At 52.0% G+C, this 54,712-nt stretch carries 38 protein-coding genes and 1 pseudogene (1 of these 39 running past the window's edge); 14 read left to right on the plus strand and 25 right to left on the minus strand.

Going from position 1 to position 54,712, the window contains the following annotated elements:
- From iolD to BLT02_RS09070, 4 genes are all read right to left on the minus strand, one after another.
- Positions 1–1,089, minus strand: partial view of a 3D-(3,5/4)-trihydroxycyclohexane-1,2-dione acylhydrolase (decyclizing) gene (gene iolD, locus BLT02_RS09055; RefSeq protein ID WP_092994069.1) — the 5' portion only. The gene continues 843 nt to the left of window position 1, outside the view; the window shows 1,089 of its 1,932 coding nt (coding positions 1–1,089); its start codon is at positions 1,087–1,089; its stop codon lies off the left edge, out of view.
- A gap of 206 nt (positions 1,090–1,295) precedes the next feature.
- The gene (locus tag BLT02_RS09060; protein WP_092994072.1) at positions 1,296–2,354 is read right to left on the minus strand and encodes a transaldolase family protein; all 1,059 of its coding nucleotides are present in this window, start codon (positions 2,352–2,354) and stop codon (positions 1,296–1,298) included.
- Positions 2,355–2,956: 602 nt separating this feature from the next.
- Complete coding sequence (gene iolG, locus BLT02_RS09065; RefSeq protein WP_092994075.1) at positions 2,957–3,979, minus strand: inositol 2-dehydrogenase; 1,023 nt, start codon at positions 3,977–3,979, stop codon at positions 2,957–2,959.
- Between the two features lie 328 nt (positions 3,980–4,307).
- On the minus strand, positions 4,308–5,330 hold the full coding sequence (locus BLT02_RS09070; protein WP_092994079.1) for a LacI family DNA-binding transcriptional regulator: 1,023 nt from the start codon (positions 5,328–5,330) through the stop codon (positions 4,308–4,310).
- A gap of 495 nt (positions 5,331–5,825) precedes the next feature.
- On the opposite strand from BLT02_RS09070, the gene BLT02_RS09075 reads away from it, so the two are divergent.
- Positions 5,826–6,359 (plus strand): acyl-CoA thioesterase, encoded by a 534-nt coding sequence (locus tag BLT02_RS09075; RefSeq protein WP_092994084.1) that lies wholly within the window; start codon positions 5,826–5,828, stop codon positions 6,357–6,359.
- A gap of 417 nt (positions 6,360–6,776) precedes the next feature.
- Here the strand turns inward: BLT02_RS09075 and BLT02_RS09080 are convergent, their stop codons facing one another.
- A complete protein-coding gene (locus tag BLT02_RS09080; protein ID WP_175453760.1) occupies positions 6,777–7,724 on the minus strand; it encodes a carbohydrate kinase family protein in 948 nt (315 codons plus the stop codon).
- A 117-nt stretch (positions 7,725–7,841) separates the two neighbouring features.
- Entirely contained in the window at positions 7,842–8,570 is a 729-nt protein-coding gene (locus BLT02_RS09085) for a hypothetical protein (protein ID WP_092994090.1), read from the minus strand.
- 523 nt (positions 8,571–9,093) lie between these two features.
- Between BLT02_RS09085 and BLT02_RS09090 the strand changes: the two genes are divergently transcribed.
- Together BLT02_RS09090 and BLT02_RS17825 are read left to right on the plus strand one after the other, a co-directional pair.
- Positions 9,094–9,675, plus strand: coding sequence for a transcription repressor NadR (locus BLT02_RS09090; protein ID WP_092994093.1), 582 nt, complete (start codon positions 9,094–9,096; stop codon positions 9,673–9,675).
- 184 nt (positions 9,676–9,859) lie between these two features.
- Complete coding sequence (locus BLT02_RS17825; protein WP_242869752.1) at positions 9,860–11,770, plus strand: alpha-glucosidase; 1,911 nt, start codon at positions 9,860–9,862, stop codon at positions 11,768–11,770.
- Positions 11,771–11,876: 106 nt separating this feature from the next.
- Here the strand turns inward: BLT02_RS17825 and BLT02_RS09100 are convergent, their stop codons facing one another.
- Positions 11,877–14,345: a TIGR03960 family B12-binding radical SAM protein gene (locus tag BLT02_RS09100; protein ID WP_242869754.1), complete on the minus strand. Its 2,469-nt coding sequence runs from the start codon at positions 14,343–14,345 to the stop codon at positions 11,877–11,879.
- Positions 14,319–14,957 (minus strand): annotated as a pseudogene (locus tag BLT02_RS17830) (B12-binding domain-containing radical SAM protein); the annotation flags it as partial. The pseudogene BLT02_RS17830 and the gene BLT02_RS09100, both read right to left, overlap by 27 nt.
- A 206-nt stretch (positions 14,958–15,163) precedes the next feature.
- Between BLT02_RS17830 and BLT02_RS16815 the strand changes: the two are divergent.
- Together BLT02_RS16815 and BLT02_RS09110 are read left to right on the plus strand one after the other, a co-directional pair.
- A complete protein-coding gene (locus BLT02_RS16815; protein WP_139187511.1) occupies positions 15,164–15,526 on the plus strand; it encodes an AbrB/MazE/SpoVT family DNA-binding domain-containing protein in 363 nt (120 codons plus the stop codon).
- On the plus strand, positions 15,513–15,827 hold the full coding sequence (locus tag BLT02_RS09110; protein ID WP_092994102.1) for a type II toxin-antitoxin system PemK/MazF family toxin: 315 nt from the start codon (positions 15,513–15,515) through the stop codon (positions 15,825–15,827). The genes BLT02_RS16815 and BLT02_RS09110 overlap by 14 nt, the downstream gene beginning before the upstream one ends.
- 226 nt (positions 15,828–16,053) lie before the next feature.
- On the opposite strand, the gene iolC is transcribed toward BLT02_RS09110, so the two are convergent.
- A complete protein-coding gene (iolC, locus tag BLT02_RS09115) occupies positions 16,054–17,088 on the minus strand; it encodes a 5-dehydro-2-deoxygluconokinase (RefSeq protein WP_092994105.1) in 1,035 nt (344 codons plus the stop codon).
- Between the two features lie 283 nt (positions 17,089–17,371).
- Positions 17,372–17,701 (minus strand): hypothetical protein, encoded by a 330-nt coding sequence (locus tag BLT02_RS09120; protein WP_092994108.1) that lies wholly within the window; start codon positions 17,699–17,701, stop codon positions 17,372–17,374.
- Positions 17,702–18,666: 965 nt separating this feature from the next.
- Between BLT02_RS09120 and BLT02_RS09125 the strand changes: the two genes are divergently transcribed.
- The 7 genes from BLT02_RS09125 to BLT02_RS17835 all read left to right on the plus strand — a co-directional run bounded on the left by BLT02_RS09125 (position 18,667) and on the right by BLT02_RS17835 (position 30,489).
- Positions 18,667–19,695: a LacI family DNA-binding transcriptional regulator gene (locus tag BLT02_RS09125; RefSeq protein WP_092994111.1), complete on the plus strand. Its 1,029-nt coding sequence runs from the start codon at positions 18,667–18,669 to the stop codon at positions 19,693–19,695.
- A gap of 237 nt (positions 19,696–19,932) precedes the next feature.
- The gene (gene argC, locus BLT02_RS09130) at positions 19,933–20,871 is read left to right on the plus strand and encodes an N-acetyl-gamma-glutamyl-phosphate reductase (RefSeq protein ID WP_092994177.1); all 939 of its coding nucleotides are present in this window, start codon (positions 19,933–19,935) and stop codon (positions 20,869–20,871) included.
- A gap of 601 nt (positions 20,872–21,472) precedes the next feature.
- The gene (locus BLT02_RS09135; protein WP_092994114.1) at positions 21,473–22,780 is read left to right on the plus strand and encodes a phenylacetate--CoA ligase family protein; all 1,308 of its coding nucleotides are present in this window, start codon (positions 21,473–21,475) and stop codon (positions 22,778–22,780) included.
- Positions 22,781–23,048: 268 nt separating this feature from the next.
- Positions 23,049–23,483, plus strand: coding sequence for an ACT domain-containing protein (locus BLT02_RS09140; RefSeq protein ID WP_092994180.1), 435 nt, complete (start codon positions 23,049–23,051; stop codon positions 23,481–23,483).
- Between the two features lie 421 nt (positions 23,484–23,904).
- Positions 23,905–26,340, plus strand: coding sequence for a TerB N-terminal domain-containing protein (locus tag BLT02_RS09145; RefSeq protein ID WP_092994117.1), 2,436 nt, complete (start codon positions 23,905–23,907; stop codon positions 26,338–26,340).
- A gap of 181 nt (positions 26,341–26,521) precedes the next feature.
- On the plus strand, positions 26,522–27,853 hold the full coding sequence (locus BLT02_RS09150) for an ATP-binding protein (RefSeq protein ID WP_092994120.1): 1,332 nt from the start codon (positions 26,522–26,524) through the stop codon (positions 27,851–27,853).
- An 80-nt stretch (positions 27,854–27,933) separates the two neighbouring features.
- Positions 27,934–30,489 carry a DEAD/DEAH box helicase gene (locus BLT02_RS17835; protein ID WP_242869753.1) on the plus strand — a complete coding sequence of 852 codons (2,556 nt, stop codon included), beginning with the start codon at positions 27,934–27,936 and terminating at the stop codon, positions 30,487–30,489.
- Positions 30,490–30,493: 4 nt separating this feature from the next.
- Here BLT02_RS17835 and BLT02_RS09165 read toward each other — a convergent pair whose 3' ends face one another.
- Both BLT02_RS09165 and BLT02_RS09170 read right to left on the minus strand, forming a co-directional pair.
- Positions 30,494–31,438, minus strand: a complete 945-nt coding sequence (locus tag BLT02_RS09165; protein ID WP_207649397.1) for a DMT family transporter — start codon at positions 31,436–31,438, stop codon at positions 30,494–30,496.
- A 159-nt stretch (positions 31,439–31,597) separates the two neighbouring features.
- Positions 31,598–32,779, minus strand: coding sequence for an ATP-grasp domain-containing protein (locus BLT02_RS09170; protein WP_092994123.1), 1,182 nt, complete (start codon positions 32,777–32,779; stop codon positions 31,598–31,600).
- A 224-nt stretch (positions 32,780–33,003) separates the two neighbouring features.
- On the opposite strand from BLT02_RS09170, the gene BLT02_RS09175 reads away from it, so the two are divergent.
- Positions 33,004–33,873 (plus strand): DegV family protein, encoded by an 870-nt coding sequence (locus tag BLT02_RS09175; RefSeq protein ID WP_092994125.1) that lies wholly within the window; start codon positions 33,004–33,006, stop codon positions 33,871–33,873.
- Positions 33,874–33,970: 97 nt separating this feature from the next.
- Here BLT02_RS09175 and BLT02_RS17840 read toward each other — a convergent pair whose 3' ends face one another.
- The 10 genes from BLT02_RS17840 to BLT02_RS09225 form a co-directional block, all read right to left on the minus strand.
- Positions 33,971–35,773: a carboxylesterase/lipase family protein gene (locus BLT02_RS17840; protein ID WP_139187513.1), complete on the minus strand. Its 1,803-nt coding sequence runs from the start codon at positions 35,771–35,773 to the stop codon at positions 33,971–33,973.
- Positions 35,774–35,840: 67 nt separating this feature from the next.
- On the minus strand, positions 35,841–39,098 hold the full coding sequence (locus BLT02_RS09185) for an AMP-binding protein (protein WP_092994128.1): 3,258 nt from the start codon (positions 39,096–39,098) through the stop codon (positions 35,841–35,843).
- Positions 39,099–39,406: 308 nt separating this feature from the next.
- Positions 39,407–40,897, minus strand: a complete 1,491-nt coding sequence (locus BLT02_RS09190; protein WP_092994131.1) for a glycoside hydrolase family 32 protein — start codon at positions 40,895–40,897, stop codon at positions 39,407–39,409.
- A gap of 237 nt (positions 40,898–41,134) precedes the next feature.
- On the minus strand, positions 41,135–41,998 hold the full coding sequence (locus tag BLT02_RS09195; RefSeq protein WP_092994134.1) for a carbohydrate ABC transporter permease: 864 nt from the start codon (positions 41,996–41,998) through the stop codon (positions 41,135–41,137).
- On the minus strand, positions 41,995–42,873 hold the full coding sequence (locus tag BLT02_RS09200) for a carbohydrate ABC transporter permease (protein WP_092994137.1): 879 nt from the start codon (positions 42,871–42,873) through the stop codon (positions 41,995–41,997). Before BLT02_RS09200 ends, BLT02_RS09195 begins: the two co-directional genes overlap by 4 nt.
- A gap of 107 nt (positions 42,874–42,980) precedes the next feature.
- Positions 42,981–44,279 (minus strand): ABC transporter substrate-binding protein, encoded by a 1,299-nt coding sequence (locus BLT02_RS09205; RefSeq protein ID WP_092994139.1) that lies wholly within the window; start codon positions 44,277–44,279, stop codon positions 42,981–42,983.
- Positions 44,280–44,883: 604 nt separating this feature from the next.
- Positions 44,884–45,975: a LacI family DNA-binding transcriptional regulator gene (locus BLT02_RS09210; protein WP_092994142.1), complete on the minus strand. Its 1,092-nt coding sequence runs from the start codon at positions 45,973–45,975 to the stop codon at positions 44,884–44,886.
- Between the two features lie 329 nt (positions 45,976–46,304).
- The gene (locus tag BLT02_RS09215; protein WP_092994145.1) at positions 46,305–47,618 is read right to left on the minus strand and encodes a hypothetical protein; all 1,314 of its coding nucleotides are present in this window, start codon (positions 47,616–47,618) and stop codon (positions 46,305–46,307) included.
- A 187-nt stretch (positions 47,619–47,805) separates the two neighbouring features.
- On the minus strand, positions 47,806–48,627 hold the full coding sequence (locus BLT02_RS09220; protein ID WP_092994148.1) for an SDR family NAD(P)-dependent oxidoreductase: 822 nt from the start codon (positions 48,625–48,627) through the stop codon (positions 47,806–47,808).
- 78 nt (positions 48,628–48,705) lie between these two features.
- Positions 48,706–49,743, minus strand: a complete 1,038-nt coding sequence (locus tag BLT02_RS09225; RefSeq protein WP_092994151.1) for an NAD-dependent epimerase/dehydratase family protein — start codon at positions 49,741–49,743, stop codon at positions 48,706–48,708.
- Between the two features lie 413 nt (positions 49,744–50,156).
- Here BLT02_RS09225 and BLT02_RS09230 point away from each other — a divergent pair, with 413 nt between their 5' ends.
- Positions 50,157–51,149, plus strand: coding sequence for an amidohydrolase family protein (locus BLT02_RS09230; RefSeq protein ID WP_092994154.1), 993 nt, complete (start codon positions 50,157–50,159; stop codon positions 51,147–51,149).
- 80 nt (positions 51,150–51,229) lie between these two features.
- Here the strand turns inward: BLT02_RS09230 and BLT02_RS09235 are convergent, their stop codons facing one another.
- From BLT02_RS09235 to BLT02_RS09245, 3 genes are all read right to left on the minus strand, one after another.
- Positions 51,230–52,492 (minus strand): hypothetical protein, encoded by a 1,263-nt coding sequence (locus BLT02_RS09235; protein ID WP_092994157.1) that lies wholly within the window; start codon positions 52,490–52,492, stop codon positions 51,230–51,232.
- Between the two features lie 67 nt (positions 52,493–52,559).
- Positions 52,560–52,793: a hypothetical protein gene (locus tag BLT02_RS09240; RefSeq protein ID WP_092991158.1), complete on the minus strand. Its 234-nt coding sequence runs from the start codon at positions 52,791–52,793 to the stop codon at positions 52,560–52,562.
- 43 nt (positions 52,794–52,836) lie between these two features.
- Positions 52,837–54,552: an IS1634 family transposase gene (locus tag BLT02_RS09245; protein ID WP_092991159.1), complete on the minus strand. Its 1,716-nt coding sequence runs from the start codon at positions 54,550–54,552 to the stop codon at positions 52,837–52,839.
- Between the last annotated feature and the right edge of the window lie 160 nt (positions 54,553–54,712).

The following is a 54,712-nucleotide window of genomic DNA, read 5'->3' on the forward strand; positions in this document are numbered from 1 at the left end:
GTAGCCCTTGGCGCGGAGGATCTCGGCCAGAGCTGTCACAGTGGCCTTAGCGTCGCCGACAGCCTTGACGGCGTCATATTTGTAAGCATGATAGCGGTTGTTGTTGATGGTGACGAAACGAACGTTTTCACCCTGGAACAGCCACTTGGAGCTGGTGGTGAAGTCGCTCATCCTGGTGCCGATAGCGATGACGCAGTCAGCATCCTTAGCGATCTTGTTGGAAGCGGAAGTGCCGGTCACGCCGATACCGCCGAGGCAGTAAGGGTGGCTGGACTTGCAGGCGCTCTTTCCTCCCTGGGTCTCGCCGAAGGGGATGCCGAACTCTTCGCAGAAATTCTCGACCACTTCACCGGCCAGTGAATAGCGGACGCCGCCGCCGACGATGATCATGGGCTTTTTGGAAGCGATGATCTCAGCCGCGATATCTTCCAGCTCCTCCTGTACAGCTACAGGACGGGTGATGCGGTGGACGCGCTTTTTGAAGAAGGTCTCGGGATAGTCATAGTACTCACCCTCGACGTCCTGAGGAAGGCCGATAGCCACAGCGCCGGTGTCGGCGGGATCTGTCAGAACGCGCATTGCGCTGATCATGGCGGTCATGATCTGCTCAGGCCTCTGGATGCGGTCCCAGTACTTGGTCACGGGCTTGAAAGCATCGTTAGTTGTGGTCGCGAGACTGTTGGACTGCTCAAGCTGCTGTAGAACGGGATCAGGCTGCCTGGAAGCGAAGGTATCCGCAGGGAATACCAGCAGCGGAATATTGTTGACGGTTGCAGTCGCGCAGCCGACAACCATGTTGGCGGAGCCGGGGCCTACGGATGCTGCGCAGGGGATGATCTTCTTGCGGTCACACTGCTTTGCGTAAGCGATCGCTGTGTGGCACATACCCTGCTCGTTGCGGCCCTGCATCACGCGGAGGCTGCCGGGATTGCTGTCAAGAGCCTCGCCGAGGCCGACTGCGATGCCGTGTCCGAAAATTGTAAAGAATGCTTCGACGAACTTGGTCTCTTCGCCGTCCATGCACACATACTGATTATCAAGGAATTTTACAATGGCCTGAGCCGTTGTCAGTCTGATTGTTTTTTCCATATTTACCTTCCCTTGTAAAAATATGAAATATTGACAAATGCCTGCCGCCGCGTATGCGTGCGGCAGGCATTTTTAGGAACTCCTGTCAGTAAAAGCTATTCTGTCTTATTTGCTTTATTCTGTTTATCTATTATCTGTCTGTTTTTATCTATCTGTTTTTATCTGTCTGTCCTGCTTATTTATCCTGCTTTATCCTGCGATCCTGATCAGACGATCATGTAGCCGCGGATGAGCTGGACCAGACTGTCATAGCCGCCCAGGAACTGGTTCATGGTAGCCTTGAAGGCGCCGTAGTGCTGGAACTCCTCGGGCTTGAGGCCGTAAGGCTCATAAGCCTGGATGAATTCGGGCATCTGCTTCAGAGCTTCGAGATACTGAGGATCGACGGGCTTGTCAATGTTGCTCTCCATCTTTACCCAGTCAGCATTCGCGAACTTCCTCTGCCAGTCGGAGGTGATGGTCATGACGATGTCGCCGCCGAGGAAGTCGAGCCAGTGGTGATAGTTTCTGTATGCAGCGGTCAGGAGTTTGGTGCGGAAGCCTTTCTCCTTGTAGAACTTGTATGCGTTCTTCATGACGGCAACACCTGCGAGATCCAGGGCCTCAGCGGGGATGCAGACATCGCTGGCCTTGTTGACGTTCTTGAGATAGTCATCAGTACGGCCGATCATGATGGTGCAGACGGGGTGCATCCAGGAAGTATCAAGGCCTTCTGCCTCCCTTCTCTTGAGACCGCGCTCAACTGCCTCACCGACTGCAACTGCCTGTGCGCAGGTAAAGGAAACAGTAGCGTTGATGGAAACTCCGCGATAGGTCAGCTCTTCAAATGCCTCGACGCCGGCCTTGCTGGTAGGAGCCTTGATCTGGCTGTTGGGAACCAGAGCTGCGAGCTTGCAGGCCTGCTCAACCATCAGATCCTTGTTCTGATAATACTTGGCATTGGTCTGGAAGGAGATACGGCCCTTCTGGCCATGGGACTCCTCAAACATAGGCAGAAGAAGCTTAGAGGCTTTCGTGCCGAGCTTGCCGATGATATCCCATGCGACATCATCTTCTGTCCATGTAGGATTGTCAGCGATGACCTGCTTGATAGTGTCTTCCCAGTCAGGAAGCTCTTTCTTCAGAACGTTGCCCACGATAACAGGGTTCGTAGTTGCGCCTGTGCCGCCGTTCTCGATCGCATAGGCCAGCTCCTTGCAGCTGCAGGAATCATTCCAGAACTCAGTCTGCGGGAACTTCTCTCTCATTTCATTCAGCTTCGACATGTTAATTACCCCTCTCTTTCTTGTTGGTAAAAAATGTGTGTACTGCTCTATGTAGGTACCTCTTTGCCAAACCATCGTTTGTTCAGGCACTTACATTTTTTCAATTTTAAAAGGTGAACAGTTTAAAAACGATCTCGATAAATGCGTGCTATGTGTGCTTTTGTGTGCGTTTCTTTTTATCTTCCTTGCATTGTCAGAATAGCACGCATTCATTTAGCGTGCAAGTTATTTTTTGCATTTTACGGACTTTCTCCATGTTGCACAAAATAGCTACAAACATTTTGTCTATTATTAATAGCCTGCATAAAAATCATCCCGAGATACCGGTAAATCGCTTTTGCGTTCAAATTTCTTTGCACGCACCGAAATGCGTGCATCACGAGAAATCCAGCAAATAACACGCAGCTTCTGCCGTTAAAAAAAGCCGGGGAGCGATCTCCCCGGCCACTGGTACATATAAGCAGTACGCGGGACTGTACCAGGCCCGCAGTGATGCCTCCTTCCGGCATCCTGTAATCATCTTCTGAACTGTAAACAAATCAGGGGAGCAGTTTTCACAAACGTTAATATTTGTTTACAGATCCTGAAAACAACAACTTATATCAGGCTTCGATCTCGGAAAGCTTGACAGGCCTGCCCTCCTTGAGAGACTTCCTGGCCGCGATCGCAATGCGGACAGGCTCGAGACCATCCTTGCCTCCCACAGGGACCTCGGCGTCGTTCAGGACAGCGTTCACAAAGTCCTTGGTCTCAGCCACGAACGCGTCGTTGTAGCGCTCGAGGAAGAAGTAGGTGGGCTTCGCGGAGCAGACGGTTTCCGCCGTGCTGATAAAGGCCTCGTTCTCGAGGTGGTTGTTGTCCTGCACAGCGCCCTTCTCACAGAGAACTTCCACGCGCTGGTCATAGCCGTAAGGCGCCTGACGGCAGTTGTCGATGACTCCGATCGCGCCGTTCTCGAACTTCAGGGTGACGATAGCGGTGTCGACATCGTCGTATTCCGCATAGCCGGGATCTGTCAGGACAGTGCCCGTGGCGGAGACTTCCGTCACCTCGCTGCCCGCCAGATAGCGGACCATATCAAAATCATGGATCATCATGTCAAGGAAGATGCCGCCGGAAACCTTGACATAGGACATGGGCGGACCAGCGGGATCGCGGGAGCAGACCTTGACCACATAGGGCTTGCCCAGCTTGCCGGAAGCGACGACATCACGCACAGCCTTGTGGCTTCTGTCAAAGCGGCGGACAAAGCCTACCTGGAGTTTGACGCCGGCCTTCTCGACAGCGGCGAGGGCTTCTTTGATCTTGGCGATCTCGGTGTGGATAGGTTTCTCACAGAAAATATGCTTGCCGGCGGCAGCCGCCTTCATCATGAATTCCGCATGTGTGTCCGTAGAGGAGCAGATAAATACAGCGTCCACATCCTCTGCCGCAAAAACATCAGCGGGATCCTTTGTGCATCTCGCAATGCCGATGCTCTTCGCCCAGGCCTCCATATCATCATTCAGGAAGGGATCCGCGAGGATGACCACCTCTGCGTCCGGAATGAAATTCTGCACATTCGTGCCGTGAAGCTTGCCGATACGGCCGCCGCCCAAAAGGCCGATTCTAAGTTTCTTTCCCATTTTTCCTCCTTACCGGTAAAAAATTTACAACTGTTGTTGTCGTGCAGCCCCATACCCGATCAGGCATATATGCCCTCTCGGGAAGCTGTATCCTTATATACCATGTACCCGGGGGATAATGCGGAGGGCATAATAGCCCTTCCTTTATGTTAATTTTAACCACGATGTTGGTACATGTCAATAAATTTGTCTGTATTTCCTCTATATTACGCCCAGTTAAATCCCGTTTATTTGGTCAAACTGCCCAATTTCCCACAAAGCGGGTCAAAGATCTGATTTCTTCCCGGCAGAGCGCGTCTGAGTTGTATTTTTGTTTCAATAGAGCGCGTCACAGGTTATATTTTGTTTTGATCGTGATATCGGTAAAAATCATCTCCGACTCCGGCTGAAGGCCTTTCTGCAGCAGGTCGGCAAGAATATGCAGGGGGCGGTACCCCTGAATGTAACCGCTCTGGTCGATGAGGAAATCCGCCGTGTCCTCCCTGAGGATTTTCTCGTTTTTCGGGGTCTGATCGTAAATGATGACACGGGGCCGGTGTTCAAGCTTCAATGAGTCAAAGGCATTGCGGATCCCGGCCTGGCCGCTGGAGACCAGAAGGATCCCTCCCAGTTCCGGAATCGTGCGCATCGTATTCTCAACGACCTTCTCTACTTCCTGCGCGTCGTCAAAACTGCCCTGTACCCCGACCACTTCCATTTCCGGGCAGGAAGCCTTCATTTCTTCGATAAAACCGGCCACACGGGAATTGTTGACATGGCTCGTAAAGTAGCCCGTGATCACCAGCACTTTGCCGGCGCCCCCCATCAGAATCTGCATGAGCCCCGCCGCGGCGCGGCCGCTCTGGACATTGTCCATTCCGACGAAACACCTGCGCTTTGTGCCGACTATATCCGAGTTGAAAGTCACGACCGGGATCCCGTCCTCTTCGATCAGTTCATTGACCACGTCGCGGACGCATTCGCAGTCAATCGCCATCAAAGCAAGTCCGTCGATCCCCTCTTTTTTCAGACTGCGGATCATCTCCATCTGCTCATGTTCATCCACAGCCTTACTTTCCCGCAGGATCACCTCGACGCCCCGGTCTGCCAGTTCTGCCGCGGCCTCCCGGATCCCCCGGTTTATCGCGATCATAAAGGAAGCGCCGGACAAATGTGTCACAACACCGAGCCTGTAGATTTTTCTCTTCTTCGCTGTCTTTCTCGGTTTCTTGACATAGCCCAGCTCCGCTGCCGCCCTGCGGATCTTTTCCGCCACTTCGGGATCGACCCTGCCGCGGTTATTGAGTGCCCGGTCAACTGTCCCCCTGGATACGCCTGTCGCATCCGCTATTTGCTGTACTGTCACTCCCACTGCTTTTATCTCCTTTGTCTAAGCGGTTTATTCTTCGGCGCGCAAGACTCGCAAGCGAGTCTTGAAGTTTTTTACGTCACTTCCATTTTCAAACTGCAGATTGCCAGGCCAGATCTTTCCTGTTTACAGGTTTTCTGCGTCCAGATTTCCGGGTAACAGATTTTTCACGCACGAAATTCCCTCCTGAAAAAGCCGATCCCCCCGGCTTACAGAGGTTTTTCCGCAAAGTTTTGCGTGTCAAATCATCTTTTTAAAATTATACATTGAATGCACGCCGTGTGCAACACAAAAAGCACGCTTTTTAACGATTTCTGCTGCAATGCTGCCGGTCTGTTTTCAGCCGGATATTACCAGCCGCCCGTCGGTCAATCCCGTGCTTCCAGCATCAAGACCGGGTAAACGCTTTCTCCATCCCGAAAAAGTTCTTTTCATTTCAGCCGGTTTTAGGTAGACTATAGACAGTTTAAACTTAAGGCAATACTTGGAGGTGAAACAATGAACGATCTGAATACCGGTCTTGGAAAACAGGGTTCTGATTACGGAAGAAATGATCCGCGGCCGAAACGCACCGTGGAATTCTCTCAGACAGAATGCACACATGTCGTCCTCTACGACAGCATCAATGATTCCGGGAGACTGTTCGGCGGCCGGCTTGTCTCCTGGATCGACGTGACAGCAGGAGCCTGTGCCATGCGCCACACAGGGCAGCGCATGACAACCGCTTCCATAGACAACCTGACCTTCAAGCGCGGCGCTTATCTGGGAGATATCGTTGTCCTGATCGCCCGCATGACTTATGTGGGAAGCACCTCCTGCGAGGTCCGTGTGGACTCCTATGTCGAGGATCAGGAGGGTTTCCGGCGCGCCATGAACCGGGCCTTTATCACCTATGTCTCCATCTCACCTGAAGGGAAACCTGTCGAGATCCCTTACGGACTGGAAGTCCAGAATTTTGTCGAGGAGGCCCGCTGGGACGGAGCTCTCCTCAGGCGCGAAAACCGCAAATCCCGCACAAAAATCGGTTACTGATCCCTGTCCGGACCCGTTGGAAAATCATCGGGATCATTTATCTGCCATTATCTGTTCCATCTGTTCCGTAACGTGCAAAAAGCCGGGAGGCTCAACCTCCCGGCTTTATCATTGTGATTGTTTCTTTATTTACAGTTTTCTGTTTATTCTTCATCGGGTAATCCCCATGTCTTCAGACATGGGATACAGGTGCAAAAAGGGAACCTCGCTTCATCGTGGGTACAATCCCGCGATGAAGAATAAACGCTCTGACACACCGGAGGTGTGCAGTGTGAAAGTTCAAATATGCGGCAAACTTTCATGGCCTATTTGTGCCGGTACCGCATCGGCATGTGGATCTGGATGCAGCACGGATGCGGTGCAGAATTCACATGGCTTTTCCGAACAACACGCAGTTTTCTAACAGTAAACCAGGGTCTACACAAGGATTGTCCGATACCGCTCCATGACCTGGTCCAATGACCGCACGCCGTCCGTCGCTCCGATCTGTTCGATGGAACAGGAGGCCGCCGCACAGCCCAGCCGCGCGCATTCTGCCACCGGGAGTCCGTCGCTGAGTCCGCAGGCAAATGCTGCAGCAAAGGTGTCCCCGGCCCCGGTCGTATCCACACACTGCACTCCTTTCACAGAGGGGATTTCCACGACCCCGTCCCTTGTCGCGACGATACAGCCCCTGGCGCCTGCCTTGACCACGGCAGTCTTCACACCGCTTTCCACGAGGAGGGCGGCGTTGCGCACAGGGTCAAGGTCTCCGGTCAGCGAACCGATCTCCTCATCGTTGGGGACGAAGACATCCATATAAGGAAAAAGGTCTCTCAGATCCTCCAGGGTCTCTCTGTTTTTGGTGTGTGTCATATCAACGATCAGTGTCCTGCCCTCCGCTTTGATCCGGGAAAACAGGTCCTTCATAGCTTCAATAGTAAAGCGTGGGGAAATGAACATACTGGCAAAGCACACGATCCCGGCTGTCTCTCCTTTATTCAGCTGTGCCTCCACATCCTCCGGCTCCAGCCTGCGGGGACTGGTGTCCGCGGCCCCCAGAATACGTCTCTCCCCGTATTTATCGATCAGGATGATATTTATGGCTGTATCCAGCCCGGCCTCCATCCGGATACTGTCCGTAGAGATTCCGTTTTCCCTGAGATAATCCAGTATCTTTCTGCCCGCCTCATCCTCTCCGACCTTTGAGATCAGCTGTACTTTTTTCCCCAGCCTTGCAAGGACAACAGACTCATTAAGTGCGTCCCCTCCAAAGGACAGTCTGATCTTGTCCAGATATTTGACATCCCCGGCAAAAGGATCCGGTCCGACCGGTGACGCCAGAATATCGATCACAGCTGGTCCGATCACTGTAATATCATACATTTCTGATCCATCCTCCATTCCACGCCTGTCTTAAGGCTCTGCTGATGAACCGGGCCTCTGTTTCTGTATAGCTGAATCGAAACTGCCCTTCTCCTGTCAGGAAAAACACAAAGACCTTTATTTCACTGATCCCGCCATCTTCGCCATTCCCTCCGCCGTGGTTCCTGCGTCCACAGTGATGGAATAGGCATAGGTGCCGTCTGTCCATGTCGCGAGGAAAACCTGGTCTTCGAAGCTGTATACAGTGAGATCAAGGTCTCCTGCCCGGACAGATTCCTCGCTGTCATAAAAGCCCAGGCCGGTGAGCCCCGAGACATCCCCTGTCCCTTCTCCCTTGCGGAAAGAAACCTGGTTTCCGGACTCCTCCTCGTACTGGATTTCATACATACCATTGTCGTACACGAGATACAGCGTCCGGGAAGGCTCAAACGGCAGCTCTGTGATCTCCTCGATCGGCAGGTTCGTCGCCCCGGCAAGATCCTGAGCGCTGTCAAATTCCTCCATCGGCGAAGGCATGCCGTCGCTGACATCGCCGTCCATCGCCGCAATATCCTCGGGAGAGAGCGGATTGCCGTCCTCATCGACCAGAAGGTCATTGGCCAGTTCTTCCCTCTGGGCCTGGACCGGATCTTTCACCTCTTCCTCTCCGTCTTTTCCATCTGCACCGGAAAGTACCTGACCCTGCCCGGATTCTCCGCCGGCGATACCTGTTTTCCCTGTCTGCTCCGTCCCGGTCTGCTGAGAATTCTCTTTTGTATTTTTACCGCAGCCTGCAGCCGCGGCTGAGAGGAAAACGCAAAGAAATACCAACGCCGTCAGCCTGCCCGCCTGTTTTATCTTTCTCATTCCCTGTTCCTCCTTTTTCTCATCTTCTTACAAATCTCTTTCTCCTCTCCTGTAAGCACAGGTTTTCACAATTTTCTTCCGGCTCACAGGTATTTTTCCTATCTGTTCTGCTCCTCACCTCACTCAGATTGTTCCATTCCGTTACAATCCGCTGTGTTGTTAAGCCGCTGTTGAGCCGTTGTTGAGCAGCATATTCAGAGTAGCAGATTAATTTGTATTCTTTGTGAATCCGATTTATTCTTTTTATCACAGCAGGAACACTCTGGCAACCGTTTTAACGGTCACAATTGTATCAAACCCATGCACCTCATTCCTCCGGAAAAGTCTCTGCCGGTATCCTGACCGGCCCCTCCTGGCAGGCTGAACTCTGTCGTCAGAATCCCGTGCTTACAGGCTGATGACACCCCCTCCTGACAGGCTCCGGAAGGCCCTGAACGGGAGAGAACAGAAGCTGTCACATTGACATCTGAACACGGCAAAAGTAGTATAGAATAAACAGAAAAGCCACAGAGAGGGTTTTGATATGAAAGCTGCTGACAGAAGAAAAAAAATGATGGATATTCTCTCCGAATCCACAGAGCCGGTCTCAGGATCGGCTCTTGCCAGAATGCTTTCCGTGAGCCGCCAGGTCATCGTGACAGATATCGCGATCCTGCGGGCGGAAGGAATGGAGATCACGTCGACCAGTCATGGTTATCTCGTTGTGCATGAACATCAGGCCAGGCGCATTTTCAAAGTTCAGCATTCCCGGGAAGACTGTGAAAAAGAGCTGAATCTGTTTGTAGACTGCGGTGCCATCGTCAAAGATGTTTTTGTCAGCCACCGGGCCTACGGGATCCTCCGCGGAGAGCTGAATATACGCTCCCGTCTGGATGTACAGAACTTCCTGGAGTCGATCCGCACCGGCAAGTCCACACTTCTGTCTTCCACCACGGAAGGCTTTCATTACCACACCCTGCTTGCTCCGAGCGAAGAGATCCTGGACCTGATCGAGAACCGGCTCTGGGAAATGGGTTTTCTTGCCAGGACACTGCCCTACGAGCCGGAGGAACTGCAGGAGGATATCCAGGCCCGCACAGGCCCGCCGGAGGAAAAACCTGAGTAAGTACAGTTTTACCCCCTGCTCAGGCATTCCCCCATACTCAGGCATTCCCCCATACTCAGGCATTCCCCATACTCAGGCATCACCCATGCTCAGTCATCGCCCATGCTCAGTCATAAGAACGGATCATATTTTTTCTGAAAGAAGAGATCTCTGAAAACGGAGCTCTGATCAAGAGGAAAGTATAATGAAAAAAGAATGGTGGCAGGACAAGGTCGCCTACCAGATCTACCCCAAAAGCTTTTTTGACTCCAACGGCGACGGCATCGGGGATCTGCCGGGCATCATCAGCAAGCTCGACTACCTGAAGGAGCTGGGCGCGGATATTCTCTGGCTCTCTCCTGTTTATCAATCCCCACTGGCGGACCAGGGATACGATATCTCTGATTATTATGCGATCGATCCCCGTTTCGGAACCATGGAAGACATGGACCGGCTTCTTGCGGAGGCCAGAAAGCGGGACCTGCACATCGTCATGGATCTGGTAGTCAACCACTGTTCCGACGAACATGAATGGTTCAGGAAAGCCTGCGAGGATCCGGAGGGCGAATACGGCGGATATTTCTATCTGCGCAGACTGAAAAAGGCGGAAGCGGCCGGGTTCCCATGCACGGATCCCGCGGCGGAGACGGAATCTTTGTCATCTGCTGATTTAAAAAATACCCTTGGCGCGGATCCTGCGGCGGGAACACAATACTCCGTCTGCTCCCCTGACGGTTATGTCCTCCCCTGCAACTGGCGCTCCTATTTCGGCGGGCCTGTCTGGGAGAAACTACCCGGCCACGAGGACTGGTTCTATCTGCATGTCTTCCACAAAAAGCAGCCCGACCTGAACTGGGAAAACCCGAAAGTCCGGGAGGAGATCTACGCCATGATCAACTGGTGGCTGGACAGGGGACTCGCGGGCTTCCGGATCGACGCCATCATCAATATCAAAAAGGCCCTGCCCTTCCGGAACTATGCGCCTGACCGGGCGGACGGTCTGAGCGACATTCACAATATGGTCCATGATGCGGATGGCATCGGAGAGTTTCTGGGGGAGATGCGCGACAGGACCTTCCGGCCGCACCGGGCTTTCACCGTCGGCGAGGTCTTCAATGAAAAAGAGGGCGATCTCCCCGCTTTCATCGGGGAGAACGGCTATTTTTCCTCCATGTTTGATTTCTCCGAAATCGTCTGGGGGAGCTCTCCCGCCGGCTGGCACGACAACAAAGACATTACGCCGGACGACTACCGGGCCTGTCTTTTCCTGACCCAGAAAAAAACCGCCGGCGTCGGCTTTATCTCCAATATCATCGAAAATCATGACGAGCCCCGGGGCGTGTGCCGCTACATTCCCGAGCAGGACATGGGGAGCATGGATCCGGAAATGCGGGTCACTGCCAAAAAGGCTCTCGCCACCGTCTATTTCTTCCTGAAAGGCCTCCCCTGGATCTATCAGGGACAGGAGCTCGGCATGGAAAATGTCCCCCTGCGCAGCATCGGCGAGGTGGACGACATCGCCTCCCTCGACGCCTGGAACGTCATGCGCGGGCTCGGCATTTCCGAAGAATCTGCTCTTCGGGCCATTGAAAAACACGGCCGCGACAATGCCCGCACCCCCTTCCAGTGGAGCGCCGCACCTCATGCAGGCTTTACAAGCGGGACTCCCTGGCTCCGTGTGAATCCTGATTACCCTGAGATCAATCTGGAGTGTGAGCTCTCAGATCCCGCCTCTGTCTACCGGCATTACAGAAAAATGACTGCTCTCAGAAAAGACCCGGAATATAAAGAGACCTTTGTATACGGCAGCTTTGAACCCTGGCTGGCTCATGTCCACAACGTCATTGCCTATCTGCGCCGCCCCGAAAAGGTGCCGGACAATGCGGACAATAATAGTGTGCCCAATAATAATGCGGCCAATAATAAAGAAGACGGGCGCGGCAGCCTGCCCTCCCTCCTGATCATTGCAAACTACCAGAAGGAGTCCCGCAAACTGCCCCTGCCCGCTCCTGTAAAAAAAGTTCTCCTGAATAACTGCCCGGATCCCGCGCCCCGGCCGGGAGCTGTCAATGTCTCCCTGTCAGGCTACCAGACTCTGATTCTTGAGCTCACTTAAACATCTGAAGAAACATGGGAAAACATAGAAGAAAACATAGGGACGGTCCTTTCGTTTCGAAAGAAACATGGAGACGGAAACAAAAGGACCGTCCCCATTTACCCATTTACATTTCCCCCAGGGAAATGAACCGCTTCCGCAGGAACTCCGGGCCGATATCCTCTGAAGGTCCATTTCCTGCGGGCTCAGCGAAGAGTCCTTCCTGCAGTTCATCTGATCCGTCTCTGGCTGATCCGGATCCTCCGGATTCTCTGCCGCTGCGCTCTGCCAACAGGTCAAGGCGGCGGATCTGGAGAGCATCTTCAGGAAGGATATATCCGGACCTCCGGAAGGCCTCCCCGATCAGCTGCTCCGGGCGCAGGTTCTCCCCAACGCGGGAGCAGAGGCACATAAAGATCGTGTCATCCGCTCCGATGGAAAAGTCATAAACAAGGGGTTTCATATCCAGGGTCCTGAACCCTTTTTTTGTCTCCTTGGTCCAGAGGATCTGATCCTGACTGGTAAAAGCAAGCAGGATCTCCTTCCAGTTTTCCGGCAGAAAAGCGGAATCACCTCCCCGGGCCGCACCAGCTCCGGCTTTTTCTTGGGCCGCGAAGCTGTCCCGGAAGCGCACCGCGTATTCCGCGGCAGCCACGACCGACATGGCCTTTTCCGGTTTTTTCGCTGTACCTCCGCCCTCGGGAACAGCTTCTCCGATCTGGCGGAAATCCAGGATCTCCAGCCCCTCCGGCATCAGGGGCCTGAGCTGTGAAAGGGCATGGTCTGTGGAGACCGGCGAGCCGATCTCAATATCGACGTACTCCCCGGTGCTTTCCAGCCCCAGTCCCAGCGGCATGGCCGTGTGCATGATCATGCGGGGTGTGATCCCGTCTGAATAATGCACATCGATATCCGTGCGGCGCAGGCATTTCTGCAGAAAACGCATGAGTTCCAGATGGCCGATGAATTTCATCGGTCCGTATTTGGCCAGCCTCATGCGGATCCGGATGCAGAGATCATTTGACGACACTGCAGCGGGGTTCTCTGAATACGCAGCCGCCGCGGACAGCCCCTCCTGTTCAGCAGAATTAACAGGATTTTTTCCTGAAACTCCTCCTGTTTCCCGCTGTCTTTCCTGATATTTTTCCTGATGTCTTTCCTGATATCTTTCCGAAGCAGCCGGCTTTGTCGCTGCTTTTTTGATTTCTTCCTGTCTCATGCAGATTCCGCAGCCATACGACGCCGCGCCGCAGGCGCTGCAGGCCTCACGGCAGTCCGGTGTCAGACATGCCTTGTGCGCCTTCTCCCATTCACTCCACAAAAAGTCACGCCGTATCCCGACATCAATGAAATCCCAGGGCAGGATCTCCTCCCGGCCGCGTTCCCGGACGGCAAAAAAGTCCATGTCCAGTCCGATATTCCGGGCTGCATCCTCCCATCGGGAAAAATCCCAGGTCTCCAGCCAGCAGTCAAACAAAGCTCCCAGCCGATAGGCTTCGAGGATCAGATCCGCCACCCGGCGGTCGCCCCTGGCCAATACACCCTCGAGATAGATCATCTGCGCGTCATGCCAGCTGTAGCGGATGCTGCGGTGGTTGTGGGCGGCGTAAATAGCGTGATTGACGGTCGCCGCAAAGCCGAGATAGTCCCCCGGGCGATACATGGGCGCCCACTGAAAAGGCGTGAAAGCCTTGGGCACAAAGAAGGAAGTGCTGACCGTGATCTGGCAGCGGCCGTTCCGCTTTTCCTTCGGGACTTCTTCATAATAGGCAGCAGAAATTCTGTTGGCCAGATCCGAGATCGCGACCCGGTCCTCCTCCGTTTCTGTCGGGAGCCCCAGCATGAAATAGAGCTTGACCTTGTTCCAGCCCCCGCGGAAGGCTTCCCTGGCTCCGGCGAGGATCTCCTCTTCCGTTATGCCCTTGTTGATCACATCCCTGAGCCGCTGAGATCCGGCCTCCGGCGCGAATGTCAGACTGCTCCTGCGGACGTCCTGGACCCGGGCCATGAGGTCGAGGGAAAAGGAATCTATCCTCAGCGACGGCACCTGGAGCTTCACCCGGTCCGCCTCACGATTGTCAGAGATATAATCCACGATCTCATGGATACAGGAATAATCGCTGGAGCTCAGCGAACTGAGGAGAATATCATCCTGACCGGTGCTGTCCAGCATGGCGTCCGCGTAGGCTTTGACCGTCGACAGGCTGCGCTCCCGGTTGGGGCGGTAGATCATGCCCGCCTGGCAGAACCGGCAGCCGCGGATGCAGCCCCTCTGCAGCTCCACGGCGACCCTGTCCTGGGTGACCGTGATAAAAGGGATCAGGGGCTTAATCGGATAGGGGGCTTTCTCCCGGTCATCCAGGTCTGCCGCCACCTGCCGCCTCACCCGCGCAGGTACATCAGGGTATTTGGGAGAAAAAGAAGCGATTGTGCCGGGAACCTTTTTCTCCCCGCCTCTGGCTTCTATTTCTCCGGCTTCTGTTTTCCCGGCTTCCGGTTTTCCGGCTTTCGTTTCCCGATATTCTGTTTTTATTTTTAAAGAATCCCTTACAGCGTTATCACAGGAATCATACGTCACCTCATACAGGGACGGCACATAGATCCCGGGAATCTGTGCGGCCGCGCGCAAAAAGGCTGTTCTGCCTTCTCCCCTTTCTTTCATGGATCTGTACAGATCCAGCAGGGCATCGTAGGAGGTCTCCCCGTCTCCGATGTAAAACAGGTCAAAAAAGGGCGCGATCGGCTCCGGATTATATGCGCAGGGACCGCCCCCGATGACGATGGGATCTTCTTCGGTCCTCTGAGAAGCCTTCAGAGGAATACCCGAAAGATCGAGGATCTGCAGGATATTGGTATAACAGAGCTCAAATTGAAGCGTGATCCCCAGGAAATCAAACTCCCGGACCGGATCCTGCGATTCCAGCGCAAACAGCGGGATCTGATGATCCCGCAGCAGTCTGTCCATATCTGTCCATGGGGAAAAGACCCGCTCGCACCAGGTATCCTCTCTGCGGTTGAACAGTTCATACAGGATCTGGATCCCCAGGTGTGACATCCCGATCTCATAGACATCCGGAAAACACATAGCGAACCTGATCGGTATATTTTTATCCTTGTGCACTGCGTGCATCTCATTTCCCAGATATCGCGCCGGCTTCTGTATTTGCAAAAGCAGCTCGTCCGGCAATGCCAGTTTCGTCGATTTCATGCCTGCGGTAATGACCTCCGTTCTGCATTTTCAAAAAAGTATTTCAAAAGCCATAGTAATACGATTATGGTCAGCCGGCAAGTCCTTCCCCGGCTCCGGCCGCATCCTGCCATCCCCGGCTGCTGAGGATTTCAGTGTTCGTAATCATCTGCGCAGCTCTTGTAAAAGGCCAATGGAACGGATATACTTAGGATATCCCAAATGTCATGATCTTTGGTTATCCTGACGAAATATACAGAAAGCATACAAGAACATATAAGAAGCATACTAAGACATACAAGAAGAAAAAAGGAGGCGGGTTACACATGTCTATTACAGTGCAATTAAAGCCCTGGGGGAACAGCCAGGGCATCCGTATTTCCAGGGAGATTCTTCGAATGATTGGTGCCGACCAGAACTCAGAACTGGAGATGGAGGTAAAAGGGGATTTCATCATCCTCAGAAAACCCGTAAAGAGAAAAACGCTTCCCGAATATGCGGCAGCCTTCGGAGGAAAACTGGGGCCCTATGAAGAATTTGACTGGGGGGCCGGAATAGGAATAGAGAGGTGGATGGATGCTGACAATTGAACAGGGTGACATCATAAAAATCGATCGCGGCAAAGTCCCTTTTCTGGTTGTCAGCTCAGATTATTTTAATACATCCGGAATGCTGGTGGTCTGCCCCATCGTCCCGTCCGCCGATGAAGATGCACTGCATGTAAGGATCCGGGGGCAGCGAACAGAAGGAGTCGTTCTGTGTGAAGACATCGTGTCTTTTTCAGCCCGAAAAAGAGGCTGCACCTCTATAGACCGCATCCAGACGGGAGAGCTTCTGGAAATCATTTATCGCATTCAGAGTATTTTTGACTTCTTTCCTCACGCAAAATAAACGAAGAAATTTTTACTTTTATCGACCGGGATCCTGTGTATCACCCCTGTATTACAAAACGGGCGGCTGTTTACAGAATCGAGTACGGCGGCCGGCCTGGTATCACCCCTGCAGTACAAAACAGGCGGAGGAATGCTCAAACTCCTCCGCCCGTTTTCATGTGCTTTTATTAATCAGGTGTATGATTTCCAGACTCGCTGTTTCCTGCATACTTCCTGCAGGCTTCTTATACGCGCGCGATCATCTCTCCGTAGCGTTCCTTCTCCTCCTGGATAAAGGCACGGACCTGCTCGGGATTCGGAAGGGAATCGGAGCAGTTGTTGGCGCGGACCATCATGGATGCCTCAGCGGAGCCGAACTCCAGGCAGTCGATGATCTCCCAGCCCTGGAAGAGGCCATACAGGAAACCGGAGGCATAACCGTCGCCGCCGCCGAAGCCCTTGCGTGCCTGGACGGGGAAGGGACGGATGCTGAACTGCTGTCCGTCGCGTGTATAAGCTGTGGATCCCTGCATACCGTGCTTGATGACCACGATCCTGGCGTGGTAGTTGTGCCAGAGCTTTGCGCTGTCCTCATCAGACATGCCGGGCCTGATCTCCTTCTCGGTCAGGTCAAACTCCTCACGGGAGCCGAGAATGACGGTCGCTTCCTTGGCAACGATGGAGCAGTAGATGGAGATTTCATCCAGGTTCTTCCAGTTGTAATTTCTGTAGTCGATATCAAAGATGATCTTGGTGCCGACGCGTCTTGCCAGCATGACTGCTTTGAGGGCGGCTTCTCTGGAAGGGCTTTCCGCCAGCGCTGTGCCGGAGATCAGAATGGCTTTTGCCTTCCTGATGTAGTCCTCTTTGATATCCTCGACGGAAAGCTGAAGGTCCGCTACGCGGTTTCTGTACATCAGAATGCTGCTCTCAATGGGGGAGCGCATCTCGGTAAAGGTCAGACCCAGCTTCTCACCATGCGTGCAGCGGGTGATATTGGAGGTGTCGATCCCCTGCTCATTGAAGTAGTCGACGACAAAATCGCCGAACTGGTCATCAGAGACCTTGCCGATGAAACCAGCCTTCATGCCGTGGTGGGTGATTCCGACAGCGATATTGGCGGGGGAACCGCCGACAAATTTTTCAAAATAGTGCACATTCTTCAGAGGCTTGAAGTCCTCTTTCACGTCATCGCTGTAGGCGGGGTTAAAATCAATACCCACTCTGCCCAGCAGGATAATATCAAACTCTCTTGACTCATCAAAATCAATGTAATTCATGGTACCCCTCCAAAAAACAATTGAATTTTCTAATTGATTTTTCTCTGATTTCCTTCTGATCAGATTCCTCTGATCCGGCTGCTGCGGTTCCTGTTTCAGCTTCCGTTGATGCGTGCATTTCGCTGCGTGCGTGTTTCGTATTTCTTATGTGCTTTTATATTAGCACGCTTAATTTATGCGTGCAAGCGGTATTGCAAAAAAAGTCAGGGAACACCTGACTTTCTCTGTATTGCACAATTCCTGCTGACAGAAATTGTCTATTTTTCCCTGTCCGCCGCCCGGTTCACCTGTGTTCATCATCCGGAAAATCGTCATCCCTGTCTTTCAGTCTGTCGAACGACTTCCTGATCTGTCTCTGCATGGATGCATCGTCCGCTTCTTTCCCCGCTAAAGGGGATGCATCGGAAGCTCTTTCTCCGGCAGAAGGGGTTCCGGCTTCATCTTCTCCCCCGGCGGAAAGCTCCTCTCCTTCCGGTTCATCTTTTACATAAAAGAACTTTCTGTCATACCAGTAGCCGATCCCGACTCCGATGAAGGCCAGGAAGATCGGCAGCATCGTTGTCTCCCAGTCAAAAAGCCCGATCAGAATCATAGCAGCAACATAGCCGATCACAAATCCTTAAAATTCGGATGCCGGAATGGTTCCCCAGATTTTCCTCTGCGTGCTGTGATATCCCTTTTTCATTTATGGTCATACCCTCCATTCCCAGGACCTCTTCTGATACATTGATACATGAGGCTCTGTCCGCAAAAACGAATGTGTCAGAGGCAGGCCCCTGACACATTCTGTATTCTGCCTTCTGTTTCAGGCCATAGATCAGGTCCTCTGTTTCAGGCCTCCGATCATGCCCTGTGTTTCCAGGCCATAGATCAGGCTGTATTGAATTAATGTGACCTGAATGAGTCGAGATCCTGACCGGAATCCTCAAAGAGCTAAGCACGAGAATCGCGATACCGGTGTCTCTCACCTGTTTAATTAAACGACACCTGAAAGTTGTTTCATTTTATTCAACGATACCAGTGTCGTTGAATATATTGTATTTCGCATCTGCAAAAATATCCATTGACAGAATCCATAAAAATCAAAAATTTTTTATGCATATTGCCCTATCTTTACAGTGCCGTATCTTACTGCCGCTGCTGCTCACCAAACCGCTTAACTAAAATTCTTCGGCATATACTTTCTTGAATATATTCATTATTTCCACTATAATGATTTGAAATGCATGGCCTTATACAATCTCAGGTACATCTATGCGGTCTGTATCTGACATACCTTATTAAATGTGAAATTACTTAGTCCCTGAGTTCCCTTAGCCGCTGAAACCACTCCCGGGCCTGGAGCCCGCGGTCTTGTGTTCCAAAGCGCTTCGTATTTATTAATTTCACATCATTTATTAATTTCACATCAGCGGACGGCTGACTGTAGTCCCGTCATACCACACAAAGGACACGGCGGTCTGAGCCTATCCTTTCCTTTTCAGATCCGGGCGTGGATCCGGAACCCGGATCAAGGCATTCCCGGTCTTAAAGAACCGCAGCGAAAAACATCTTATCTTCGATCAGAGAGGAACTCTCATGGGAATTACATTACAGCAGATCGCCGAGCTTGCCGGCACGACAAAATCCACAGTGGACAAAGTGATCCACAACCGTCCCGGCGTCAGTGATAAAAAAAGAAGAGAAATCCAGCAGCTCCTGCAGGAACACGGCTATGAGGCCAATCCCCTGGCCAAGGCCCTCAATTACCAGAAGCGCAAAATGAAGGTGGCTGTTGTCATTCCCGGCATCAGCGCCGCGGATGACATTAAAAAAGGAATCGATATCGTCCGCCAGGATTTTCAGAGCTTCAATATACAGGTGGAATACCATGAGGTCGGGGCTTCGGACGCGGAAGGACAGGCTGCCTGTATCCGCCAGCTGGCAAAGGGAGGTGTTGCCGGCGCCCTCATTCTGCCGATCAGGTCTGATGCTGTCACGGATGCGATCCGCGGGCTGATTGACAAAAAAATACCTGTGGTAACTGTCAACTCCGAGCTGCATCTGGACGGGATCCTCTGCTACGTGGGACAGAATATGTTCCAGTCCGGCAGCGTCGCGTCGAGAATGCTGAGCCTCTTTGTGAAAGACCAGGCAAGGATCGGGATCATCTCCTGCCACAACATGCTCTCCCACGAACAGCGTGAACGGTCTTTCATCGACAGCGTAAAGCAGAATTATCCGGATTATGAAGTCAGAAACATCAAATATATTCTGGAGACGCCGGAGGATGCCTATCAAAAGACTATGGAGCTTCTGGAGGAGACGCCTGATATCAATTCCATTTTTATCACCTGCGGCTGTGTGACGGACATCTGCCGGGCGATCCGCGATTACAGGGAAAAAACAGGAAGCGAAACCGGACCGGCTGTGATCTGTTATGAAAAGTATAGAGAGATCCGCGAACTTCTCAGAAATAATGAGGTCGCCTGTACACTGACCGGCGGCCTCGCCAAACAGGGGCGCTTCTCCATGCGTGTTCTTTTCGAATACCTGGTTTACGACAGGCTCCCCGATAAAAAATCCTATTATTTCAGCAACAAGATCATGATCCGGGAAAACTGCTGACTGTTTTTACCAGCCGGATCTTTTTCCGGCAAAACCTTATGACTTTTTTTCCAGCCGGACCATTTTCCGGCAAAACCTTATGACTTTTTTACCAGCCGGACCATTTTCCGGCAAAACCTTATGACTTTTTTACCAGCCGGATCATTTTCCGACAAAACCCTATAACTTTTTTACCAACAGGACATGATCGGTGAAAACAGCGGACTGTTTTCACCGTGGACAGGAGACAAGACAAAAATGAGCAAGACCAAAGTTTACATCGACGGACAGAGCGGCACCACAGGGCTTCAGATTTTTGACCGGATCGGGGCCAGAGAAGATCTGGAACTCCTCCGGATCGACGAGGACAAAAGGCACGACAATGAAGAGCGCCGCCGTTTTCTCAATGCAGCAGACATTGTCTTTTTATGTCTGCCGGACGACGGAGCAAGAGAAGCCGTCTCCCTGATCGACAACCCCGAGGTACGCGTGATCGATGCTTCCACGGCGCACCGGACAAGCGATGACTGGACCTACGGCTTCCCGGAGCTCTCCCCTGCGCAGCGCGAAGCGATCCGCACCAGCCGCCGCGTCGCCAACCCCGGCTGTCATGCCACCGGGTTCATTTCCTGCGCGGCGCCCCTTCTCCGTATGGGGATCGTTCCGGCGGACTATCCCTTTACCTGCTTCTCTCTGACCGGCTACTCGGGCGGCGGCAAAAAGATGATAGCGGACTATGAGGCGCCAGAGAGGGCTGAAAAGCTCGGTTCTCCCGGGATCTACGGTCTCACACTCCGCCATAAGCACCTGCCGGAGATGCAGAAGGTCTGCGGCCTCTCCCATCCCCCTGTCTTTCTCCCCGTCGTCGACGACTACTACAAGGGCATGGCCACGACCATTATGCTCCACAATACCCTTCTCCCCGGCTCTCCCTCTGCGAAGGAGATCCGCGGAAGGCTGGCGGACTACTACAGCGATACACATTTTGTGGAGGTCCTCCCCTTCGGAGGACACGGCCCCACGATCTATGCAGCCGAACTTGCCGGCACCAACCGCCTGCAGATCGTTGTCTGCGGCCATGAGGATATGACCACCGTCACCGCCCTCTTTGACAATCTCGGAAAAGGCGCCTCCGGAGCGGCTGTGCAGAACATGAATATCATGCTGGGGATAGATGAAGCCACCGGACTGGAATAAGAGCATAGAGTAACGTGTGAAAATCCCATTCCAACAATGCGAAGCTTTGTTATCGCCTCGCGGTGGGATTTTCGTCGTAAAACCCGGGTTTTTCGCGAAAAGTGCGCGAAAAACACCTGTTATCTAAAATTTCGAGCCCGTCTGTACTGTAACGACTTCACAACCTTGACTGCACAAATTTCATCAAACTGTTGACATCACTTTTTTACAGTGATAACATTCTTACCAAGTTGCGCGACTCTTGTAATAATCTTAATCACTGTACTCTTTATTGCACCTGTTATTAATCGTGACTGCCTGCTCTGCCCTATCCTGGTCAGACAGCAGGGTATGAGGTTTAGTAATGAACAGCCGTATTTCCGTCAATACCTTCGGGTTTAGCTTTAGCTTTTTCTTTAGCTTTACTGGCGCTGGCCGTAAGGTTGATTTGCTATGCCGAAGAGTGTGACGGGTGAGAAACGTAAGTTCCGATAAAAAACGATCACAAAGGGGTGTGGCACATCGACCTGTGCCACACCCCTTTTTCGTTTCTGTTTTCTCAGCATTTGCAGGTTTCCCGTACGGGAACCTTAAAGGAATCAATCAGGAAAGGAGCAAAGTAATGAAAAACTACTATCAGAAGGAGATCGAAACCGCCTCACGTGAGGAGATCATCGCGATCCAGAATGAAAAAATCGTCAAACAGGTCAAATATGTCTATGACAACGTGCCCTACTACCGCGATCTGATGGACAAAAAAGGAGTCCGTCCGGAAGACATCAGGAGTATTGACGACATCAGAAAGCTTCCTTTCCTGACCAAGGATGACCTGCGTGAGGCTTACCCCTACGGACTTATGGGAACCGACCTCAAAAACTGTGTCCGCATCCATTCCACCTCCGGCACCACCGGAAAACGTGTCGTCGCCTTCTATACACAGAAGGACGTCGATATGTGGGAGGAGTGCTGCGCAAGGGCGATCGTGGCTGCTGGCGGTACAGATGAAGATGTCTGCCAGGTCTGCTACGGTTACGGTCTGTTCACTGGCGGTGCCGGCCTGCACGGCGGCTCCCATAAGGTCGGATGTCTCACCCTTCCCATGTCCTCCGGCAACACTGACCGCCAGATCCAGTTCATGATGGACCTCAATGCCACCATCCTCTGCTGCACCCCCTCCTATGCCGCCTTCATCGGCGAGACCCTGGCGGAGCGGGGATACAAGCCTGAGGACAACAAGCTCAAAGCCGGCATCTTCGGCGCAGAGCCCTGGACGGAGGAGATGCGCCGCAATATTGAAAAAAGCCTCGGTATCAAAGCCTACGACATCTACGGCCTGACAGAGATCTCCGGTCCCGGTGTTGCCTTCGAATGTGAAGAACAGAAAGGCATGCATATCAATGAGGACCATTTCTATGTCGAGGTCATCAATCCCGAGACCGGCGAACCGCTCCCTGACGGCGAAAAGGGCGAACTGGTCTTCACCTCCCTCGATAAAGAAGGTTTCCCTCTCCTGCGCTACCGCACCAAGGATATCTGCGTCCTCTCCCGTAAGAAATGCTCCTGCGGCAGGACCCTTGTCAGGATGACCAAGCCCATGGGACGCAGCGATGACATGATGATCATCCGCGGTGTCAATGTCTTCCCGAGCCAGATCGAAGCCGTTCTGCTCAAAGAAGGCTACTCCCCCAACTACCAGATCGTGGTCGACCGTGTCAACAACACCGATACCTTCGATGTCTACGTCGAGTTCGCGCCCGAACAGTTCTCCGACAAGATCGCCGATGTACAGGCCCACGAAAAGAAGCTGGACGGCGCAATGCGGTCCATGCTGGGTATCGGCCCCAAGATCCACCTGGTCGCCCCCAAGACCATTGCCAGATCCGAGGGCAAGGCTGTCCGCATCGTCGACAAGAGAAAACTCCATGATTGAAAATGCAGATCGACCAGGGAAACAGAATGTCCGGGAAATAAGAATCGGCAGAAAGATATAACCCTGCCGGTCAATACATATTAATTGACGGACGTTTGATAAATCGTTTGATAAATATAGAAGAATAAAAAATCAAAGACAGTATCCTGCCGGCAAAAATGAGATTATAATAATATTAAATGAGATTATAACAATGTTATAAGAATAATGACTAAAGAAACCGAAAGTGAAGGAACTGTCTGTAAAGATCAAAAAAGGAGGAAAACCCATGGCAATCACACAGTTATCCGCTTTTCTTGAAAATACACCCGGAACGCTTTACAAAGCTGTCAGCGCCATCTCCGACGCAGGAGTCAACATGCGCGCTCTTTCCGTCGCGGACACCAGGGATTTCGGCATCCTTCGCATCATCGTCAGCGACATCGAAAAGACCAAAGCAGTTCTCAGCGACGATACCCTCGTCACTGAGACCAAAGTCATTGCCGTCCGCATGGATGATAAGGCCGGCGCCCTCAGAAATGTCCTGAAGGTCCTTCAGGATGGCAACATCAACATTGAATATGTCTATGCGTTCACAGGAGGCAAAACAGGCTCCGCCTATGTTGTCCTGCGCGTCAACGAAGTAGAGGATGCGGAAAAGGTGCTTGAAGCAAATGGCATCAAGAGCCTCAACGACGCGGATTTTGACGACATACTCGCCTGATCTGAATAGTCCTCCGCAGGACGGGGGAATGGAAATGGGGACAGCGGGAAGCTCACGTACAGGGCTTCCCGCTGTTTTTTCAAATCTTTATTCAAAACCAATTTTTAAACTCTCTTTTCAAATCTTCCTTTCAAATCTTCTTTTCCTATCTTCTTTTCCTATCTTCTTTTCCTATCTTCTTTTCCTATCTTCTTTTCAAATCCTCTTCTCAAATCTTTCTTTAAACCCTTTTTCAGTTTTTTTCAAATCCATTTATAAATATTTAACCTTGCCCCCTTATGGCTTCCGGCTGAAAAGCGTTGTACAATCAAACGATGGACTATAAAATGTTCTGGTGAGTCCTGCATTTTTGGGGCGATAATTCCTTCAAATAGTTTTCATAAAATAATTTTCATAAAAGTATCTTAATACCAGAGGAAGAATGGAAATGAATCTGGCCGGCCTGACGGCATATGCCCGGGAAAAATATCATATCAGCGAGCAGCACAAATGGGCTGACTTTCCCGGTTTCTCCGTCCTGGCGGATCCGGCCACCGGGAAGTGGGCTGCTCTTTTGATGCGTCAATGGGACTCCGAAGCAGGAGAACAGATTGAGCGGTGTGACATCAAATGCGGGCGCTCCTGTCTGGAAGAATACAGGGTGCCCTGGCTCTCCGGCCCCTTCCGCATGCATGGACAAAAATGGGTCGGTATCCGCTTCGATGAAGGTACAGATCCCGAAATTGTCTGCGGACTGCTGGACCGGGCACTTGGAAATCAGGACGGGCTCTCCGGAAAAAGTTCTGGAAAAGAAAGTTCTGGAAAAGAAAACTCAGGAAAAGAAAACTCAGGAAGCGGCTATCTGTACGTTCTGGGCAGAGACTTTAAACCATGGAAAAAACGTCTTTCCCAAAGCGGGACCAGCAGAGCAGACAGCAGAGAGAATACAGCTGCTGCAAATATTGTCTCCGGTGCGGACGGTAAGCAGGGCAGAGTTCCCGTCCGGGAGGGGATTTCCACGCCATTCTATGTTGAAACACCGCTTCCTGAGGCGGGCACATCACCTGCATATAGCGAAAACACATCACCCGCATATAGCTATAAAAAGTATTATCAGGATTCACCGATTCCCGGCTTTAACGACAAGGGACTTTCCGCCCGGGAGGATGAAATTCTGTCAGCAAAGCCCCCGGGATCAAAACCTGTCCGGGATGATGAAATTCTGCCTGAAAAGATCCGGGGAATGAAACGGCTGTATAAATACGGGGACGGGACCTTCCGGGAAAGAAGCATGAACTTTTATATACAGGGAAAGTACATGGAGGATTACGAGGATGATGTCCCCTGGCACGGGGATTTCAGGCGGTATTTTCCGACCTATCATGACCTTCGCAATGACCAGCTGCGGGGATATTTCACCTGGCGGACAGACATCCGCAGAGGTATATTTAAAAAAGTCCCGGATTCAGTGGTCTATATCTATATCTATGAACTGCTCAACGTGATCGGTGCGTCCTCGCCGGAGGAAAGCCTGCAGAAGCTAAAGGAATTTGAGGAAGGCTATCTGGGACCGGAAAGAACAGGAAGTGAGGGATCAGGAGCCGGAGCGGCAGGACCTGTCTCAGAAAAAGAAGGGGAGAATGCGATCCGCCAGAACCTTCACAAATGGATGCTGGAATTTGCGGTCCTCCACGGAGTCGACCCTGAAACCGCATGCCGATACGCAGACCCGGAGATGATACAGAGGGATCATTTCCTGGAAGTCCTCCGGGACCCGCGCCATTTTGAGGATCGGGAAGTTTTTGATGCCCTCTGTCTGTTTGCAGGGAGTAAAATAACCTCCTCCCCGGTGATCAAAAAAACAGAGGAGGGCATCCCGCTCTTCGCCAAAGCCTGGCGGTACGCCTGCTCGCATTTCAATGAGAACGGCAGAGAATTGTTTAATCATTGTTTCGGCGACCTCAAGACCAAGGTCTGGTTTCCCCTCGAAAATGTGATGTATGGGGCGAGAAGGCCGGCCGAACCGGTCTCCTATATCCTCAACCCCTGCCGGAAATACACCTTTGACGGCAGATTCTGGAAGGAGAGCAGTTACCTGAAGATCTTGTTTGATAAAAAAAGACTGACGGGCTTATTGCATGAAACAGACCGGCAGCTCCGCCTCTACCTGAAAGCGGGCGGCCGCCTGAAGGAGATGTCGGATGAAGCCTGGGCCGCGCCTTATGTGCAGGCAGTCATAGAAGCGGACCGGACCGCGAAAATCGAAGCGGCAAAACCCAAGGTCCACATCCGTTTTTCGGATCTGGACCAGATACGCCGGGATGCTCTCGCGACCAGGGACAGCCTCCTGACAGAAGAGGAACGGCAGGAAAAATACGTCACAACAGTCGAAACCGCTTTATCTGAGTACAGCGATCTCATGAATTCAGGCACAAACAATCCGCAGTTTGATAATTCTGAGAAGGCAGAGACAAGCCCCGAGCGCAGCGTCATTTCTGCAGGAACAGAGCCTGCATTGGACGACGTTTTTGCAGTGACAAGCCCAAATCACCTGCCGGGCGAAAAGCACTCTGCTGATGATATAAAGAACTTTTCGGAGGAAAACCGACTTGCAGGCAAAATGGAAGGAAAGGAGCCCTGCTCTCCCGCCCTTCCTCTCGATGAAAACCAGCGTGACCTGCTGCTGGCCCTCCTGCGGGGGGAATCTGTCCGGGAGCGGATCACGAAACAGCATGGCATGCCGGAGATCGTCGCGGACGGGCTCAATGAAGCTTTGTTTGACGAGATTGGAGACAGTGTCGTAGAATGCGACGGAGATGAGATCATCCTCGTGGAAGATTACCGGGAGGATATTATGGAACTGCTGGGAGAAGGTTGATTCTGCCCGAGTAATTTTAATGATGTTTAAAAAATGAGATTTTTACCTTGAAGTCCGGGTCGTGCACATAGATTCTGTACATAAATCCCGCACATAAGTCCTAACCATAAAACCTTTGCATGGTTCAGGAACTGTTACTCACAGAAAACGAGATGACATTTTTAGACGTGGAGATAATATTTTGAAAGAAGAAAACAAAAAGGCGCCGAGGCGGATCGCCCAGACGGTGCTGAATTCTCTTAAGGGCGGCGTGGTCCCGCGGATCGGCCTGCCCTATATTACTGTTGGAAGAAAAAACGAGATCCAGGCTCTCCTGCACGATGTGGACATCATATCGGAGGGCGGGGCTTCGTTCCGCTTTATCGTGGGAAGGTACGGCTCGGGCAAAAGCTTCCTGCTGCAGACGATCCGGAACTATGTGATGGACCGGGGGTTCATCGTCGCGGATGCGGATCTGTCTCCGGAGCGCCGGCTGCAGGGAACGCGCGGTCAGGGGCTCGCGACCTACCGGGAGCTGATCGGGAACCTGTCCACAAGGACCAAGCCCGAGGGCGGTGCGCTGACACTGGTGCTGGACCGCTGGATCAGCACTGTCCAGACCGGGGCAGCCCGGGAAAGCGGCCTCATGCCCGGAGATCCGGCGCTGACAGCCCTGGTGGACCGCAGGATCTATGAAGTTACGTCCGCTGTCAGCGAACTGGTGCATGGATTTGAATTTGCCAGACTCCTGTCCATGTACTACCACGCTTACATAGAGGGCGCGGATGAGACAAAGGCAAAGGTCGTACGCTGGTTCCGGGGAGAATACAGCTTAAAACGAGAGGCAAAGGAGGAACTGGGGATCAATATCATCATCAATGATGATGACTGGTACGAGTACCTCAAGCTTTTCGCGGCCTTTTTCCGCCTGGCCGGCTACGCAGGCATGTTTATCATGATCGACGAGCTGGTCAATATCTACAAGATCCCGAATTCAATCACGCGTCAGTACAATTACGAAAAGATTCTGACTATGTACAACGACACCCTGCAGGGCAAGGCAAAGTACCTCGGGATCCTCATGGGAGCGACGCCCCAGGCCATGGAGGATAAACGCCGGGGAGTCTATAGTTATGAGGCGCTTCGGTCCCGCCTTTCCGAAGGCAGGTTTTCCAGGCCAGGCGCGCGCGACCTCCTGGCTCCGGTCATCCGCCTCGAGGCCCTGACGGCAGAGGAGATGCTGGTCCTGTGTGAGAAACTGTCCGAGATGCACACCGATCTCTACGGCTATCCGCGCAGGATCACGACAGAGGACCTGGCCCTGTTCATCCGCATTGAGTATGAGCGCATCGGGGCAGACCTGAACATCACCCCCCGCGAAATCATCCGCGACTTCATCGAGCTCATGGACCTGCTCTATCAAAACCCTGCCATGTCCATCTCTGAACTCCTGAATTCAGATGAATTCTCCTACACAAAATCCGATGCCGTCTCCGATAAGGCGGATCAGAACTACGCGGAGTTCACGTTATAGTACTTGTACATGGATTTCAACATACAGATGTCGGTGATCAGAACTACGCAGAGTTCACGTTATAGTACCGGAGGACAACTATGGACATTTTTTATCGCTACGCGCCTTTTATTCAGGACTATATTTACCGGTCGGGCTGGAAGACACTGCGGGCGGTACAGAACGCGGCGGGAGACGCGATCTTCAACTCGGACAAGAATGTGCTGCTGACGGCATCGACGGCCTCCGGAAAGACGGAGGCCGCTTTTTTCCCGATTCTGAGCCTGCTGGATGAAGATCCGTCCGCCACAGTGGGAGTGCTTTACATCGCGCCGCTCAAGGCCCTGATCAACGACCAGTTCGGCCGTCTGGAAGAGCTGTGCGAAGAAGCGGCGATCCCGGTCACCCGCTGGCACGGAGATGCGCCCCGGTCCCGCAAGAGAAAGCTCATGAAAAAGCCCGCCGGGATCCTCCAGATCACGCCGGAGTCCCTGGAATCTCTGATGATCAACAAACATATGGAGATCCCGTCCCTGTTCCGGGATCTCCGCTTCATTGTGATCGATGAGATCCATTCCCTCCTGCGGGCTGACCGGGGCGGGCAGACCTTCTGCCTGATCGAACGCCTCTGCCGACTGGCAGGGTGCACACCCCGGCGGATCGGTCTGTCGGCGACCATCGGAAACCCGGAGGAAGCCGGCAGGTTCCTCGCTGCCGGAAGCGGGCGCGGGACTATCATTCCACGGTTTGACGGCGGAAAGGAAGTCTGGCGCCTGTCGATGGAGCATTTTTTCAATACAGATCCCCAGGCGGACGGAACAGGAAACAGTTCTCCGCCCGGTACTCTGCCGCCTGCAGCGCCAAAGAAAACGCCGGTCACAGCCGGCCTGACAGCTGAGTCCACTCTGGCTGCAAAACCCGGAGAATCCATGGAGGATGTCCTCGGAAAGCTGGTGGAATCCATTCTGGAGAACCATCCCGGAGATTCTCTGAAAGGAAATTTTCTGAAAAAAAATTCTCTGAAAGAAAATTCTCTGAAAGAAAATTCTCTGAAAGAAAATTCAGGGAATTGTCCGGAAGGGCTTTCAGAGAATTCAGAGAATTCGGAAAAGTCAGAGAAGTCAGGGAAGTCAGCAGCCGAAGATCCGGGTAAGGCTGAGGAAAGCACCTTTCTGACTGTAGAACCGCCCACCGACAGGGCCCCCGAGGCGGCGGATCCCGGCATGGGCTATATCTTTGAACACACGCGGGGAAAGAAGTGTCTTATTTTTACCAACTCCCGCGAAGAATGCGAATCAGTATGCCAGCATCTGCGTCAGTACTGCGAGGCAAACAACGAGCCGGACAGGTTCCTCATCCACCACGGCAACCTTTCGGTCTCCTACCGGGAGAGCGCGGAAGAGGAAATGAAGGACGACGAGTCCCTGATGAGTGTCTGCGCGACGGCGACGCTGGAACTGGGCATCGACATCGGGAGGCTCGAGCGGGCCTTCCAGATCGACGCGCCGTTCACAGTTTCCGGCTTTCTGCAGCGCATGGGCAGGACCGGAAGGCGGGGCAGTCCGTCGGAGATGTGGTTTGTCATGCGCGAGGACCATCCGGAGCCACGGGCCCTGCTCCCCGAGACACTCCCCTGGCGCATGATCCAGGGCATCGCCCTGGTCCAGCTCTATGTAGAGGAGCGCTTCGTGGAACCGCCCCGCACAGACAGGCTGCCGTTCTCTCTCCTCTACCACCAGACCATGAGCACACTGGCCTCCTGCGGCGAAATGACGCCCGCTGAACTGGCCTCCCGGATCCTGCCCCTGTCCGTCTTTCACCGGATCAGCCAGGATGATTTCCGCCTTCTCCTGAGGCACCTTCTGGAGATCGACCATATCAACCTGACTGAGAACGGCGGCCTGATCGTCGGTCTTGCCGGGGAGCGGATCGTGAACAATTACAAGTTTTACGCTGTCTTTCAGGAGAACATAGAATATTCCGTCCGGGCGGAATCCCGGGAGCTGGGCACCATCGTCAATCCCCCGCCGGCAGGGGAAAAGATCGCCATCGCCGGCCGGGTCTGGATCGTCGACGAGGTGGACCACAAGCGCCGCGAAGTGTACTGCACCCTGGTCAAAGGGAATATCCCCGCTTATTTCGGCGATGTCGCCGGAGACATCCACACCCGGATCCTGGAGCGGATGCACGGTGTCCTGACGGAAGATAAGAGCTATCCCTACCTCATGCGCCACGCCGTATTCCGGCTGAAGGAGGCACGGGATGTCTTCGCGAAAGCAGGCATGGAAAAAAAGCCGCTCATCCATCTGGGCGGAAAAATGTGGGCCCTGTTCCCGTGGCTGGGAAGCTATGCCTTCCTCGCTCTGGAGCGCTTTTTGAAGCTCCGCTGCGCAAGGCGCCTGGGCCTCAAGGGGCTGAACCCCTCCCGGCCTTATTATATGCAGTTTACCATGCAGGTGAATGAGGGCGAATTTTTTGAAATACTAAAAGAAGAGGCGGATGCAGACTTCGATCCGCTTGAACTCGTCTACCCCAAAGAGGTTCCCGTCTTTGACAAATACGACCAGTATGTACCTCCGGAACTTGTCCGCAAGGGTTTTGCCCTCGGCGTCCTCGACGTGGAGGGAATGAAAAAGCGCGTGCGGGAATGGGGATGAGCTTTCAGGCACCGCTCCGCTCACTGACCAGGGCAGATCCCAGAATGAGGACCGCGCCCAGGGCACCAGCGGCGGTGAGGCTCTCGCCCAGGAAGATCCAGGCAAAAAACAGGGCGGAGACAGGGTCAAGATAGCTGAAAACAGCGACGGTCTGCGCGGGAAGGTCCATACTGCTGAAATACAGCACGTAGGCGATCCCCGTATGAACGATCCCCATCAGCACCAGCAGGAACCAGCCGGTGCCGGACATTTTTTCCAGCCCGGGATTCCTTGTGATGAGCAGGTAGGGGATCATGACGGCCGCCGCGGAAAACAGCTGGATCATCGTTTTGACAACAGCGTCGAGGGGCGGGAGCAGTTTATTCAGTATGACTACAAAGGCATACAGAGCGGCCGCTCCGAGCCCGTACAGGATACCGCGCGGATCGCCGGCGGAGCCGGCAGCTGCCGCCGCTCCGGGAATCGTCAAACCGGGTATTGTCACTCCCGGAATTGTCACTCCGGAGAGGAGAACAAGTCCCAGGATAGCAAGAAAAGCACAGACCAGTTTTTTGGCAGTGAGCCGTTCCCGGAACAGGAGCGGAGACAAAAGGATCACGATCGTGGGCTGCATGTAGTAACAGAGGGTCGCCACGGCCACAGTGGTATATCGGTAGGCCTCGAAGAGCAGAATCCAGTTGACCCCAATGGCCGCTCCGGAGAGCACCAGCCAGAGCAAGGCGGAGCGGGGAACAGGCTGGATACGGGTGTTTTTCCTGTTCTTCCTGAGCCCGAGAAAGCCCAGGAGAAAGAGCGCTCCCAGGATCCCCCTTGAAAATGCAAGAAATTCAGAAGAAACCGGAATGCTGCGGCGAAAGATACCAACTGTGCCAAAGATCAGCATGGAAGCAGTCAGCTTTACAAGGGATCCGGATGAAAATCCTGTTGAGTACTCCGATTTCATTGTCATAATAATCTCTCTTACTCAGTAACTGTTTCTAATAACTCAGGAAAAATAGCTTAAGAAAAATCACTTGAGAAAAATAACTTAGGAAAAACTGCATGTCTTTTTTCGATCACTTTGTCGAAAACCCCGACGAGGCCTGTCTCCGTTCCGCCGTCCTCTTCCTCAGCCCAGGACAAAGGCGAAGTAGTCGTCCATCTCTTCCTTCTCTTTAAATCTCGCAAGATAGACATATCGTCCCATGGAAGGCCAGTCGATCGGCGGCATTTCCTCCTGCATCACGATATCGCTCCCGTAGCGCTCCATGATCTCCTCGTGGCTATGGGAGAAGATATGGCCATCCTTGCGGGCTGCATAGGCGCAGAAGTAGTGATCGTCGGATTCTGGGGCGAACCTTCTGCCGGAGGTGACCATTTCCGCGTAAATCTGAAAGACATCGGTCGACTGGGCGATATTCATCATATCCGGATCATGGCCGCCGGCGGGCCGCATATTTACCTCCATCACGGCATAATCTCCGGCTTTCCCGATGCCGTCATAGTCCTTTGTAATGTTGATGAATTCAAAATGGACAAACCGCCGGTCCGCCCCGAAGGCCTTTACGGTCTTCCTTCCCAGTTCGAGCAGTCTTTCGGGAACATCAGGGGTCGTGTAAAAATGAACGTTCTCGTCATTCTGAACGGAATCCAGGACAGGCGCATAGGTGCACATGGATTCAAACAGCGGCTCACAGTCCTGACCGATGACAGCGTCATAGGTACAGATATCTCCGGACAGGAATTCCTCCATCACATAGGGAACAGACGGCAGCTCATCATAAAACGAGACCAGGTCGTCCTCCGTCTCAAGCTTCATCGCTCCATTTGCGCCGACACCGATATCCGGCTTTACGATCACAGGATAGCCGACTGTGGCTGCAAACTGCCTTCCTGCCTCGAGGTCCGTGACAATGTGCTGGCGCGCGGTGGGGATGCCTGCTTCCAGAAATACTTTCTTCATGGAGGATTTCTTCACAAGTTTCCCGATTCCGTCCTCCCTGGTGCCTACAGCAATATTGAAATCCGTCCTCAGACGCGCGTCTGCAGGGAGCCAGTATTCATTCAGGGATTCCAGCCAGTCTATCCTGCCGTATTTATGGATAAAAAAAGCGGCGGCCCGATATACCTGATCATACTCTTCAAGGGAATCGACATAATAATACTCTGTCAGGGAGTTTTTGAGCTGATCATTGAGCTCATCGTAGGGCACATCTCCGATTCCGAGCACATTTACTCCAAGCCTGTGCAGACGGTCACAGAAATATGTACAGGTGACGGGGTAGGCGGGGGAAATAAAAATAAAATTCATAAGGGATCTCCTTTCGGCGATGTGGTTTGAGTTATCTTTTCCTACGCTGTGTTTTTCTGTTGTTTTTTCATTTATCAGTTTGTTCTTTCATCCATCAGTCTGTTCTTTCATCCATCAGTGAATTGCGGTCGGAGCAGTTTCGTGTTATTCTTATTCTATTGGTTTTGATTCTGTGCGCAGGTATCACAGAGCGCATTCGTAAGACACTGTACAGGAGACTATGTATGAAAACTGCCGTCGTCGTTGACAGTCACAGCAGCATCACCCCCGAGGAAGCCGGGCGGCTGGGCATATTTCTGCTTCCGGCACCGTTTCTCATTGATGGCGTCAACTACTATGAGAATGAAAATATCACCAGGGAAAAGTTTTTTGAGCTGTTGACTTCAGGGGCCTCCGTATCCACTTACCAGCCTACGCCGGATAGTATTATGGAGATCTGGGACAAGGTGCTTCTTTCCTATGATGAGCTCCTCTATATGCCCATCAGCAGCGGTCTGAGCGGCTCCTGTTCCACTTCCATGCTTCTGGCGGAACAGGATAAGTACGAAGGCCGAGTGTATGTAGTGGATAACGGCCGGATCTCCACGCCGATGCACTGCACCGTCCTGGACGCGCTGGAAATGATCGAAGCCGGTCACAATGCTGCCCATGTCAAGTCTGTCCTGGAAAAATACCGGGATGAGGAAGTGATCTATCTTGCCGTGGATACACTGGAATACCTGAAAAAGGGCGGAAGGATCACTCCCGCTGCCGCGGCTGTGGGAAGCATTTTAAAGATAAAGCCGATCCTGCAGCTGACTACCGGCATTCTGGCTCCCTACAGAAATGCCCGCGGTATGGTAAAAGCAAAAGCCATGATGATCGAACAGATCCGGACCGACCTCAACACCCGCTTTTCCGATTGGTATAAGAATAACGCCTTCTATCTGATGACCGCCACCAGCGCGGATCCGCACACGACAGCGGACTGGATCCGGCAGGTAAAGGAAGCCTTCCCCGGCATCCCGGTTCTGAGTGATTACCTGTCTCTGGGCGTCTGCTGCCACACCGGGCCGGGAGCTCTCGGAATCGGCGTATCGGTCAAGCCGGTCTGATAAGGACGCGGCTGTAAAGCTGCAGCTGCTTTTTCGATCTTCGATCCCATACTTCCCTGCATTCCCTTCGTCAGAAAAAATTTCTTCAACAAGGAGATCAATATCTGCGTTTCAGACAGTGCAGTCCGTACATGGCCGAACCGGCCAGGGCCAGAGACAGACCTGTGCGGGCTGCAGAATGCTTCAGATACTTCATGATCTTTCCAAACTGATCATAATTTCCATTGTACCTGTAGGCAAGGAGAGGTTCGATCAGAACCCGGTTTTCCTTCTGCGGGTCAGAGACCATGCGGATCTCATCCCCGAGCAGCATGGTCTTTCTTTTTTTGTGTCTGTTCCCGACCTCATATTCTTCCCATGGATATTCCTCCGACCCGGGATTCCCGGACGCCGCGAAGCGGGCCCACATATCCTGGACGGTATCGGAGAGTTCTTTGTCCGCCTTTTTCCCTGTATAAATGGTTTCCTCAATATTGCCAAAGACATAGGCAAGTTCTACGGCATGACAGGCGCCGAAATGCGGGATGGCGGACCTTTTTGTCCAGTAATACATATAAGTCTTTCCGCCGTTTTCGGCATGGAAGGAGGCCTGTGCGATGGAGGGCACGCGGAAGACCAGTTCATTAAAGAATTCTGTGGCCCTGTGGGCGGCACTGCCTTTCTGAAGAGTCAAAAAAGCCTCTGCCAGGGTTCTGTCCTCTTTATTGAAGCTGTGGATGATGCTCCGGACCAAAAGCGGGGCCAGGCACCAGTACATGAGCCAGCTGCCCATCTCCCCGATCCAGTACCTGGTCTCATCCGCATTTGTACCGATGAGCATATCGATCCCGGCGCCTTTTCCTTCCCGATAAGCCTCATAGAGATCCTCCGGCAGGATGATCCCGTCACGCACAGGAAAAATGTTGTGGTCGTTGAGCTCTTCATTTATACTGCGGATCCGGTCTTCATCGATGGCCGCCAGGTCTTCCATACAGGACGCGCCGGTCTCCTCCAGGAGCCTGTCGGTTAGCGCCCGGGCCTCTTGCCTGCTGTAGGTAAAGGCGATCGAGCCGCTCTCTGCGATCACTCTTTTGAAAAGCCCTTTTGCGGAGTCGATCAGAGGCAGGAGGGAGACGCTGGATGCGCCCGCCGATTCTCCAAACAGGGTCACGTTTTCAGGATCTCCGCCAAAGCCGTGGATATTCCCGCGGATCCAGGTGAGGGCGCAGATCTGGTCGAGCAAGCCCAGGTTGCCGCTCTCCCTGTAGTCCTCCCCGCCCTTCACACCGGAAAAATCCATGAAACCAAAGAGGCCGATCCGGTAATTGATCGTGACCAGGACCACATTTCTCTGCCGGCTCACAAATTGATGGCCGTCGTACAGGGGGTCAGCCGTCCCGCCCCAGCCGTAGGATCCGCCGTGGATAAAAACCATGACAGGTTTCCCGGCGGAAAAGCTGTCTTTTGTATCTGTGGAAGGTCTTTCGGAAGAGAATCTTTCCTTCGTATCCGCGGAAGGTCTTCCGGCAGAAGATTTGTCCTCCTCATCCGGGATTGACCTCTTTTCCCCGGGACAGGTCCAGATATTCAGGGTCAGGCAGTCCTCCCCCTGCCTGTATAAAGAAGCTCTTTCCGAAGCCTCTTCTGTCTGGATGCAGGATTTCCCGAAAAACCGCGCTTCGTAAACACCATCGTCCGGGACAGCCGGTTCCGGAGCCTTCCAGCGGCGGGTGCCCACAGGCGGTACTGCATAGGGAATGCCCTTGTAGGACCGGACACCGTCCTTCTCGGTCCCCACAAAAGTCCCGTTATGACACTTAACAGCGAGGGCAGTGTCATAGGGTTTCCCCGTCAGCACTCTGTTCACCCCGATGAGTTTCTGCATGCACTTCCTGTATTTTTCGATGTTGTAGACTGCCATGGAGTTTTCTCCTGTTTATCCTCTCCGCCAGCGCACCGGAGCAGCGGTCAGGACCTGGCCGCGGCAATTATCTCTTTTTCCTGATCTTCGCGGAGAAACTCCTGAGAAGAGTTCCTCCTTCTCTGACCTTTTCCCTGATCAGACCCGATCCGGGCAGAGCTTCGGATGTTTTTTTCACTGTTTCCCTGCCCCTGTGCAGACTTTCAGAGATGATTTTCCCATCGTGATCGCGGCGTCTGTCAGGTCCGTCAGAGATCCTCTCCCCTGCATTTCCCAGCCTGTGCGTCCCCTCCGAGATCTTTTCCCCGATCGTTCCCAGCTTCTGCCGCTCATCCGAGATCCGTTCTCCGATAGCCTCTTTGAACACCTCTTTGATCACTTCTTTATGGATCCTGTGCGTGATCTCTTTGATCGTGAGATCCTCCTGCCCGTTGTGCTGCGCAATCAGCTGCGCCGTACCGGCGAAGATTCGCGAGAATTTCTCAATGCTCTTTTCGTTGTACCAGCTGGCGGAGAAGTCGATCATGAGCTGCAGACCGTCTGCTCCATCCAGTACCTCCATGTCCAGGATCGTCTGGGAAGCGGCCTGATTCTGACGCACATCGACGACTTCGATCCCCGCGTCCTCCAGAGACTCCGTGTCGCGCAGGTCCTGCTGGTACAGCAGATAGGCGCTTTCCCCGGTCGCCACTTCTCCGTGGATATCCACATAGGGATAACAGCTGTGCTCGATCCCCTTCCTCACCTGGTCCTGCACATCCGAAAAGACATCCCTGATCGTTCTATCCGGCCGGAACCTGATCCCCACCGGCAGCTCCCGGAACAGAAGCCCGACGGAGGACATGTATTCGATGCTTTCCCGGCCGTTATAATTCCAGGAGATCTTGATGTCATTGCACTTGTTGTAGATGGAGATGGCCAGCGCTGCGACGGTGATAAAGAACTCATTGCGGCTGATGCGGTAGGACTTCTCGATCTCCTGCATCTGTGACTGTTCGATCTCCAGTTCCGCAAAGATCTCCCCCATCTCGTTGCTTCTGGATTTGTGGTCAATAAAAGGATACTCCGACCACTCGATCCCGTCATACCGGTCTTCAAAGTATTTCCGGCTCTCCTTATAAAAATCCGTGTGGATGACGTTTTCGCGGTCCTGCAGCATCAGATAATAATAGTCCCGGTTCAGCGGCTGGCCCGTGAACGCCTTTTCAACACTGTCCATAAATACCTTAAAGGATGTGCCGTCAAAAAGTGAATGATGGACGTCAAAGAAGAAATAACCCGCCTTCTCTGTCTCAAAGATCCTGCAGCGGAACATACGGCCGCCTATGATCTTAAAGGGATAGACAAGGGTGTCCTTTACATATTTCAGTTCGAATTCTGTCAGGTGCTCCACGTGGAGTTCTTCAAAGATCTCCGGCGAATATTTCTGCATCAGCACGCCGTCCTCATTCCAGTAGTAGGTCGTCAGGAGCGCCGGGTGGGCCATGATGACCTCTTTCATGACGGCACAGGCCTTTTCCATGTCGTAGATCTCTTTATCGAGCTTCATCATCGTGAACAGGTTGTACATCGTCGAGAAAGGGGTATACAGCTGATAGTTCACCATGTAGGTCTGCTCCGCCGTCAGGGGATGGGCCTGGGCGATGGATTCCGCGTTCCGTTCATCGGCGGATTTTCCGCCGGTTTCCTCAATCTTTTTATCATAGAGCTCCGCGATCTTTTCAGGGGTCCTGCCCACAAAGACCTGCGAAGAAGTCAGGTTCGGAAGATCACACTCGGTGATCAGCGAGATGGCGGAAAGGGAATCTCCTCCCAGTTCATAAAAATCATCGTGGATGCCGACCTGTTCCAGACCAAGTGCCTTTACAAAAGCTTCACAGAGCTTTTTCTGGGTCTCCGTCTCAGGCGCCGCATAATCGCTTTGAAAGCTCCCCGATTCCGGCCGGGGAAGGGCTTTCCGGTCCAACTTGCCGTTGGTCTTCAGGGGGATCTCGTCAATTTTAACAAAATAGGCCGGGATCATATAGTAGGGGAGCCTTTTGCCCATCTCACGGCGGACCTGATCGGCGTCAAAGGAGACGTCCTGCTTATAATAGGCGCACAAAAAGCTCTTGCCCCCCTCATCAAATCCCCTGACAGCAGCCCAGTCCAGTCCCAGCACTGCTTTAAAGGCCGCTTCGATCTCTGCGGGCTCGATCCTGTTCCCGTTGATCTTGATCATGTCGTCTCTGCGCCCCAGGATAACGTAATTGCCCGATCCATCTTTTTTCGCCAGGTCTCCCGAATGGAAATATCCGTCTACAAAGGCTGCCTTCGTCTGTTCCGGCAGGTTGATGTATCCCCGCACATAGGGATCCTCAAAACACATCTCTCCGATCTCGCCATCCGCCGCTTCTGTCCCGTCCTCTTTGAGCAGGAAAATCTTTGTATCCACCTCAGGGTGTCCGACCGGGCAGGTGCTGTAGGACCTGTCGATCCTGAAGAACCCCACAGCGAAACCGCTCTCGGAGCAGGCGTAGATATTGATCAGGTCCAGCCCTTCGACGTAGACATTGTTGGCCGGCTCGCTCCCCACAAACAGCATCCGGAGGAAGGGCGTCTTTTTGCCCCCGAGCATCCGCACATAGGAGGGGGTGAGGAAGGTGGCCGTGATCTTTTTGGTGATAAAGAGCCTTGCCAGGGCAGCCGTGTTTTTGATGGTCTCGTAGGACGCGATATAGTTTTTTGCCCGGAATTTGCTCAGGGCGGCGAGGATCACAATGATGGAAGCCACAAAGTTCAAAGGAGAAAGTGTGGCGGCACTGTCCTTACCTGAAATTATTTCCCGGCCGTCCTCACGGATCGACAGGACCGCTCTCTCCAGGTTTCCATACTCATGCAGGACTCCCTTGGGATTTCCCGTCGTTCCGGACGTATAGACAGCAAAAGCCGCGTCATGGGGATCCGCCTGGACATGCCCCTCCAGAGGTTCCATACACATCACGTCCTCCCAGTCTTCCGCGTTGAGCTCCGTCTTACAGCCGCAGTCCTCCCGGATAAACCGGATCCTTTCCGCCGGATAGGTGTCTTCGACCAGCACCCAGGCGGCGCCTGCTTTCCAGACCCCGATCATAGCAATGACCGGGAGAACACCGCGGGGCAGGTTGATCAGGACGAAATCCTCTTTCCCGATCCCCTCCTGCTTCAGCCAGGCATAGACCCTGCCGGACATCTCATCCAGCTGGTGATAGGTGATTCCCTTTGTATAAACCTCATCAAAAAGGATCGGAGCAAGAGGATCCCTCTGCGTAAACTCTTCAAGGCGATCCAGTATCGTATCTGCCATATTCTTTTCTCCTGTTTCATTCGTTATAAAGCCAAAGCTGTAGTCTTTTGTATATAGACATTATCTAACTTCTTCTTTTATTCGACAACTTTTTTTCGCAAATTGCCGGTTATTATCGTTACTTGAGGTTACTAGCCAAACCCTGACCAGGGCCTGACCATATAACTGTTTGAGCCATTGACCGGAACCAGGAGAACGCTCTGAGTCTCCGCCCACAGATTTTTATGCAATGGAAAAAGCCCCCGAAAAGGGGCTTTTCCTGAAAGATAAAGGTTTCTCACTTTGAAACGATCTGCTGATTTTATCGTTTATGATTCCAGGGAATACAAGGTGATATCCATCTCCGCTTCTCCAGTCGCGCAGAAGGAAATTCCGTCCGCATCAGGCTCCGTGAATATAGCGGCGGTCATCACTTTGGCTCCGTCTTCAGCGAACACTTCAACGCTGTATCGATCCAGGATGACACGGATCCGGAGCTCCTGCTGCGCGTCCTCGATGAAACAGCTGCACTCATGCATGAGCGCCCGCCTTGTCCCTGAAAACCGCCGGTCGAGCGTCAGAAGAGATTCTGCCGGACGATAGCTCAGAGAAGTATGCCATTGGTCTTTCTCCGCGAAGTGAATCTCGAATTTTTCGTAACTCTGCTCCCGTCCTTTGGGTCTCACCCGGATCTCCAGGTCAGCCGCGCGGCCGCAGACTCCCGGCAGGGTCATCCGGTCTGATACCGGAATGCCGCGGTACTGCGTATTTCCGCGTCTGAGCAGCTCCAGTTCCCTGACCGGTCTCTGGCAGAGGCGTCCCCCGCGCAGAAAGAGCTCTCTGGGCAGGGTCATCTGTCCCGCCCAGGGCGAATCCGGCTCCCGAATCGTGATATCGTCCCAGTTCTGCATCCACCCGATCAGGACGCGTCTCCCGTCCGGTGTGAGAACGGTCTGCGCCGCGTAAAAATCGATCCCGTAATCCAGGGGCTGATCCGCTGTTTCAGGAAACTGTCCCGGTTTCCCGCCTTCCTCTCCGATCAGGCAGATCGTTGTGTCCCCGGCAGGATATTTTCCTTCCACAGGAAGCATATCCATCGGGCTGACGATCAGGATCCACCGGCCGTCCATGCAGAAAAAATCCGGACATTCCCACATAGTGCCGAAACGATAATTGTTTTTGATCAGTATCTTTTCAAATTCCCATCGAAACCCGTCCGGGCTCTTGTAAAGCAGGACCTGACCGCTCCCGTCTTCCGCACGGTTTGCCATGACACAGCGAAACGTCCCGTCTTCCCACGGGATCATCTTCGGATCACGGAAATCCGCGCGGCTGGCACCTTCCGGCATATCTTTCCCATCGATCACCGGATTCTGCGGGAGCTTGTCAAAATCGACTCCGCTTCCAATCGCCAGACACTGGGTCTGTGTTGTCTCAATCTGCCCGTCCGCCTCTTTTTCTTTCCGCACACCGGTATACATCAACAGGAGTCTTCCATCCGCAAGCTCAATTGAACTCCCTGAAAAACAGCCGTCGCGGTCATATTCCTGATCGGGCGCCAGCGCAGCCGGCAGATATTCCCAGTTCAGCAGGTCTTTGCTGACGGCATGCCCCCAGTGCATGGGCCCCCACCGGGACGCAAAAGGAAAATACTGATAAAAAAGATGATATGCTCCCCGGTAATAAATAAACCCGTTCGGATCATTCATCCACCCATTACAGGCAGTAAGATGAAAACACGGGCGCACTGGCCCGGTCAGTTTTTCCCCCTGTTTTTCTTCGAGCCGGGCATTGGATAGTTTTTCACTGATGTATTTCATTATGCTGATCCTCGCCTCCTGTGCCGGAATGTTTTACCTGACGGCTTATAGATTCGCCCCCGCCATACAGCGAGGGCGAATCTGTCATTTAAAATCATTCAGTATATCGATACAGTGTTTTTAAGCCTTTTAAAGAAGCGGGAGGGCTTTTCATTGAGTTCCAGACTCGCGAGCGAGTCTGGCACATCGGGTACTGTATACCCACCGGGGTATCATCCAGCACGCCGGGTCTGCCGTTTAGCCCTTGACTGCTCCGGAAGTAACACCTTCGACGATGTACTTCTGCAGGAATACATACAGGATCAGGATCGGCAGCATAGCAAGCAGCAGGGCTGCCATGACAAGGCCGATATCCGTCGAGTAGGTTCCATAGAAGGCCTGGGTCGCGATCGGGATCGTATAGAGATTCTTCTTGGTCAGAACAAGGCTGGGCAGCAGGTAATCGTTCCAGAAAGCCATAGCGTCGATGATGGCCACCGTCGCGATCGTAGGCTTTAACAGAGGGAATACGATCTTCCAGAAGGTCTGCCAGCGGGTACATCCGTCAATGTAAGCGGCCTCTTCCAGTTCCAGCGGGATATTGGTATGGATCGCGCCATGGAACATGAAGGTTGCCATAGATACCGAAAATCCGACATGCATCAGGATCAGCGTCAGCCTGTGATTCAGGACACCCAGAGTTCCGCCGTAAACCGAAACCAGAGGCACCATGAGAACCTGGAAGGGAATGACCATGGAGGCGACCATGGCTGCGAACAGCAGGGCGCAGGCCTTCCATTTCTGGTTGCGGACGATGACAAAGGATGCCATGGCGGAGATAATGATCGTCAGGATCGTAGCACTGATGGTAATGATCGCGGAGTTCGCGAAGACAAGCCAGAAATTCATCTTTTTCATGGCTTCAGGAAAGTTCTTCGTCGTAAAACCATGCTCACCGACCAATGCCAGCGGATTCGATGTGATGTCGCCCTTTGTCTTGAAAACATTGATGATCACCAGTATAAAGGGGGCGACAAAACAAAGGAACAGCACCAGGAGTACGATCCACATGACCACATGCATGATCTTTTTCTTTCTCGCGGCTTTTTCATTCTGTGTCATGCTGCCACCTCCCCTTTCTTACCGATGTAGACCTGGGTGACGCCGACAATTGCACAGACCACGAACAGAATCAGAGCTTCAGCCTGGCCCAGGCCGTATTTTTTATAGGTAAATGCTGTGTTGTAGACATGCATGGCCGCCATGACGGAGGTATTGTAGGGCTCACCTTTTGTCAGGGACAGGTTCACATCGTACACAACGAAGCATCTCGTGATGCTCAGGAAGATGCACTGCACAAAAGAAGATCTCATAAGCGGAATCGTGACGTTCCACATTGCCTGAGAAGGTGTGCACCCGTCGATCATGGCAGCCTCTTTGAGGGAATCCGACACGCTCATAAAACCGGCCACATAGATCAGCATCATATAACCGGCAAACTGCCAGACCGAAACGAGGATCAGGCAGAACATTGCTCCGTTTGTTGTCGACAAAAGAGACGGTGCCGTTCCGCCTTTGATAGCGGAGGCAAGCGCGACGAAAGCGCGGTTAAAGACAAATTTCCAGATGTAACCAAGGACGATACCGCCGATCAGGTTCGGAACGAAGAAACCCGCGCGGAAGAAATTCTGTCCCTTGACACCGCTGGTCACGAGATAAGCCAGGAAAAACGCTACAACGTTGATCAGGACGACCGCGAAAATAGAATAGATCGCTGTGCGGCCCAGCGCCTGCCAGTAAGCAACGTCCTTAAACGCCTCCGCGTAGTTTGCCAGTCCGACAAAAGGTTTTGTTTTGGCAATACCGTCCCAGCTTGTCAGGGTGAGGTAAATACCATAGATAAACGGAATGATCACGACAGCACAGAACAGGACAGTCGCGATACCGGCGAACATCAGAAACTGCTGTGCCTTATAAGATGATGTATTTCGTTTCATTCATTCTCCCCTTTCCAGGACATGTGAATGCCGGCATACGCCAGGCATGCTGTCTCTGCCGGCATTCACACCTGTAATTTGTTTTTTCCTGTTTTTCCAGGGAAATATCAGTGCGCGCCGACCTGAGCAGTTGCCCAGTATCCGGTAATTTCCTTTGCGAGACCCGCGCGGTCGATCTCACCGGCGAGGTACTTCTGCATAAAGGAACCGACCACAGAATAGTGATCATCCGGCAGATAGTTGTAGTTGGGGATCAGAGCATCCGCATCCGTAAATGCCTTGACAGATTTTCCAAGCGGATCGGAAACTTCCAGGGTGATATTGGAATAAGCGGGGACCAGTGCGCAGTCATTAACGATAAAGGACTGACCCTCTTCATCATTGACCAGCCAGTTCAGGAAATCCTTCGCGGCCTGCTGCTGCTCAGGGCTGGTATTCTCGGAATTGTCGATAAAGAAATACTTGGAGCCGCCGCCGACAAGCTTCTCATTGCTGCCGTCGCCGCTGTCATTCGGGACAGGCATCATGCCCATGTTCTCAGAAAAGTCATAGGCATTGATCACGGACCAGTCCCAGTTGCCGCCGAACATGAAGGCGATCTCGCCCTCAGCCAGCTTCTGCTCGGTCACTTCGCGCTCTGCGGAGATGGCGGCGTCCTTGGCATAGTTATAGGTCTTCAGGAGATCAAAAGTATCCATGAGGGCATTAAACTTGGGATCCTTCTCCAGAGAAACGGAACCGTCCTGGATGCCCGCGATGAAGGCATCAGGATCATCTCTCTGCTCATAAACCTCCGCGAAGAAGTGCGCTGCCAGAGACCAGTCCTCTTTCATGACACCGCAGGGAGCAGCCATGCCGCCCGCCACCAGCTTGTCAAGAAGAGCCTTGAAATCAGCAGTCGTCTTGATCGAAGCAGGATCAAAGTCTTCGCCGGTGACATTCTTGATGGCATCGGCATTGTAGATGATGCCGCGCGCCTCGATGCAGACCGGGAAGCCATATACCTTGTCGTCAATGGTGATGGCCTGGGTCGTCTTGCCTGTCCAGTCTTCACCGGTCAAATCCAGCGCATGCTCCGCAGCCAGGGCATAGACATCCTTCGCGTCCACCATGGAAATGGTGTAAGGTTCATTGGAGGAATATCTTGTAGCCAGATGGGCAGCGACCGTGTCACTGGAATAATAGGCTTCGACATCGACGCCCTTCTCTTCGGAATACTCTGCCGCTTTCTCCTCCAGCTTGTCCTGGATCTCCATCTTGGAGTTGAAGATCGTGATCGCAACGCCGCTGCCGGAATCACTTCCGCCGGGAGATGCACTTCCTCCGCCTCCGCAGCCTGCCAGCAGACCTGCTGCCAGCACAGCAGCTGCCATCGCGGCAGCAGCTTTCTTCAAAACATTTTTCATAATGATTCTCCTTCCCGGGCACAATGCCCTGTTTGCAGATATCCCCTGTCTGCCAGCCGTTGTTGTGCAGCGTAATCCGTATGGTCTTGACATCCCGTTGCCAGTCCGGACTAATGTCCGTCTTATTCATAAGGAAAAGCACCTTGCGTATTCATTTCACCGCGTATTCATCTCATTGAATAAATTGCAATAAATCCTGAACAGACATTGCGTTTCGGCTGAAAGACAATTCTGTAACCGGTATTGTTATCGGTATTGTTATCGGTTACAAAACCGGTTACATTAAAAATACTTTAATACCGGCATTTTGTCAATTGAAACCGGTTTCAGGTATGTCGTTTTCAATCATTTTGCTACAGTACACGCCCTATCGATGGCGTGTACTGTAGCTTGCGAAAATCCCATTCCAAATCGCTTCGCGATGGGATTTTCGCCGTAAAACTCGGGTTTTTCGCGAAAAAGCCGCGAAAAACACCTCGAGTTTCGAGGGAGTCTGTACTGTAACCTCATTTTTCCACAAAAAAAAGCCCGGAAACCTGCTGTTTTTGTCAATCTGTGCAAGTTCCGGGTTTCTCTTTATTATATTTGTCAACCGATATTCATATTATTGAAAACTGCTTTCGAAATGCTGTGTGCTCCCCCATTCCCTGTCGCTCTTCTCTCGCAATGTCGTTTCCCGCTCGATCAGAACCGGCTGGATGATCTTGTGGATCGGTTCCTTGGATGGATCCGGACGGCGCTGGCGCATCTTCCTCATTTCTTCACTCAGAAGAGAGACCGCGCTTTCCGCCATTTGCTGAGCCTGTTGTCCGATCGTCGAGATCGGAAATACGGCGTCCAGAGCGATGGGGGAATCATCAAACCCCACGATCTGATATTCGGAAGGAATTTTCTTACCGCATCTCAGGAGAATGTTCAGGATGGTGTTTGCATAGGTATCATTTCCCGCGAAGATCCCCGCTTTCTCTCCGCCGCGGCAGGCCTCAATCTTCTCCAGGATCCCTCCGATCTGCTTTTGAAGGCTCTCCTGATCCGGTCTGTAGCGAAAATAGTATTCCTGGTGAGAAATACCGTTTTTTTCACAATAATCCACAAATCCGGGAATCCTGTCCCTGGCAGGAAGTATATATCCCGGGGGGACCTCCGAATTGATGTGAAACAGCTTCGTACAGCCCCGTTTCCTGAGAAGTTCCGCGGCCATCTGCCCGCCAAGATAGTTGTCCGTCGTGATACTGTGGATCGACCTGTCCTCCCGTTCGATCGCCACGATCGGAATGCCGGTACCGGCCAGCTCCTCAGAAGAAAGGGTATTGCTCAGGACGATCATCCCTTCAACTTTGTAGGCCATCAGCTCCTGGAGATATCTGCGCTCCACCTCTTCGTTGTGGTCCCCGTTAAACACCAGGAATTTGAATCCAAACTCCCGGTAGGTTCCCAGAATCTTATTAAGGATCTGATAATAAAAATGATGGTACAGGTCGGGAAGCAGGATTCCGACCATTTCTGTCTTCCCGTTTGCAAGCACTCTGGCGACCTTGTTCTGCCTGTAATCCAGCTTCTTCAGGGCTTCAGAGATCGCGTCCTGTTTTTCCAGCGTGAGCGAATCCCGGTCATTAAAATATCTCGATATGGTTGCTTTGGAAAAGCCTGTGTATTCTGCTATATCCTGATAAGTAACTGCCTGCTTTCTCCCCATATAGAACTCTCTTACTTTCAAACATCTTGCATTCAAAAAATCCCGCCAGGTTCAAGTTTTATTCACTTGATTCACTGTCATGCATTTATTCATTGTAACATACTTTATAATGAAAAAAAAGTATAGTTTGTGTATAGCAGGAACATATAAAAAGGAGCGTTCTGGTCGGGCTTTTGAATAAGGCTGAGCATTATTTCGTTCCTCAGCCGCGAAAACCTCCTCTTGACAAATAATCTGTATTTCTGTGACAGGAGGAGTAAAACGAAAGCTTTCGAGGACATTAAAACAGCTCCCCGTCCAGGAATCTTTCCGGGGAGCCGCTCTGCGCATCAGTGCTGAAATACCTTTTTAAAAAATTCTTTTAATTTCTTCTGTTTCTCTTCCTCGATCCCGTCAAACCGGACACCGGACAGCGGGCACGAATCCTTTCGGATTATTTCCACAGGAATCCCTGCCGCCTCCAGTTCCTGGCAAAAGGCTTCAAAAAACACTTCCGACAAAAAGCTCTGGGCAAACACTAAGCAAAAACTGCCGTTAATGCAGGCCGCTTCGATCTGTACGTCGAAGGCGTCCGGTTCCGACAGGTAAAAGATTTCCCGGATATAGGGATCCAGTGGTCCAAGGCTTCTCAGATTGGGATAAGAGACACAGGCTGTTCCTCTTGATACAAAATCAAGGGCAAGATCAGTCATCACAGACCTTAAAGGCAGAGGCAGTATGTCTAACATGTCAGCCCCGCTCTGCATGGTTTTCACATAATTCATAGAATTCTCAGGCTGCACCTGCAGCATGAGCTGCCCCCGGGCGATCGTACACATTTTTTCCAGACTCTCATTTTCTCTGTTTTTGGGAAAGTCCAGATAAACAACGTCCGAAAGAAGGTGGTAACTGTCATAATTGCCCAGGACAGCTTTATGATTGATGGAAACACCGATCAAAACCGTCTTATCAGATTCCGGATCCATACGTCTGACTGCTTTTGCCAGCAGAACGGACAGGAGCACATTGGGACTTCCGTCACTGTCCTGACAGATCTCCATCACTTTCTCTTCCGGAATCTTCAGGAAGATATTTTTCCCTTTTTTCAGCTTATCCGCCAGTTTGGCATGGATGTCGTAAAAGTCGGAAGTAACTTTTTTCTTATAAAAAGTCTCCGGTACGGCATCCAGATTCAGCGAGGGGAAAGGATCCCCGGTTTCATTTTCAGAAATGGGGTCACCGGGAAGGCGAAAGCCGGCAGGGTCAAACTCTATGCCTGTTTTCCGTGACAGATATAAGTACAGCACGCTTTTAAAATAGGGAATCGCCCCGGACCCGTCCGAAATAACATGTGACATCTCGATTGCAAAGGCATTTCCTTCATATTTGAAGGTGGTCATATGATAGTTAACTTCCTTCGAATGAAGGAAGGTCGGTTCCCAGGTATTGCGGACTGTAATCGGCAGCGGATTCGGAACAGCAATCAGTTCGTTGCCTGAGAGTTCGGCGCGCACATAAAAATACGGGAAACGTTCCCTCAGGGTTTCAGCAACTTCACCGAGGAGCTCTCCATCCACCGGTTCCTGAAGGACCGCCATCATCCCCATGTTATTTGGATGCCTGGAAGTACCGGCAAAGAGCATCGGTTCATAGTATTTGGCCATAAAACAATCCTTTCTTAACTCACTGCGCACTGCTGCATACAAGCCGCTCAAACCCTGCCGGCGCAAACAGTTCCCTAAGCCATCCATCATCGACGGTATTAAGGAACTGTTACTTGATCAATTCGTTCCTGAGAACATTCTGTTATTACCGGAATTGATTACCGGAACCGGCTTCCGGACCTGGTTCTTAAGATTTCTTTCCCGTGGAAGCACCGCCGTCGATCAGCACATCGATTCCACTGAGATATCCGTTTCTGGCATCCGCGATCGTGGCAATGGCGAAGCCCAGCTCCTCAGCTTTGCCCATTCTGTGTTCACAGGATCTCTCGATCATCTGCCTTGCGAACTCCGACTTCTCTACTTCCTGGGTACCCATATCCGTCTCGATCAGACCGGGGCTGACGGAGACCACGCGGATCCCCTTCGGGCCATACTCATGCGCGCATTTCTGGGCATACCACACGACAAAATTTTTGCTCAGGCAATATGCCAGACCGGATTTGTTGTAATCATCGCCTGCCAGATTTGCCTCGCCGAGCATATGCCTGACAAAAGCGTCTTCCTTATACTCTGCTTCTTCGAAAATCTGATGCTTGATCAGGAGACCCGGCGCTTCATAGGCAGAGCTGGACGCAACGTCCACAATGACACCGCCGTCCTTCATATATTTATAAAATTCCATGTTGACATTCTTTGTTCCCACGGCGTTGACCATGATGATCTTTTCCGCGTCCGCCATTGTGGGTGACAGTCCGGCCGCATGGATCACGGTCTTGATGGTTCCGAGGCTGTCAGCAAACAGACACAGTTCATGCACGTCTTTCCTGACGGATACGTCGCAGGCGATCAGATGGACCTGGTGTCCTTCCGCCTCAAGCTGTTCTTTTGCTTTCTCAAGCTTCGAAACTGTTCTGCCTGTCAGTACCAGGATCACATCCTTGTCTATATTTCTGGCGGTCTCCAGCCCCATGCCGCTTCCGCCTCCGGTGATCACACAAACATTCGCCATCTTCCTTCTCCTTCTCTTATTGTTCACAGTATTTTTGCCGTCAACAGCAATCTATTTCCGACAGTTGGTACCTCTGCCTTATGATTCCTTTTTAATGATCCCTTGTGCCAACAGCCATTCGATCATATCATGGATGGTCTCCTCATAGGGTCTGGTCGTATAGCCAAGTTCTTCTTTCGCCTTCGTGGAATCAAACTGATTGTTCCGTGTCAGGTTATAAATATTAAAGGAAGTGAGGACCGGCTTTTCGCCTTTCTTTTCCGCGATCCTCTCCATCAGGAAGCTCATAATATTAGCTGCTACCGGAGGAATAAAAACCTTTACCTTGCTGCCGCTGCTGTTCTCCGTGATCATATTGCAGAAATCTTTGAATGAGATGACTTCATTCGCAAGGATATAACACTCCCCGCATCTTCCTTTATCAACGGAACTGATAATGGCATTGGCCAGATCTCTCACATCGCAGATATTGAAGTTGCCGTCGATCCCGGCCGGCAGCTCGCCGTTGATAATATTGATCACATTCTGCATGATCTCTCCCAGCGCGTAGTCGCCGGGGCCCATGATCCCGCTGGGATGAACGACGCAGGCATTCAGTCCCTTATGATGGCAGGCATCCAGGACCTCCTGGGTGGCAAGCGCCTTGCTCATGGAATAGCAGCCCAGGACCTTGGTCTCATCAAAATAATCAACTTCCTTGATTGGTGTCCCCTGGGGGAGCTCCGGGATCGCTCCCGTACTGGAACAATAGACCAGCTTTTTCACGCGGGGCGTGCTCAGGCACAGCTCGATGATATTCTTAGTCCCTCCGACGTTCACATCGATGACCTTCTGGTTGAAGTCCGGACTGGAGGTGACGATGCTGGCAATGTGCAGAACGACGGCATCCCATCCTTCGGGAATATCAAAAAACGGTTTCAGGCTCTCGATATCCGAAAGATCTCCTTCTACGATTTCTGCTTCCTCTGGCACAAATACTCTGGCCGGGTCATTGGGCAGAATGAAAACCCTCACTTTTTTTCCCTGATCAACCAGCTGACGGCATACGGTGCCGCCCAGAAAACCGGCTGCCCCGGTCACCATATACAGCGTGTTCTGATTTGCTTCTGCTGCCATAACGAGATCTCCTTTCTTAAATAATGCTTCTTTCCATAAAATCCATAAAATTCCTTAGGAATTCTATGTAAAAAAGATCCCAACCGATTCTCCTGAAACAGTAGGTAAATAAGTGAAATTACCGATAATCTGATTATCTGTGGGGCAAAAAGCGATTGCCATCTCCCGAAACCAGACTGGTCTTTGTATCTTAATCAGTCTATCACGGGCCCGCAAAACCGGTCAAGGCTGACAGGAAAGCGGGACAGGAAGATCTGGATTCCGGTGTTGCAGTTACTGGTCACGCCCTTCAAAAGGGCGTGTGGCAACAAAGATTATTTACAGATCACTGCCTGCCTTTTTTTGTTTTTCACAGGTTCTACAACTGTTATAATTGAAATGGAAAAACTGAGATTGACTAATGGAGGCTTGCCATGATCTATAATCGCGACATTGATATCTGCAGGATGAAAACAGAGCCAAGATACGACATTATTGATTCCCACCTGCATTTTCTGGACTTCACACAGGATTCGGACGGCTTTCCTTCCCTGGTAAGAGCCATGGATGCAGCAGGTGTTTCCGAATCTGTTGTTTTCGGCATGCCCATGGCTAAAAAATGGGATTATCTGATGAAAGAAAGGCCGGCGTACTATCTGAGTAATGACAGCAGATGCTATTACTACTCGGGAACCGATCACATTCTGGCAAATGAGCTTCTTTCCGCCCCTGAGGAGATCCGGAAGAGATTCCATCCTTTCTGCTGCGGTTTTGACTGCACAGATAAATACGCTGCCACGCAGATCGAGCGTCTGCTGAAAATGTACCCCGGGTTCTGGTGCGGGATCGGCGAACTGATGAGCCGTCATGACGACCTGACTGCGCTTACCTATGGGGAAGGCATCCATATGGACAGCCCTGCTTTTCGCATGATCTACGACCTGGCTGCCGATCACGGTCTGCCCGTCCTGGTCCATCACAATATCTCTCCCCAGAATGCCATTAAGCCCTTATATGAGGAGGAACTGATCCGGGCACTGGAGCACAACAGAAAATGCAGGATCATCTGGGCTCATGTCGGTGTCTCCCGAAGGATCGAGCTGGAAGAACTCCTAATCATTGCCGGACAACTGCTCCATGACCACCCGAATCTCTATGTGGATATCTCCTGGATATTTTTTGAAAATTATATCCGGGGGGAAATGATGCACGGCAATTACGAACCGGAAATCTTTACAGAAATGTGGGCGGCACTGATCGAAAAGTATTCAGACCGCTTTATGATCGGTTCCGATAAAGTCGGCCACTGGGAGACCTATCCCGATGAAATCGGCAAATACTATATGCTTCTGGACAAGCTGAGTCCCGAAACGGCAAAAAAACTCTGCAGGGAGAATGCATTATCCCTGATCAGGAAATGGGATTAGGCAGGCTGCGCGCGCAGCTTATCTCCGGAGTCCGGCACAATGCTGATCGTCAGCAATACGATCACCCTGTCTGCAGGCTGTCAGCTGATCTCGATCTGCGGCAGCCTGCTCTCCATCATTTCTCCGAGTTCGTAGGGAATGCCTTCTTCCTCCAGTACCCTGATAAATTCCCGGACAAAGTTCTCGTCCCTGTTCAGGACCTGGAAGGCGATGCAGAATTTGTCCCCGGCCGAGTTGACCTCGAGCATGAGATGGCCTTCCGTCAGGCTGTAAACCTCATCAACATATTCAGACAGACTTCCCCAGTCCACATTGCCGACATAACTGACATTGAAGGTGTCTTTGACTCCGGAACGAAGGGGACTGTTATTTAATGCGTAAGCGGTCTTCAGTACTTTGCCGGGGATTTTGTCGATCTGGTCCCTGTAGGCCGCGACCTGTCTGTACGTCTTCCGGCTCAGTTCCGGCTGCATCTGAAGGTACATCGCCCCCCTGGTCACGGTACTGAGTTTTTCGATCGGCCAGTCTTTCATTCCCGGCAGGTACCTGGCATGAAGGACTCTCACGAGGTCTCTGTAGGTCTCCGGGCAGCCCACATCCTGTCTGTAATTGCAGACAATTCCGGCTGAGATCTGTCTGGCGTTCGGGAACACTCTGCTGCACATTCTGAACATTGCGGCGGAAAGAATGGAATTCGGGCTGCCATCGTTATCACGCGCATATTTCATGAGGGCAGACCGGTCTATGGTGATCGGATAAAAAACCTGTCCTCCTTTAGACGGGTTTGTCAAATAAGGCAGGTATTCCAGAATGGGCACATAACTGTTCCCGCCTGTATATTGTCCGATGATCTCCTCCTGAGGAAATGATCCCGGATCCGGAACGGCCGTCTCTTCGGGTGTGATCGGACTGTCAGGAGTAAGAATTCCCGCAGAATCTATCGCATATCCGTCATCTGTCAGATACTGCCACAAGGTCGATTTGACCCACAACATGGCCCCGCAGCCGCCGCAGAAATTATGGGAAAAGTTAAAATACACGGTACTCTGGCTATACGTAATCGCAAACAGGAGGCCGTTTGTCTGCTCAGCCCCCAGTCTCACCGGGGCTTCTTTCTCTTCAAAAACACAAATCGGTTTTTCGCACGGCTCCAGGACATAGGCGCCATGCTCATCTGTCCGGACTGTCCGGGAATAATATGGAAACCTCCGGAAAGCTTTCTGCGCAGCTCCCCTGAGTACTTCGCCGTGTACGGGAACGTTCAGTTCGACAATGATTCTCACAGTATACAGAGAGGACTTTGTGACTTCATATAAGAGGTAGCTGTCAAAATCGTATTTCATAAATCGTTCCCTCCGATTTCAATGTTAACTTCCAGTAATTTTTAACCCTCAATCTTAAACAGCTGCGTCAGTCTTCGTTCGGATTCGAATCTCCAACAAGGAACGCCATGATCTCTTCGTATGACTTTGCGCTCTCCTCGATCGCTTTAAGTAGCTCCTGTTTCTGAAGTTCGAGTTTTTTCTTCTGGAGTTTATTGAGTTCCTCCACAGCTGCATCGTATTTATCCTTCGCCTGGAACACCGCAGCCTTAGCTTTCTCAATCTTCTCGTCGAGCGGGATGGTCCTTCTTGTCCTTGCCATGGTGTGATCCTCCTTAAACGGATGCTGCGTCAGAAACGGCTTTCTATTCAGCTGCTTCCTGCTCGATACGGACCAGTTCGGCGCTGAGCTCTTTCGCTTTGAGTTTGATGTCCTGGGCAGTCATTCCGAATGCTTTTAATATTGCCTTTTGTGTCGCAGTGACTGCATGGTCAAGACGGTATTCGTTGTCAGGGCTCTTTATCATTTCGATCTTTTCCAGTTCCCTCAGCGCTGCCGGGACCGTCATGAAGTTAAGCTTTTTGTCGTTCCTGATCATCTCTTCCTTCAGACGGTTGTAAATCTGGTTCCTGATGATGAGAGCTACGAACTCGATGAAAACCTTTGTGTCAACTGATTCACTGCCATATACGCGTTCCGCCCTGTCCCCGAGATAGGATTTATCACCGCGGAAGAGTTTTTCCGAGCTGTCCCTGCCCTTGTAGAGCGTCAGCGCATCTTCTGCCGACATCTTGTCAGAGGTAATGATGACAAAATAACCGCAGAGCATGATCTCCTGGTCAATGACATCTATTCGTTCTCTTGCGCAGCTGAAGGCTTCATCGTCTTTGCCTTCATGAAAATAGATCAGGTCAAAGTATTTTGCGTATTTTCCGGTCGGCCGGACCTGAAGGCCCTGCCAGGACTTCAGCTGTTTCGCCATCTGGTCGATGTCCTGTTCCAGTTTTGCCCGCTCCGCCGCGTGTTTTCCTTCACTGTAAAAAATATGGAAGTACCGCTTCTTCTCATCTGAAGGATACAACTGACGCCTTACTGTTGTCCCGTTTACCCTGAATGCCCGGATGCTGGTCGCGCGGCTCTGCTCAAATGTCCCATGGACTTCCAGGATGAGTTCCCTGACGAGTTTCTTCATCCCTTTGACCATGATGACGAAATCATAGCCTTTGCTGTCCATGAAGTGGATATTCCCCTTGCTGAAATATCCACGATCCAGGATAAAACCGATATGTCTGTAGCCGTAGCCTTCCGCTTTCTCCAGCATAAACTGGAGTTGTGATATGTCCACGATGCTGCCCGGATAGGCTTCATAAAAGAGGGGTTCCCTGTTGTCCCGGTCATAAGCGACCGAGTAATTAAATACAGGCTTGTCAGACCCCTCTTTGGAATGACCGGTCTCGGCCAGGTCGATCTCGCCTGCCTGGCAGACCTTGTTCGTGGAATCATAGGAAATATAGATCTTCTCCCGGTGGTCTCTTTTTGCGTTCCATTCATTCAGGAATGCGATGCGCTGGTCATCTGTTTCCTTCCCCAGGAAATCAGATATCTTCGAATCGCTGTAGACCTTCATCTCCTCAGTCATGAGCGGATGGTTATACGCATAAGACGGGTAATACTGTGCAGCATTCCCCTCCGTCATGATGGAATACACTGCCAGGTCCATGAACAGCCCGGCGTCCTTTCCGATGATCTTTGCGATCATACGGTCAAGAAAGTATTCACTGATCACTTTCCGGATCACGAAGTAGGCTCCGACATGCAGGCAGCTGCTGCGCTCAGGGCCTTCCGCCTCGTCTGGAAGTAACACCTCCGGAAAAAAACGGAGAAAGTTTGTATTCGGCGCCATCATTCCCGGGCGGTCATCAATGGCCTTTCCGATACAAACCCGCTTTGGCTTGTTATATTTCTTTTTGGCATCGTATATCCGCCCGGTCTCATAGTAAATATACGGAGTGTTCCTGATCCTCTTGACGGACAGTTTTCCAGTTCCCACTGGCATCGGAACGGTGAGATTAAGGTACATATAGCCCCTCCTTATTGAGGGTTAATTATCCCTTAATCATTATCCCATATTCAGTCTGTTTTTGCAAGAAAAGTCGTTGAAATCCCGCATATTTACTGGCTTTTTTGTTGGAAATGGCACTGCCTCTCAGTTTGAGGGTTAATTATTCTGGAAGTTAACA

Source organism: Sarcina sp. DSM 11001 (assembly GCF_900101015.1).
Classification (GTDB): domain Bacteria; phylum Bacillota; class Clostridia; order Lachnospirales; family Lachnospiraceae; genus CAG-791.

What these genes read in the sequence shown, in the direction of transcription:
- BLT02_RS17835 (WP_242869753.1), top strand. Translation starts at nt 27,934, where the DNA reads ATGGACATTTTTTATCGCTACGCGCCTTTTATTCAGGACTATATTTAC.
- BLT02_RS09205 (WP_092994139.1), bottom strand. Translation starts at nt 44,279, where the DNA reads ATGAAAAATGTTTTGAAGAAAGCTGCTGCCGCGATGGCAGCTGCTGTG.
- BLT02_RS09125 (WP_092994111.1), top strand. Translation starts at nt 18,667, where the DNA reads ATGGGAATTACATTACAGCAGATCGCCGAGCTTGCCGGCACGACAAAA.
- BLT02_RS09210 (WP_092994142.1), bottom strand. Translation starts at nt 45,975, where the DNA reads ATGGGGAGAAAGCAGGCAGTTACTTATCAGGATATAGCAGAATACACA.
- BLT02_RS09240 (WP_092991158.1), bottom strand. Translation starts at nt 52,793, where the DNA reads ATGGCAAGGACAAGAAGGACCATCCCGCTCGACGAGAAGATTGAGAAA.
- BLT02_RS09200 (WP_092994137.1), bottom strand. Translation starts at nt 42,873, where the DNA reads ATGAAACGAAATACATCATCTTATAAGGCACAGCAGTTTCTGATGTTC.
- BLT02_RS09090 (WP_092994093.1), top strand. Translation starts at nt 9,094, where the DNA reads ATGAAAGCTGCTGACAGAAGAAAAAAAATGATGGATATTCTCTCCGAA.
- BLT02_RS17825 (WP_242869752.1), top strand. Translation starts at nt 9,860, where the DNA reads ATGAAAAAAGAATGGTGGCAGGACAAGGTCGCCTACCAGATCTACCCC.
- BLT02_RS17840 (WP_139187513.1), bottom strand. Translation starts at nt 35,773, where the DNA reads ATGGCAGTCTACAACATCGAAAAATACAGGAAGTGCATGCAGAAACTC.
- BLT02_RS09110 (WP_092994102.1), top strand. Translation starts at nt 15,513, where the DNA reads ATGCTGACAATTGAACAGGGTGACATCATAAAAATCGATCGCGGCAAA.
- BLT02_RS09230 (WP_092994154.1), top strand. Translation starts at nt 50,157, where the DNA reads ATGATCTATAATCGCGACATTGATATCTGCAGGATGAAAACAGAGCCA.
- BLT02_RS09215 (WP_092994145.1), bottom strand. Translation starts at nt 47,618, where the DNA reads ATGGCCAAATACTATGAACCGATGCTCTTTGCCGGTACTTCCAGGCAT.
- argC (WP_092994177.1), top strand. Translation starts at nt 19,933, where the DNA reads ATGAGCAAGACCAAAGTTTACATCGACGGACAGAGCGGCACCACAGGG.
- BLT02_RS09060 (WP_092994072.1), bottom strand. Translation starts at nt 2,354, where the DNA reads ATGTCGAAGCTGAATGAAATGAGAGAGAAGTTCCCGCAGACTGAGTTC.
- BLT02_RS09175 (WP_092994125.1), top strand. Translation starts at nt 33,004, where the DNA reads ATGAAAACTGCCGTCGTCGTTGACAGTCACAGCAGCATCACCCCCGAG.
- BLT02_RS09245 (WP_092991159.1), bottom strand. Translation starts at nt 54,552, where the DNA reads ATGTACCTTAATCTCACCGTTCCGATGCCAGTGGGAACTGGAAAACTG.
- BLT02_RS09135 (WP_092994114.1), top strand. Translation starts at nt 21,473, where the DNA reads ATGAAAAACTACTATCAGAAGGAGATCGAAACCGCCTCACGTGAGGAG.
- BLT02_RS16815 (WP_139187511.1), top strand. Translation starts at nt 15,164, where the DNA reads ATGATCTTTGGTTATCCTGACGAAATATACAGAAAGCATACAAGAACA.
- BLT02_RS09235 (WP_092994157.1), bottom strand. Translation starts at nt 52,492, where the DNA reads ATGAAATACGATTTTGACAGCTACCTCTTATATGAAGTCACAAAGTCC.
- iolC (WP_092994105.1), bottom strand. Translation starts at nt 17,088, where the DNA reads ATGAATTACATTGATTTTGATGAGTCAAGAGAGTTTGATATTATCCTG.
- BLT02_RS09220 (WP_092994148.1), bottom strand. Translation starts at nt 48,627, where the DNA reads ATGGCGAATGTTTGTGTGATCACCGGAGGCGGAAGCGGCATGGGGCTG.
- BLT02_RS09075 (WP_092994084.1), top strand. Translation starts at nt 5,826, where the DNA reads ATGAACGATCTGAATACCGGTCTTGGAAAACAGGGTTCTGATTACGGA.
- BLT02_RS09085 (WP_092994090.1), bottom strand. Translation starts at nt 8,570, where the DNA reads ATGAGAAAGATAAAACAGGCGGGCAGGCTGACGGCGTTGGTATTTCTT.
- BLT02_RS09195 (WP_092994134.1), bottom strand. Translation starts at nt 41,998, where the DNA reads ATGACACAGAATGAAAAAGCCGCGAGAAAGAAAAAGATCATGCATGTG.
- BLT02_RS09140 (WP_092994180.1), top strand. Translation starts at nt 23,049, where the DNA reads ATGGCAATCACACAGTTATCCGCTTTTCTTGAAAATACACCCGGAACG.
- BLT02_RS09080 (WP_175453760.1), bottom strand. Translation starts at nt 7,724, where the DNA reads ATGTATGATATTACAGTGATCGGACCAGCTGTGATCGATATTCTGGCG.
- BLT02_RS09170 (WP_092994123.1), bottom strand. Translation starts at nt 32,779, where the DNA reads ATGAATTTTATTTTTATTTCCCCCGCCTACCCCGTCACCTGTACATAT.
- BLT02_RS09225 (WP_092994151.1), bottom strand. Translation starts at nt 49,743, where the DNA reads ATGGCAGCAGAAGCAAATCAGAACACGCTGTATATGGTGACCGGGGCA.
- BLT02_RS09145 (WP_092994117.1), top strand. Translation starts at nt 23,905, where the DNA reads ATGGAAATGAATCTGGCCGGCCTGACGGCATATGCCCGGGAAAAATAT.
- BLT02_RS09185 (WP_092994128.1), bottom strand. Translation starts at nt 39,098, where the DNA reads ATGGCAGATACGATACTGGATCGCCTTGAAGAGTTTACGCAGAGGGAT.
- BLT02_RS09190 (WP_092994131.1), bottom strand. Translation starts at nt 40,897, where the DNA reads ATGAAATACATCAGTGAAAAACTATCCAATGCCCGGCTCGAAGAAAAA.
- BLT02_RS09165 (WP_207649397.1), bottom strand. Translation starts at nt 31,438, where the DNA reads ATGACAATGAAATCGGAGTACTCAACAGGATTTTCATCCGGATCCCTT.
- iolG (WP_092994075.1), bottom strand. Translation starts at nt 3,979, where the DNA reads ATGGGAAAGAAACTTAGAATCGGCCTTTTGGGCGGCGGCCGTATCGGC.